The organism is Streptomyces brasiliensis (genome assembly GCF_014647875.1).
In the GTDB taxonomy this organism is placed as follows: Bacteria; Actinomycetota; Actinomycetes; order Streptomycetales; family Streptomycetaceae; genus Streptomyces; species Streptomyces brasiliensis.
Map to the genome: position 1 here is coordinate 57,672 of NZ_BMQA01000015.1, position 55,693 is coordinate 113,364.

Here is a 55,693-nt window from a genome sequence, read left to right on the forward strand (position 1 = left end):
TGATCGTGCGGGCGGACGCGCCGCCGGCCTGCTTGCGAGGCGCCGCCTTGCGGCGCGGGGTGGCCGAGGCGGGGGTGGTGGGTGACGGTGGGGGTTCCGGTGAGCCGAGGGCGCTGCCGGCCGGTTCCTGGACCGAGGCCGCCTGGCTGGCCGCCCGGTCGGCGAAGTCGTTCAGCCGGTCGCCGTCGACCTGGTGGGCGGCGACGTACCGGAACTCCACAGTGCGGCCGTCGAGCAGCTCGTCGATGCGCACGACCAGGTCCTGGTTGGCGACGGGCTTGCCGGCGGAGGTCTTCCAGCCGTTGCGCTTCCAGCCGGGCAGCCAGGTGGTGACGGCCTTCATCGCGTACTGCGAGTCCATCCGGATCTCGAGCGGCACGCCGGGGTCGGTCGCCGTCAACAGCCGCTCCAGCGCGGTCAGTTCGGCGACGTTGTTGGTGGCCCTGCCTAGCGGCCCCGCCTCCCAGTGAGCCGGGCTCTCCGTGTCGTCGGACACCACCCAGGCCCAGCCCGCCGGTCCGGGGTTTCCCTTCGAAGCCCCGTCGCACGCGGCCACAACTCGTTCACGCATGGGCTCGATCATGCCACGGCCGCGAGGGCCGCCCGGCCGGGGCCGGTCAGACGTCGACGGTCTCGGGCATCTGGCCCTCGGTGGTCGTGAGGTCGATCACCGAGAAGTTGGCGCCCTGCGGGTCGGTGAGCGCCGCGAACCGGCCGAAGGGGCTGGTCATCGGCCCGAACCGCAGGATCGCGCCGAGCTTGGTGGCCCGCGCGACCGCGCCGTCGCAGTCGTCGACGCCGAAGTACACGTTGATGTACGACGGGACCTCGGGCGGGAAGTCGTCCGTCATCCTCATCCGGCCGAGGACGGGCTGTCCTCCGAGGCTGAAGATCCGGAAGTCGACCGCGTCGTCCTGGGTCTGCTGGGCCGTGTACGGGAAGACGGCGGGCAGGAACGTGTCCGTCCGGCCGGGCTCACGGGTGAAGACCTCCGCCCAGCAGTAGGCGCCGGGCGCCCCGGTCGCCTCGAAGCCCTCGTGGACGCCGGCCTGCCAGACGCCGAACACGGCGCCGCCGGGCTCACGGGCCAGGCACATGGTGCCGAAGTCGCCGACCTGCATCGGCTCCATCAGCACCTCGCCGCCGTTGTCACGGATCGTCGCGGCGGTCGCGGCGGCGTCCGGGGACGCGAAATACAGACACCACTGCGACTGGCCCTCCTGGCCGGGCATCGGAGGTACGACGGCCGCGACCGCCTTGCCGTTCGCATAGGCCTGGGTGTAGTTGCCGTACTCCGACGACGACTCGCCGAAGGTCCAGCCGAGGACGTCGCCGTAGAAGCCCTTGGCTCCCTCGACGTCACTGAACATCGCATCGGCCCAACAGGGGGTTCCTTCTGTTCCTACGGCCATGGCGTGGCCCTCTTCCGTGCGACGGACTGTCCGGATTCTCACGCTAGCCATCGGCCGGGTTGCCCGCGCGCCGAACCGGCGGTTCCGGCGGACACTGGGGAGGGAGTGGGCGGATCCGGTGGGACGGGGCACGGCATGGCGGACTCGATGACGGCAGGGACGATGCGCGCGTGGTCGGTGAGCGCGCCCGCGCCGGTCGAGGACGATCCCCTCCGGTTCGTCGAGCGGCCGGTGCCCGTGCCGGCGGACGACGAGCTGCTGGTACATGTGCGGGCGTGCGGGGTGTGCCGCACCGACCTGCACGTCGCCGAGGGAGACCTGCCGGTGCGCCGGCCCGGGGTGACCCCGGGACACGAGGTGGTCGGCGTGGTCGCCGGCACCGGGGCGGCGGTCACGGACTTCGCGGTGGGCGACCGGGTCGGCGTGGCCTGGCTGCGGCGCACGGACGGCACCTGCGCCTACTGTCTGCGGGGCGCGGAGAACCTGTGCCCGCGCTCCGAGTACACCGGCTGGAACGCCGACGGCGGTTACGCGGAGTACACGACCGTCCCGGCGGGCTTCGCGTACCGGCTGCCGGAGGGCGTCGAGGACGTGGCCCTGGCCCCGCTGCTGTGCGCCGGGATCATCGGCTATCGCGCGCTGCGGCGGACCTCGCTGCCGACGGGCGGCCGGCTCGGGCTGTACGGGTTCGGGGGCAGCGCCCATCTGTGCGCGCAGGTGGCGCTCGCCGAGGGTGCGACCGTGCACGTCCTGACGCGGGACGCGGCGGCCCGGCGGCTGGCGCTCGATCTGGGCGCCGCCTCGGTGCGCGACGCCTACGACGTGCCGCCGGAACCCCTGGACGGCGCGATCATGTTCGCGCCGGTCGGCGACCTGGTGCCGGTCGCGCTGCGGGCGCTCGACCGCGGCGGGATCCTCGCTGTCGCCGGCATCCATCTGAGCGACGTCCCCGCGCTGCACTACGAGACCGACCTCTTCTACGAGAAGGAGCTGCGCAGCGTCACCTCCAACACCCGGGCGGACGGCCGCGAGTTCCTCGGACTGGCGGCACGGCACGGGGTGCGCGCGACGACGCACACCTATCCGCTGTCGGATGCGGCGCAGGCGCTGAAGGACCTCAAGGCGGGCCGTTTCGACGGGGCCGCGGTGCTGGTGAACGATCTTTCCTGAGTCCGAAACCCCTGGTGTCACCCGGTGCGGGAGCGTTCGACCGGCGCGCGATCACGCGGTACGGCGTTCCGCGCCCCGTATCACGGGTTTGCTCATGTCTCGCCGGAAGACGCCCTCTTCGCGCCGTACCGGATCTTCGTCCCGGCTGTTTGGCTTGTTCCCGGTCAGCCCCGTTCACCTCCCTGGAGGGAATGTGTCCACACCGGACAGCCCCAGCGTGTCCGCAGCAGACGAACCCGCCCCCGGCCCGCCGGCCGACGCGCAGCTCACCAGTCTCAGCACCCGGGCGGCCCGTCAGCTCACCACGACCACCAAGTCCGAACCGCAGATGCAGGCCATCACCTCGCGTTGGCTGCTGAAGACGCTGCCGTGGGTCGACGTCAAGGGCGGCGCCTACCGGGTGAACCGGCGCCTGCAGGTGAGCACCGGCCGCGGCCGGGTGCACTTCGGGCAGAACGGCGCGGACGGCATCCGGGTCGTCGCCGAGACGCTGACCGAACTGCCGGTACTGCGCGGCTATCCCGACACGGACGTGCTGCGCGAGCTGGCCGGCCGGTTCCAGGCCCGTGACGTGCGCGCCGGGCAGGTCCTGTTCGAGGCCGGGCAGCCCGTGACGGAGGCGTATCTCGTCGCGCACGGCCGGTTCACCCGGTTCACCGCCGGAAAGTACGGCGAGGAGGAGGTCATCGGGGTCGTCACCGACGGCGACCAGATGGGCGACGAGGCGGTCGGCCAGTCCGACCCCCTGTGGCTCAGCTCGGTGCGGGCTGAGACCTCGGGCGTCGTGCTGGTGCTGCCCTGGTCCGTCGTCGAGGAGTTGACCGAGCGGGTGCCGTCCCTGGCGGCGCATCTGGCGGACTACGTCGAGCGGCAGCGCAGGCCGATGAACCGCAAGGGTGAGGCGGACGTCCCGGTCCAGGCCGGCCATGTGGGCGAGCCGACGCTGCCCGGCGGTTTCGTCGACTACGAACTCGCCCCGCGGGAATACGAGTTGTCCCTCACGCAGACCGTGCTGCGGGTGCACTCAAGGGTCGCCGACCTCTACAACGACCCGATGAACCAGACGCAGCAGCAACTCCGGCTGACCATCGAGGAGATCCGCGAGCGCCAGGAGTGGGAGCTGGTCAACAACCGGGAGTTCGGGCTGCTGCACAACGTCGACCACGGCCAGCGCATCAGCACCTACACCGGTCCGCCGACCCCGGACGACATGGACGAACTGCTCTCCATGCGCCGCAGCACCAAGGTGTTCCTGGCCCATCCGAAGGCGATCGCGGCCTTCTTCCGGCAGTGCAACAAGCGCGGTCTGGTGCCCGGCACCACGAACGTGGACGGCCACGAGGTGCCGGCCTGGCGCGGTGTCCCGATCTTCCCGTGCGGCAAGATCCCGGTCGGCCGGGACCACACGAGCAGCATCATCGCACTGCGCACCGGCGAGGCCGACCAGGGCGTCGTCGGGCTCTACCAGACCGGTATCCCGGAGGAGCACCAGCCCGGTCTGAACGTCCGGTTCATGGGCATCGACACCGCCGCGATCATCAGCTATCTCGTCACCGCCTACTACTCCCTGGCAATCCTGGTCCCGGACGCGGCCGGGATCCTCGAGAACGTCCAGATCGGCCGGAGCGCCGAATGACGGTGTGGAGCACTCCGATGAGCACGTCCACCGATTCGCCGGGGCCTGTCCGGCAGTTCCCGACCGGCCCGCCACGCTTCCCCGGCCACCGCCGGGAGGTGCCGCCGGGCACCGCACCTCGCCGCGTTGTCGGGCACGCCCGGGCACGTCCGGGACGAGGGCGACTCGCCGTCCTGCCAGGCACGGCTCCCCCACACCCGGCCGGGCTCGCGCGGGAGGTGTCCCCGTGACGCCACGGTCCGATCCGACCGGAACGGCCGGCCAGGCCCTCGCCCTGCCCGGACCGCCGAACCTCGCCGCGAGCCTGAAGTCGAGGCGCCGTACCGGGGCGATTCCCGGACTCCTGTACCGGCCCGCCGTCCCCGCCGACCCGGAGAAGGCCGCGGAGGTCGACCGGAGACTGGAGACCTGGGCCGCCGGCCTCGACCTCTTCCCGGCCGCCTGGAAGGGGGACTTCACGGGATTCCAGTTCGGCCGGGCGGTGGTGCTCCAGCACCCGGGTGCGGTCGGCCTGGAACGACTGACCGCCGCCGGAAAACTGCTGCTGGCCGAGAACGTCGTCGACTCCTGCTACTGCGAGGAGGACGAGGGCCGCGGCGGCGCGCGGCGCGGGCTGGGCGGGCGACTGATCATGGCCCAGTCCGCGGTCGACCCGTACCACGGCGTCCCCGAGCTTGAGGAGGAGTGGGGCCGGGGCATGCGTGCGGACGGTCCCTTGCGTTCGTACCACTGCGCGCTGGAGGACTTCTCCCTGTTCGCCACACCCAGCCAGACCGACCGGTTCGTGCACGACATCGCCCGGCTGCACCTGGGTTATCTGGCCGAGGCCGCCTGGGCGGAGACCCGGTACGTGCCGCGGGTCTGGGAGTACCTGGTGATGCGGCAGTTCAACAACTTCCGGCCCTGTCTGTCGATCGTCGACGCCGTGGACGGCTATGAACTGCCCGAACAGGTCTACGCCCGGCCCGAGATCCAGCGGATCACGGCGCTGGCCTGCAACGCCACCACGATCGTCAACGACCTGTACTCGTTCACGAAGGAGCTGGCGAGCGATCCGACGCACCTCAACCTGCCGCAGGTCGTGGCGGCCAACGAGCGGTGCGGGCTGAAGACCGCCTATCTGGAGTCCGTCGAGATCCACAACCGGATCATGACGGCGTTCGAGGAGGAGTCCGCCCTCCTGTCCGCCGGCTCACCGCTCGTCGAACGCTATGCCCGGTCACTCGCCGCCTGGGTGTCCGGCAACCACGAGTGGCACGCCACCAACACCCACCGCTACCACCTGCCCGACTACTGGTAGCCCGGCCGGACCGGCAGATCGACCGCACCACCGAAACACCGTCAGTCGCGCCACGAGGAGTCACTGTTGACCACCGCCCCCGTCGCCCGGACCACCACGGCACCGGTGCCGGCCCAGTCCACGTACCAGACCCGCGTCGCGGACTACTGGAACGCCGAGGAGAACCCGGTCAACCTCGAACTCGGAAAGATCGACGACCTCTACCACCACCACTACGGCGTCGGTGACGCCGACTGGACGGTGCTCGACGAACCCGACCCGGGGCTGCGCCGGGAGCGGATCACCGCCGAACTGCACCGCCTGGAACACACCCAGGCCGAGCTGCTCGCCTCCCACCTCGGCCCGCTCACCCCGGACGACCGGGTCTTCGACGCCGGCTGCGGGCGCGGCGGGGGCAGTGTCACAGCGAACCTGCGCTACGGCTGCCACGCGGACGGCGTCACGATCTCCGCCAAGCAGGCCGCGTTCGCGGGCGAGCAGGCCCGCAAGCGGGGCATCGACGACAAGGTCCGCTACCACCACCGCAACATGCTGGACACCGGCTTCGAGTCCGGCGCGTACGCGGCGTCGTGGAACAACGAGTCCACGATGTACGTCGAGCTGGAGCTGCTGTTCGCCGAGCACGCCCGGCTGCTGCGCCGCGGCGGGCGCTACGTGGTGATCACCGGCTGCTACAACGACACGTACGGACGGGCCTCGCGCGAGGTGTCGCTGATCAACGCGCACTACATCTGCGACATCCATCCGCGGTCGGCGTACTTCCGGGCGCTGGCCGCCAACCGGCTGGTGCCGGTCCATGTCGAGGACCTCACCGAGGCCGCCGTCCCCTACTGGGAGCTGCGCAAGCGGGCCGACCATCTGGTCACGGGCATCGAGGACACGTTCCTGTCCGCCTACTGCAACGGCAGCTTCCAGTATCTGCTGATCGCGGCCGACCGGGTCTGACGGGTCGAGGGGCGAGGGGCGGTGTCACGCGGCACCGCCCCTCGCGCCGCGCGGTTCATTCACCCGCGTACGCCCGGTCCAGCGCGGCGATGTCGAGCTTGCCCATCGCGTACATGGCCTGGGTCGTGCGCACGGCCTTCTCCGGGTCGGGGTCGCCGATCATGTCGATCAGCCGGTCGGGGACGACCTGCCAGGACACGCCGTACCGGTCCTTGAGCCAGCCGCAGGGCCCGCCCTCGCCGCCGTTGTCGGTGAGCTTGGTCCAGTAGTAGTCGATCTCCTCCTGGTCCGCGCAGAAGATCTGGAAGGAGATCGCCTCGCTGAACTTGAACTGCGGGCCGCCGTTGAGCGCGACGAACTTCTGGCCGTTGGCGGTGAACTCGACGGCCAGCACGGAGCCGGCGGGGCCGGGCCCGGCCTCGCTGTACCGGCCCACCCGGCCGATGCTGGAGTTCTTGAAGATCGAGACGTAGTAGTGCGCGGCCTCCTCTGCCTGGCCGTCGAACCAGAGACACGTGGTGAATCCGTCGGTGGTCATGGACACCTCCTGGAGCGTGGAACGCGGTCATCTGTGTCGACCGATCCTCCCCGGGAAACTCATCGGCCGGACGGCCCAATATTCCGGACGGGTGGCCGGGACCCGCGGGCTAGCATCCGGGCCATGACCTCTTCGCCCGCGGAGTCGCCCGCCGAGAGCATCCGTCCCTTCCGTATCGCGATCCCCCGGTCCGACCTCGACGATCTGCACGACCGCATCGACCGCGCCCGCCGGCCGGCCGAGATGCCCGGCGCGGGCTGGGCGTACGGCGTCCCGGCGGACTATCTGTGGGAGCTGGTGCGCTACTGGCGGCACGAGTACGACTGGCGTGCCGCCGAAGCGAGGCTGAACGAGTGGCCGCAGTTCACCACCACCATCGACGGGACGAACGTCCACTTCGCGCACATCCGCTCCCCGGAACCGGACGCCACACCGCTGATCATCACGCACGGCTGGCCCGGCTCGATCGTGGAGTTCCTCGACGTCGTCGGTCCGCTCACGGACCCGGCGGCGCACGGGGGCGAGCCGGCCGACGCCTTCCATGTCGTCGTACCGAGCATCCCGGGGTTCGGACTGTCCGGGCCCACCACGGAACCGGGCTGGGAGGCGGGCCGGATCGCGGACGCCTGGGTCGAGCTGATGCGGCGGCTGGGCTACGACCGGTTCGGCGCACAGGGTGGCGACTGGGGGGCCGGGATCTCGCGGGAGCTGGGCCGCGCGCATCCCGACCGGGTGATCGGCGTGCATCTCAACCTGCTGCCAGGCGCGCAGGCGGCGACGGAGCCGACGGCCGAGGAGCTGGCGGAGCTGGCTCCCGAGGAGCGGGAACGCACACTCGCCTCGTGGCGGCGGTGGGCCGAGTGGTCGCGGGAGGGTACGGGGTACGCCGCCCTGCAGTCCACCCGGCCGCACACCCTGGCGTACGCCCTGACGGACTCACCCGTGGGCCAGCTGGCCTGGATCGTCGAGAAGTTCCGGGAGTGGACCGACTCCGAGGAGGTACCGGAGGAGGCGGTCGACCGCGACCTGCTGCTGACGAACGTGATGCTGTACTGGCTGACCGGGACGGCGGGTTCGTCCGCCCGGATCTACTACGAGCGCGCCCACGCCACGGGCCGCACCGCCGAGCCCGCCGAACCGTCGACCGCACCGACCGCGGTCGCCGTCTTCCCGGCCGAGATCCAGGTCCCGCTGCGGCACAGGGCCGAACGCACCGAGAACCTCGTGCGCTGGACGGAGTTCGACCGCGGCGGCCACTTCGCGGCGATGGAGGAGCCGGACCTGCTGGTCGGTGATGTCCGGGCCTTCTTCCGGCAGCTGCGCGAGAAGGACGGGATCGGCTGACGGGGCGTCGCGCGACCGGGCGGAGAGCGACTCCCCTGCGGGCAGCGGGCCGAGGCGCGACGGCTCGTCAGGCGGCCAGGCACAGCCCGTTGTACGGCGGCCTGGACATGCCGCGGTCCCCGCTGAGCCGGCGGGACAGCTCGCCCTGCGCCCGGGACAGCAGGTCGCCGAGGCCCAGGCCGAGGGCGTGGGCGGCGGCCGCGAGGACCTCCGAGGAGGCCTCCTTGCGGCCTCGCTCGATCTCCGAGAGGTACGGCATCGAGATCCTGGCGGCGTCGGCGACGTCCTGGAGCGTACGCTCCTGCACATGGCGTTCACGGCGCAGGACGTCACCGACCAGGTCGCGCCAGAGGGGCTCCCTGGGTTCGGCGACCGGGGCTTCGGGGCGGTCGGCCCCGGGACGCAGTGGAATCACACGGGCTCGGTGGGGCGCACGGTTGCTCACCGCTTCAGCCTAGGAGTCCTGGACGCCCTGGGAAGGGGCAGGCATTCCGCTCTGGGTGAATCGGGCGGTCGGAGGGAGTGGCAGTGGTGCTGCGGGACACGTTCGACGAGGCCGCGGAGCTGTACGAGCGGGCGCGGCCCCGCTATCCGCGGTCCCTGGTGGAGGAGTTGGCTGGCGTGACCGGGATCGGGCCGGACAGCCGCATGCTGGAGATCGGTCCCGGGACCGGCCAACTCACCGTCCCCCTCGCCGGATTCGGCTGCCGGGTCACCGCGGTGGAACTCGGGCCCGCGCTGGCGGCCGTGGCCCGGCGACGGCTGCGGAACTTTCCGGCGGCGGACGTGGTGGTCGCCGACTTCGAGCGCTGGGAGCTACCGCCCGAGCCGTTCGACGTGGTGGTGAGCGCGACCGCCTTCCACTGGCTCGATCCGGCGCTGCGCCTGGTCAGGACCGCACGGGCGCTGCGCCCCGGCGGGACGCTGGCGCTCGTCACCACGCTGCATGTGGCGGGCGGCACCCAGGAGTTCTTCGACCGCGTCCAGGCGTGCTACGAGCGCTGGGACCCGGCCACGCCGCCCGGACTGCGCCTCCCTCCCGAGACCGACATGGCCACCCACACCGGCGAGTTGGACCACTCGCCGTACTTCGGGGACGTCACCGTGAGCCGCCACGTACAGGAGATCACGTACACCGCCGACGCGTACGTCGACGTGCTGCTCACCTACTCCAACCACCGCGCTCTGGACCCGGCCGCCCGCCGGGGGCTGCTGACCTGCGTACGGGAGCTGGTGGAGACGAGTTTCGGCAGCAGAGTCACCAAGCGGTATCTGCACGAGCTGATCACGGCGCGGCGCGGCGCGAGCTGAGACCGGGCTACGCACGAGGGCCAATTTCCGCCAGGACCCGTCATGAGGCGCATGCGCCGGGGCACTTCGGGTACGCGCCTTGCTGAAGCATGCCGAGAACACCGTGACTGCGTAAGGAGAGGCAATGAGCGCCGCCGGGATCCGGTCGGGAGCAGTGGACGTCGAGAGGACCGCCATGGGCGGGACGGGGGCGGGCTCGCTGCCGGGCATCGAAGACCCGACGGCCGTCGCGCCGCTCGACGCACGGGAGCTGTCCCGGGACTTCTTCCGGCGCCTGGCCGAACTGACCGAGGGCACGCCGGAGTACCAGTACGCGCGCAACACCCTCATCGAGATGAACATGTCGCTGGTGCGCTTCGCGGCCGGACGGTTCCGCAGCCGCGGCGACGAGATGGAGGACATCGTCCAGACCGGGATGATCGGCCTGATCAAGGCGATCGACCGGTTCGAGTTGTCGCGGGAGGTGGAGTTCACCTCGTTCGCGGTGCCCTACATCGTCGGGGAGATGAAGCGCTTCTTCCGGGACACCACCTGGGCCGTCCATGTGCCGCGACGCCTGCAGGAGCTGCGCGTCGAGCTGGCCAAGGCCCGCGAGGAGCTGGCCGGACGGCTGGACCGCGAGCCGACGGTCGCGGAGCTGGCCACGCTGATGAACATCCCCGAGGACGAGGTGGTCGAGGCGCAGCTGGCCGCCAACGGGTACACGTCGGCGTCGCTGGACGCCGCGCTCGGCGGTGACGGGCCCGAGGACGGCGAGGCGATCCTCGCGGACTTCCTGGGCGTGGAGGAGGAGGGACTGCGGCTCGTCGAGGACTTCCACGCCCTCGCTCCGCTGATGGCCGAACTCAGCGACCGGGACCGGGAGATCATCCGGCTGCGGTTCGTGGAGGAGGCCACCCAGGCCGAGATCGGTGAACGGCTCGGCTGCTCGCAGATGCATGTCTCACGCCTGATAAAGCGCATCATCACGCGCCTGCGCCAGGGCATGCTGGGCGAGCTGGGCTGCGCCTGACGACACGGTTCACGGGCGGCGGGTGGTGTCATCGGGCTTCGATGGCGTCGGCCCGGGCCGGTGGGCGCGAGGGCATCGGCCGCCCGGGCTCAGTGCGCGAGGGTCAGCAGCGCGCGGACCCGCTTGCCGACCGGTACGCGCTCGGCCGTCACCTCGGAGGCCAGCGCACAGACGATCTCCAGGCCGTGCCGGCCGACGCGCTCGGGGTCGCGCGGAAAGGGACGGGGCAGCGAGACGCTGCTGTCGTAGACGGACACGGTGACCTCGCTGTCCGTGCCCTCCAGTTCCAGGATGTACGGGCCGTTGCTGTGCCGGTCCGCGTTGGTGACCAATTCGCTCACCACGAGGAGCAGTTCGCCGTCGGCCCTGGGGTCGATGGCGGCGCACCACTCGGTCCTGAGCTGCTCGAGGAAGAGCGCGGCGAAGGAACGTGCCTCGGCGATGCACCCCTGCTCGCCCGTGTAGTGCGCCGCCCTTCTGAGCGGTTCCACGGGCACGTCGAAACCAGTCGGTATCACTGCCCCGTCCAGGTGCTCGAACATGCTTGTCTCTCTCGAATGCCGGACTCATCGGTCCCCTGCTGCACCAGTGCTCGTACCCCGAGCGGGGCGACGCAGTCCCGGTGAGGCGTTCGCTGACGGCGCACATCGGTCGTCGTCGTGCCGCTCCGGGCCATCCGGAGGATATCCGGTCAGGACACCCGCCCCGGACGCTCACACCGCCGGGGAACCTGTGACGGACGGCACGCCGGCGCCGGACGTGACCACCAATTCCGTGACGCCGGGGCCCGACGGCCTGGTCTCGGGCGTGGCCGGTGCCTAGGTGGCCCGCTCGGACGCGGGTGGCGGCTCCGACGCCGGTTTCTCGCTGGACGGCTTCTCCGTGGAGGGCTTCCCGGACGACGGCTTCTCCGACGACGGCGGCTTCGAGGCCGGGGATTCGGAGGACGGCTTCTCCGTGGACGGCTTCCCGGACGACGGTTTCTCCGACGGCGGCGACGAGGTCGACGAACCGGGCGAAGAGGAGGACGGGGCCGACGGACTGGACGGCGAGCGGCTCGGTGGCTCCACCGGGTCGACCCAGTGCGCCGGCGGCTTCATGCGCTGGTCCCGGCTGCCCTTGTCATCACCGCGCTCCCGGTGGAACCAGTCGTCGTGCCGGGCGTCGTAGAGAACGAAGGCCTCGACGTCACGCGCCGCGGGAGCGACCACGACGACGTTCGAGGGCCGGTACGCCGGCCAGGACTTCCCCACCGGCTTGGGCGTGCTGCGCTGTGCGACCGGCGGCGTCATCGGGTTCGTACAGGCGCAGCGCACCCGGGGCACACCGTGGCTGTCGACCAGGACGGCGGTGCCCGTCTGCAGGACGGCCTGGTAGCTGGTGGCGGCGCCGTCGCGGTAGCCGTGGCCGGTGACACGGGTGTCCGCGCGCAGCTGCACGGGTGTGAGCGAGCGCAGATAGGCGGGGACGCCCGAGGGCTGGACCCCGACGACCGAGGCGAACGCCTTGTTCTTGGCCTGATCCGCCCGCAGGAAGCGGATCTGCTTCTCGACGTCGCAGGCGGGGGTGTTGCGGGTGCCCGCGTAGAGGCCGGGCGCCGCCCCGTCCACGCCGCGCACCGCGTTGGCCCGGCCCGTGGCCTCGGCCGGGGGCGTGGTCGACGGCGGCACGGAGCTCTCGTTGGCCGTCGACTCGGTGAAGGGATCCTGGCCGGTCTCGTTCGCCGCCTGGAGGAAGACCTCGCCGGCCTGCCCCGAGCCGCCTCCGCCCGAGTTGGTCAGGACGACGGCCACGACCACGGCGGCCACGACCAGGGCGCTGAGCACCCCGATGCGCGGAGCGGACCGCCACCACGGCCGGTGCGGTTCCGGCTTCGGCTCCGCGGGGCCACCGCCCCCGGTGCCACCAGGACCACCGCCTCCGGCACTCCCGCGGCCACCCTCTCCAGCGCCACCGGGGCCACGGCCTCCGGCGCTCCCGGGACCGCCTCCGGGGGGCTCCGGTGGCGGGCCGTGGGATGGCCGGGAGGGGCCCGACAAGGGACCGGACGGCGGTCCCGTCGGATGGCCGGAGGACGGCTGTTCAGCGCTCACGGGCTCTTCCTCCCGACACGGTCGGCAACCCTTCGGGGATATGGCTGCTTTGCCGCAATGATCCATTGTGTGCTCGGTGCGGGCGCACCGTGCAAGCCGACGCGGACGGCCCTCCCGGCGGGCGGCCCACCGGGAGGCTGCTTAGCGTGACAGGGTGAGCCCTCGAACCGCCCCGGCCCCGGTCCCTGCCCGTCATGGCTGGGTGCAGGCCGTGACGGCCGTACTGCGCACGCTGGCCGCCATGGCCGCGGTGGCCGCGCTGGGCTTGTGGGCGGCCGGAGCGGCGGAACTACCGGACGACGCCTTCGGCCGGGTCGTCGCGGCGACCGTGGCGTCGGCCGTCGGCGGCACGATCCGGCTCACCGGTGACGCCGGTCCGCTCGCCGAGACCCGGGCCGGGCTGACGGTGATGCCGCTGTCGGTCACGCTGACGGGGGCGCTCGTGCTGGCCGCGGGCTTCCTGCGTCCGCTGCGGCACCGGGCGGTCACCGGAGCCGGGGAGCTGGCCGGCTGGGCGGGCCGCATCGCGGTGTTGTGGCTCCTCGCGCTGATCGGTCTGGCCCTGCTGGCCCGTCAGACGTTCACCGTCGACATCGGCAACGGCACGCTCGGCGACCTCACCCACCTGATCGACGCCACACCGACGCTCGGTTTCACCACGGACGTCGCGCAGACCGTGCTGTACGGACTGCTCTGGCTGGCCGGTGTGCTGGTGCTGGCGCTGCTGGTGTCGCGCGGGGCGCCGCTGCCCGCGCGGCTCGTCGGGTTCCAGGAGTCGGTGCGTCCGGCGGCGTACGCCATGGTCGTGCTGCTGCTCGCCTGTGTCGCCCTCGGTGTCGTCGTCGCCCTGGTCACGGCGGCCACGCGCGGGCACCCGGCGGACACCTTCGCCGTCGTCCTGCTCGGCCTGCCCAACCTGGCGTGGCTCGCGCTGACCCTCGGCCTGGGCGCCACCTGGCACGGCCGGGTCGACGGCCCCTTCGGACTGCCCATGCCGCACGTCCTGGACCAGGTGCTGCGCACGCCCGACGTAGCCACGCTGAACCTGCGGACCCTCGCCGAGCACGACGGCAGGGTGTGGTGGCTCGTCGTGGTGGACGCGGTGCTGCTCCTGGCCACCGCGTTCCTGATGGCGGCGCGGACACCGGTACGGGTCCCGGCGTGGCGGCACGCCCTGCGCTTCGCCGTCGCTCTCGCGCTCGCCGTGCTCATGATCTGCCTGGTCGGCCGGATCTCGGCGCACTACGGCCTGTCCCTGCTCGGCATCGGCAACCTGGGCGGCGGTCTGTCGGGCGAGCTGTTCCTGCGTCCCGAGACGTGGTCGGCGATCGGCCTCGGTGTGCTGTGGGGCCTCGTCGCCGGTTTCCTGGGCGCGCTGCTGGCACGGCCGGTGCACCGGCGTGGCGCGGTCCCGAGTCAGGTCTGACGAAGGACCGGAGCGGCCCAACGGGGCAGGGCGCGGGCCGTGCCCCGCACGCTCAGGTCCACCTCGGTCGCCGGGTGGCCTGTGTCCGGGGCCGACGCGGCGGCGGCTCGGAGTGCGGCCACGAAGTCCAGGCAGGAGTCGTAGCGGGCATCGGGCCTCTTGGCCAGTGCCCTGGCGAACACGGCGTCGACGGCCGGCGGCAGGTCGGGGCGTGCCTCGGTCGGCGGGGGCGGGTCGTCGTACTGGTGCGCCCACAGCAGGGCCATGTCGTCGTCGCGCCGGAAGGGCGGGCGGCCGGTGAGGGTCTCGTGGACGACACAGGCGAGGCCGTACACGTCGCAGCGTCCGTCGACCGGGCGGCCGGAGATCTGCTCCGGTGCGACGTAGTCGAGGGTGCCGACGAACTGTCCGACCGTGGTGAAACCGGTCAGGGACAGCGACTTCTTCGTCAGGCCGAAGTCGGTGAGGTAGACGTGCTCGGGGTGGTCACTGTCGGTGCCCCGGGCCAGCAGGATGTTGCCGGGCTTGACGTCCCGGTGCACCAGGCCGTGCGCATGGGCGGCGTCGAGGGCCGACGCCACCTGGGCGCCGATCCGCACGGCGGTGGCGAGCGGCATCGGGCCCTGTCCGTCCAGGAGATGGCGCAGATCGCTGCCGGAGACGAAGCGCATCGCGATGTACAGGACGCCGTCCGTCTCGCCGGCCTCGTAGATCGGCACGATGTGCGGGTGGTCGATCGCCGCGGCCACCAGGGACTCGTGGGTGAAGCGCTGCCGGAAGATGTCGTTGCGGGCGAGCTCCGGCGCGAGCAGCTTGAGCGCGACCGTGCGGTCCAGGCGCAGGTCGTGGGCGCGGTAGACGACGGCCATACCGCCGCGGCCGACCTCGCTCTCGAGGCGGTAGCCCGCGATCCGCTTGCCGATCAGCTCGGAGGGCCGGCCGGAGAACAGGCTCGTCTCGCGTGCCATCACGGTTCACTGTCGGGTGTGACGACCCGGGTCGGCGCATGGTCGCCGACCGCGGCCTCGGGCTCCTCGCGGTCGGTGGCATAGGTGCTCAGCCGCCGCCCGTCACCGTAGAGCCACCGCCCCTCGTCGGCGTCGTACAGCCACACGGACTCCCCGTCGACGACCACCCCGATCCGCAGTCCGTGCGTACGGCCGCGGAAGGACTCCCCGTCGAGGCCGCCGCGTGCCAGGTCCTCGACGGCGCTCCGGTAGTCGGCCAGGGCCTGCTCGGCGCGGGCGAGCAGCGGGCGCGGGTCGGGGACCTCACCGGGTGCGCCGCCGCCCCCGGGCGGGTCCTGGGGTACGGCGACGAGGTAGCGGCCGTCGACCCAGGCGGACCAGCCGTTGGCGCACCGGATCTGCCCCCAGTCGCCGCGCCGCTGGACGAGCTGCACCGGCAGGAGCGGATCGAGGGGCACGGTGGGCCGCTCCGGGTCCGGGGCCTCCCAGGCGGGCAGCCCCGATCCGGGGACGACGTGGGTGGGCCGGAAGCCGTAGGTCGTCATCCGTACCGCCTACTTCCGCATCACGGCGGGCTCTTGCAGGCGCAGCAGCCGGGAGACCAGGAAGCAGTAGAGGGCCGACAGCACGACGAGCATGCCCATGTTGCGCAGCCACACACCGACCGCGTGCCGGAACAGCGGGTCGGCGGTGAGGTCGCCGGGCATGATCCGGGACAGTCCTACGGTGCCGGCCATCGCGCCCAGCCCCCACCGCGTGGGCACCAGCCAGGCCAGCTGTTCGAGGCCGGGCACACCGTGCAGCCGCAGCAGGGCCCCGCCGAAGACGACCTGGACGATGGCCAGCAGCACCAGCAGCGGCATCGTCACCTCCTCCTTGCGCACCACCGCCGAGACCACCAGGCCGAGCAGCATCGAGGTGAAGGCGAGCAGGGCCACGGCGACGGTGAGTTCGAGCAGCGGCGGCATCAACACGCCCTTGCCGCCCGGTGCGTTGAGTTTCACGCCGAACAGGCCCACCTGGGTGAGGACGATCGCCTGGAGGACGGTGATCGTGCCGAGGACGAAGACCTTCGACATCAGGTACGCCGATCTGGACAGGCCCACGGCCCGCTCGCGCCGGTAGATCACGCGCTCCTTCACGAGTTCCCGCACGGCGTTGGCCGCCCCGGTCAGCACGCCACCCACACACAGGATGAGCAGCGCGTTCATCGCGCTGTCCAGGGTCAGGCCGCTGCCGACGACCGCGCGGGCCATCGCGCCCATGACGAACGGCAGCCCGATCATGGTCGCGAGGAAGACGCGGTCGGCGCAGAGGGCGGCGGTGTAGCGGCGCACCAGAGTGCCGAACTGGGCGGCCCAGCTGCGCGGTTCGGGCGGCGGGCCCACGGCGACGGGGCCGGCGCGCGCCGTGTGCGGCTGGGAGCTGGAGTTCACGACGTACTGCGGGTGGAACCGCGAGGCCCGGTACTCGCCCGCCCAGTCGCGGTCGCGGAGGCCTTCGAACGCATCGAAGGCCTCCGGCCAGTGTTCGAAGCCGAAGAAGGCGAGGGCGTCGCCGGGCCGCCCGTAGTAGGCGACCCGGCCGCCGGGGGCGAGCACGAGCAGGCGGTCGCAGACGTCGAGGCTGAGCACGCTGTGGGTCACGACGACGACGGTGCGGCCGTCGTCGGCGAGGCCGCGCAGCATGCGCATCACCGAGTGCTCCATGCCGGGGTCGAGGCCGGAGGTCGGTTCGTCGAGGAAGAGCAGGGACGGCTTGGTGAGCAGTTCCAGGGCCACGCTGACCCGCTTGCGCTGGCCGCCCGACAGGCTGTGCACGGGCTGGCCGGTCCGCTCCGCCAGCCCGAGTTCGCGCACCACCTCGTCGATCCGGCCGAGGCGCTCGGCCTTCGCGGTGTCCTGCGGGAAGCGCAGTTCGGCGGCGTAGGTGAGGGCGCTGCGCACGGTGAGCTGGACGTGCAGGATGTCGTCCTGCGGGACCAGGCCGATGCGCTGGCGCAGCTCGGCGTAGTCGCGGTAGAGGTCGCGGCCGTCGTAGAGGACGGTGCCCTGTTCGGCGGGCCGCTGTCCGGTCAGGGCGCCCAGCAGGGTGGACTTGCCGGCGCCGCTGGGGCCGACCACCGCGAGCAGGCACTTCTCCCCCACCGGGAAGGAGACGTGGTCGAGGAGGACCTTGCGGCCGCCGTCGACGGCGACCGTGAGGTCCTGGACGTCGAGGGAGACCTCGCCGGTGTCGACGTACTCCTGCAGTTCGTCGCCGACGAGACAGAAGGCGGAGTGGCCGATGCCGACGATGTCGCCGGGGCCGACCGGGGCCCGGCGGACGGGCCGGCCGTTGAGGAACGTGCCGTTGTGGCTGCCGAGGTCGACGATCTCGTACGTGCCGTCCGGCCGCGCGCGCAGCTCGGCATGGCGGCGCGAGACGACCAGGTCGTCGACGACCAGGTCATTGCCCGCGGCGCGGCCGATGCGGATGGCCCGCTCGGGCAGCGGCCGTACGCTGGTCGGCTGCCGGTAGGTGCCGGTCAGGGCCGGCATCGAGACGGCGGACGGGCGGTCCGTGGCGGGCAGGGGGCGGCCCGTCAGGACCGCGCGGGGGCCGTCGGCGGGGTTGCCGAACCGCAGCACGCTGCCCGGCCCGACGTCCGACTCCTCGATACGGCGACCGTCGGCGTAGGTGCCGTTGGTGCTGTGCTCGTCCGCCAGCGTCCAGTGGCCGTCCTCGGGCCGCAGCACCGCGTGGTGCCACGAGACCCGGGCATCGTCGAGGACGATGTCGCTCAACGGGTCGCGCCCGACGTGGTAGTCGCGACACGGGCTCATCACCGTGGAGCCCGTGTCGGTCTCCACGACGAGTTCGGGCGCCGCCGGGGCGACCGACCGCTCCGCCATGCCCAGAATTCTACCGATTCACCCGTATGCGCGCCGGGTGAGGAGTGGCGTCGGACGTGGGCCGCGCGCCGCCGGGAGGCGGCTCTCACGTCGGCGGACCGTGCACGGCACCGGACGTCGATCGGTTGTCACGTGTCAGGCCACCGGCAGCACCAGGGCCGGGAGGGTGCGCTGCATGCGCAGGGCGTCGACGGACTCGGCGAGCAGTTCGTACTCCGTGGTGTCGTCGCTCGCGGCGATCCGCACCAGCCGTCCGCCCGCCAGTTCCTCGCCCACGAGCTCCTGCTGCCCCACGTCCGCGCACCAGGCACGCAGCAGGCCGGGCACGTCGGCCACCGTATCGGCCACGGGGACGAGCGAGCCGGACGGGAAGCGCGGATTGTCGGGGAGCGGATCGAGCCGCTCGGCGATCCAGCTCGCCCGGTCGCGCAGCCACCACAGGGCCAGTGCCAGGGTCGGTGCCCGGTAGGTGCCGAGCGGTACGCCGATGCGCTGCCCGTCGCAGGTGCCGTAGGCGGTGACATGGCACAGGAATTCGTCGTGCACGTTCACTCCCCCGTCGCGTCCCTCTTGTGTGCCGGTCCGGCCTCGCTTTCCCCGCGGCTCGTGTACGCGGAACGGTTCTGGTCCTCCCCAGAACAGTCCCTGACGTTCGAGTATCTTCACTTCCGAAACACTGTCACCACGCCATTCCGGCCAGTCTCCTGGCATATGCGCCAAGGTCTTTGTTGGCCGGAATGCGACGACCGGTCCACCGCCGTCATTACCCGCGGGGTAATCGACCCTCCCGGCGCACCCGGGCATGGTGGTCGCACCGGATCGACGAATCCCGAGATTCGGTTCCCGACCAGAGACGACCACCTCGATGGAGGCTGATTCGCCATGTCCGTGAACACCGACCGTTACCAGAGCGCCGCCACCCGCTACTTCGAGGCCTGGAACGCCACCGACCGCGAGGCCCTGACCAAGGCGGTCGCTGCGGCCTGGACGGCGGACGGCGCCTACACCGACCCGCTCGCCGACGTCGCCGGCCACGAGCAGCTCGCGGCCCTGATCACGGGCGTGCACGAGCAGTTCCCGGGCTTCGTCTTCCGTCCGCTGGGCGCCGTGGACGGGCACCACGACACGGCCCGCTTCGCCTGGGAGCTGGTGAACGAGGCTGGGGGTACCCCCTCTGGGGGAGGATCGGCTCCGGTGGCCGGTTTTGATGTGGTCACGCTGGCCGAAGACGGCCGTATCCAGAAGGTTTTGGGCTTCCTCGACCGAGTTCCACCCACGGCCTGACGCTCGGTACCGGCGAGAGGTTTTCCGGGGAACTCCGGGCCGGGAAAGGGGGCGTTCACGGAATTCACCGCGGCGCCCCCGAAGAGCACCGGAAAACAGGACCGCCGGTATGCGTCAACGGTGTACAGGGAAATGGATCACTTCCTGACGGCGTCACGGTAGCGGCGGGGTGCGACGCCGACCGTTCGCTTGAATGCGTTGCTGAAGGCGCTCTCGGAGGTATAGCCGACCGAGCGGGCGAGTGCCGCGACCGGAGTGGTGTCCAGCCGGAGGGCCCGGGCGGCCAGGCTCATGCGCCAGTTCAGCAGGTACGTCAGCGGCGGCACACCGGCCGCCTCCTTGAAGCGCACGGCGAAGGTGGTCCGGGACATCGCGGCCGCGCGGGCGAGTTCCTCCAGCTGCCAGGGGTGGCCCGGGTCGCCGTGCATCAGCCGCAGGGCCGGGGCCAGCCCTTCGTCACCGAGGGCGCGCAGCCAGCCGGGCGGCAGCCCGTCGGCCTGGGCGAGGCAGACCCGCAGCACCTGGACGAACATCAGCTGGGCGAGCTGGTCCGAGGCGAACTCGCCACCGGCCCGGCCCGCCCGCATCTCCCCCGCGAGCTGGTCGATGAGCCAGCGCAGCACCGGCGCCTCGGCCACGTCGGACCGGACGTGCACGAACTCCGGCAGCGCCTGGCGCAGCAGGTCGCCGCTGTCCCGGCTGAGGTCGATGTGCCCGGAGACGCACTCGATCTCGTCGTCCGGCCCGTCGCCCAGGCGGGCCATGCGGGTGCGGGGGTCGACGGCGACATCCGGCGACTCCAGCGGCTCGAGGCCGGGAGCGCTGCACAGCACGTACGGGCGACTGCCGTCGGAGACCACGAGGTCGCCCTGCACCAGCCGCACGGGCTCCCCGCCGTCCTCGCAGACCAGCAGGCAGCCGCCGCGCACGACGGCGTTCACCTTCAGCTTGTCGCGCCCGCGCAGCCGGACGGCCCAGTCGCCGCCGGCCGTGAAGCCGCCGGAGAACACACCGCGGGCGTCGGCGACGGTGAGGGCGTCGGACAGGGGATCCGCGGACATGTTCCGAACTATCGCGCAAGTAGTGCGCACTATCAAGCATTCATCGTACGGATCTGTGGATCTACGGTGGCCGGGACAGCTCAGCTCGATCACGTCGAGGAGACACGCACCATGACCACCGCACAACGGCCCCTCCCCTCCGGATTCGGCCCCGCGTCCACCGCCGAGGACGTGATCACGGGCATCGACCTGACCGGCAAGGTCGCGATCGTGACCGGGGGCTACTCGGGCATCGGCCTGGAGACGGCACGTGTCCTGCGGGCCGCGGGCGCCGAGGTCGTCGTACCGGCACGCGACCTGGAGCGGGCGAAGGCCGCGCTGAAGGACATGCCCGGGGTCGAGATCGAGCACCTGGACCTGATGGACCCGGCCTCGATCGACGACTTCGCGGCGACGTTCCTGGCCACCGGCCGCCCGCTGCACATCCTCGTCAACAGCGCCGGGATCATGGCCACCCCGCTCGCCCGGGACGCGCGCGGTGACGAGTCGCAGTTCGCGACGAACCACCTGGGGCACTTCCAGCTGGTCGCGCGGCTGTGGCCGGCGCTGGTCGCAGCCGGCGGGGCGCGGGTGGTCGCGGTGTCCTCGCGGGGCTTCCGCTTCTCACCCGTGGTCTTCGACGACCTGCACTTCGAGCACCGGCCGTACGAGCCGTTCGCCGCCTACGGCCAGTCGAAGACGGCCAACGCACTGTTCGCCGTGGAGCTGGACCGGCGCGGGCGGGTCGACGGCGTGCGGGCCTTCGCCGTGCACCCGGGCACGATCATCGATACGGGCCTTGCCAAGCACGTCTCGGCAGACGTGGTCCGTGCCGCCGGTGCCGTCGACGACGAGGGCCGCCCGGTCCGCGACCCCGCACGCCAGTTCAAGACGATCCCGCAGGGCGCGGCCACCGGCGTCTGGTGCGCGGCGAGCCCCCAACTGGCCGGACTGGGCGGCGTGTACTGCGAGAACAGCGACATCAGCCCACTGGTGCCCGCGTCCGGGGAGGCCGGCTGGCGCGCCGGCACGGAGACCGCCGGCGTGCTCGAGTATGCGGTGGACCCAGAGGCGGCGGCCCGCCTCTGGGAAGTCAGCGAACGTCTTACGGCATGACGATCACGTCGAGTGTTACGGCGCGACCATCACGTCGAGACTTACGGCTCGACCGTCGTGCCAAGTCCTACTGCTTGACGATCGCGTCGATCCGCGCCAGTTCCTCGGCGTCGAAGTCCAGGTTGCGGACGGTCGCGACGCTGTCCTCGATCTGCTGCGGGCTGCTCGCGCCGACCAGGGCGGACGTCACCCGGCCGTCGCGCAGCACCCAGGCGAGGGCGAGCTGGGCCAGGGTCTGGCCGCGGCCCTTGGCGACCTCGTCGAGCGCCCGCAGCCGGCCGACCAGCTCCTCGGTAACGGCGTCCGAGTTCAGGAAGGGGCTGTCGCTCGCGGCGCGGGAGCCCTCGGGGATGCCGTCGAGGTAGCGGGTGGTGAGCAGGCCCTGCTCCAGCGGGGAGTAGGCGATGGAGCCGACCTGGAGCTCGTCGAGGGCGTCAAGGAGGCCCTCGTCCTCGGGACGGCGGTCCAGCATCGAGTAGCGGGGCTGGTGGATGAGCAGCGGGGTGCCCAGCTCGCCGAGGATGCGGGCGGCCTCGCGGGTCTGCTCCGCCGAGTAGTTGGAGACGCCGACGTAGAGCGCCTTGCCCTGCTGGACCGCCGAGTGCAGCGCGCCCATCGTCTCCTCGAGCGGAGTCTCCGGGTCGAAGCGGTGCGAGTAGAAGACGTCGACGTAGTCCAGGCCCATCCGGGTCAGGCTCTGGTCGAGCGAGGAGAGCAGGTACTTGCGCGAGCCCCATTCGCCGTACGGGCCGGGCCACATCAGGTAGCCGGCCTTGGTGGAGATGATCAGCTCGTCCCGGTACGGCGCGAAGTCGGCCGCGATCGCCTCACCGAGGGCCAGCTCGGCGGCGCCCGGCGGCGGGCCGTAGTTGTTGGCCAGGTCGAAGTGGGTGACGCCGAGGTCGAAGGCGCGGCGCAGGATGGCCCGCTGGGTCTCCGCGGGCCGGTCGGGGCCGAAGTTGTGCCACAGGCCGAGCGACAGCGCGGGAAGCTTGAGGCCGCTGCGGCCGGTGCGCCGGTAGGGCATGTCGGCGTAGCGGTCGGGGTGTGCGGTGTACAACGCGACTCCAGAGGGGTTGGCACACGAACTACCGGTGCCACTCTTTCGCGAGGCGGGTGCAGAGGTCCAACAGGAGAATCCGATGGAATTCAGCGGATAGGCTTCTCAATCATGGAACTGCGCCACCTCCAGCACTTCGTCGCGGTCGCCGAGGACCAGCATTTCACCCGGGCCGCGGAGCGGCTGATGGTCTCCCAGTCGGGGCTGTCGGCCTCGATCCGGGCGCTCGAGCGGGAGCTGCGGGCCCCGCTGTTCGTGCGCACCACCCGTCGGGTGACGCTCACCGAGGCCGGGCGGGCGCTGCTGGCCGAGGCGGAGCGGATCCTGGCCCAGGTGCGGACGGCCCACGAGGCGGTGGCGGCGGTGCAGGGCGTGCTGCGGGGCACGCTGGCGCTGGGCACGGAACAGTGCATCGCCGGGGTGCATGTGGCGGGGTTGCTGGCCGCGTTCCGGCGGCGGCATCCGGACGTGGAGATCCGGCTGCGGCAGGAAGGCTCGGGCGCGCTGGCCGAGGAGGTCGCGGCCGGACGGCTCGACCTGGCCTTCGCCTACCGCACCCAGGACGACACGGACCAGCTGCGGTCGGTGGCGCTGACGAGCGAGCCGGCGACCGTGCTGTGCCACCCGGACCACCCGCTCGCCGCCGCGGGGGCGGCGCTCACGCCGCAGGACGTGGCCGGCGAGGTGTTCGTCGACTTCCATCCGGACTGGGGCCCGCGCCGCACCACGGACGCCGCGTTCGCCGCGGCGGGAGTGCGCCGTACGGTCGCGCTGGAGGTGAACGACGTGCACAGCCTCCTGGACCTGATCGACGAGAACCTCGGCATCGCCGCCGTACCCCGGCATTTCCGGCACAAGCGGCCCTCGCTCACGGCGCTCCCGCTGAAGGGCATGGGCGAGGCGGAGTACGAGACGGTCGCCCTGCTGCCTCCGGAGCGGTCCACCAGCCCGGCGGCACGGGCGCTGATCATGCTGCTCGAAACAGGGGACCTGGCAACACCCCAGGGCGGGGCCCACCCCTCCTGACCTCGCCGTCCGGCCGCCGCAGACTCGTGACCGTCCCGATGACGACCACGGTCTGGAGTACGGAAGATGGCGGAACACACACGACGGAGCGTGCTGCGCGGCGCGGCGGGGATCGCGGCGGCGGGCGCTCTCGTCGGCACGACGAACCTTCCGGCGGCGGCCCGGACCCGGGAATCGACGGATCGTCACTGTCCCTTTCTGGAGGGCGCGTTCATGCCCGTCACCGAAGAACTGACGGCCTTCGACCTGCCGGTCACCGGCCGTATCCCGCGCGAGCTGAACGGCCGGCTCCTGCGCAACGGCCCCAACGTGCTGGGACTCGAGGATCCCCGCGCCCACCACTGGATGCTCGGTGACGGCATGGTGCACGGGGTGCGGCTGCGCGACGGGCGGGCCGAGTGGTACCGCAACCGCTGGGTGCGCTCCTCCCAGGTGGCGAAGAAGCTCGGCGAGTTCTACCCGGGCCCCGTCCCGCCGGACGACTTCGCCTGCAACACACATGTGATCCCCTACCGGGGGAGGATCCTCGCGCTCCAGGAGAGCGGACCGCTGCCGTACGAGCTCGACGGCGAGCTGAACACCGTGGGCACGTACGACTTCCGGGGCACCCTGGAGGGCGCGTTCACGGCGCACACGAAGTACGACGCCGAGGCCGGTGAGCTGCACGCCCTCGCCTACTACCCGACCTGGGACCACGTCCGGCACCTCGTCGTGGACCCCTCGGGCCGGGTGGCGCGCACGACCCGGATCCCGGTGCCGGACGCGCCGATGATGCACGACTTCGCGCTCACCGCGAAGCACGTCGTCGTCTTCGACATCCCGATCACCTTCGATCCGGCGGCGGCCGAGCGCGGCGACCCGGTGCCGTACGTCTGGAACCGCCAACACCCCTCGCGGGTGGGCGTGATGCCCCGGACCGGGGGTGCGGTGCGCTGGTTCGAGGTGGATCCGGTCTTCTACTCGCACACCCTCAACGCGTACGACGAGGGGTCGTCCGTGGTCGTGGACGTCACGACGTACCCGGCGCCCTTCTACGCGGCCGGCCGTGGCACGGACGGACCGTCCGCGAACGGCACCGGCAGGCTCGAACGCTGGACGGTGGACCTGCGTCACGGACGTGTACGGCAACGGACACTGGACGACCGGCCGCAGGAATTCCCGCGCGTGAACGAGGCGTTGGTCTCCCGGCGCCACCGGTACGGCTACTCGGCCGCAGCCGCCGACATGTCGGTCGCGTATCTGACGACGGCGGACGGCAACCCGCCCGACCGCGCCTTCTCCAACGCGCTCATCAAGCACGACCTGCTGCGCGACAGCACCCAGGTGCACCGGCTGCCGAAGGGCGCGGCGGCGGGCGAGGCGGTGTTCGTGCCACGCGACCCGGCGGACCGGCGTGCGGCCGAGGACGACGGATACGCCGTCGCGTACGTCCACAACCCGGACCGCGGAGCCGCCGACCTGGTGATCCTCTCCGCGCTGGACTTCACCGGCGAACCGGTGGCCCGGGTGCATCTGCCGGGGAGGGTGCCGCTCGGCTTCCACGGGAGCTGGATTCCGGACGCGTGAGCGGCGTCGATGCGCGATGGTGGACGTCATGCATGCAAAGGACATCCTCATCGACGGCTACGGCCGTATCCAGGAAGAAGTCCACGCGGTCGTCGACGGCCTGGGCCCCGACGACCTCAACACCCGGCCCGCCCCCGACGCCAACTCCATCGCCTGGCTCGTCTGGCATCTCGCGCGGGTCCAGGACGACCACGTAGCCGACGCCTTCGGACTCGACCAGGTGTGGCTGGCGCAGGACTGGGAGAAGCGGTTCGGGCTCGGCCTGCCGCGGCACGACATCGGGTACGGGCACAGCGCGGCGAAGGTCGCCAAGGTACGGGTCGACTCCGCCGAGCTGCTGACCGGGTACTACGACGCCGTGCACGAGCAGACGCTCGGGGTACTGCGCGAGTTGGCCGCCAAGGATCTCGAACGCATCGTGGACGAGCGCTGGGATCCGCCGGTCAGCCTGGGCGTGCGGCTGGTCAGCGTCCTGTCCGACGACCTTCAGCACGTCGGACAGGCCGCCTACCTGCGGGGGCTGCTGCAGAGCGCGGCGGCGTAACCCGGCAGGATCACGTCCTCGATGAGGGCCCTGCGCTCGTCGAACGGGATGAACGCGCTCTTGACGGCGTTCACCGTGACCGTGCGCAGGTCCTCGAGACTCCAGCCGGCCTCCTCGACCAGCAGGGACATCTCCCGGGTCATCGTCGTGCCGGACACCAGCCGGTTGTCGGTGTTGAGGGTGACCCGGAAGCCGAGGTCCTTCAGGGCCGTGATCGGGTGCTCGGCGACGGAGGTCGCGCACCCGGTCTGCAGGTTGGACGTCGGACACATCTCCAGCGCGATACGGCGGTCGCGGACCCAGCCCGCGAGACGGCCGAGCTTGCCGTCGACGATGTCCTCGGTGAGACGCACACCGTGGCCGATGCGCTGGGCGCCGCACAGCCGGACGGCCTGGTGGATGCTGGGCAGGCCGTGCGCCTCGCCGGCGTGGATGGTGAAGGGCACGCTCTCGCGACGCAGATGTTCAAAGGCGTCCAGGTGGTCGGCGGCCGGGAAGCCGTCCTCGGCACCGGCGATGTCGAAGCCGACCACGCCGGCGTCACGGTAGGCGACGGCCAGGTCGGCGGCCTCGCGGACGCGGTCGAACATACGCATGCCGCACAGCAGGGTGCCGACGCGGACCGGCGTGCCCGCGGCGGCCGCCTTGGCCACGCCGGCGGCGAGGCCCTCCTGCACGGTCTCCACGACCTCGCTCAACGACAGCCCGCCCTTCGTGTTCAGCTCGGGGGCGTAGCGCACCTCGGCGTAGACGACGCCGTCGGCGGCGAGGTCGAGGACGTACTCCTCAGCCGTGCGCAGCAGGCCCTCGCGGGACTGCATCACGGCGAGGGTGTGCTCGAAGGTGGCTATGTAGCGGACCAGATCGCCGGAGTTGGCGGCGTCGAAGTACCAGGCGGCCAGCTCGTCGGGGTCGGTGGTGGGCAGGGTGTGGCCGACCGCGGCCGCAAGTTCGACGACGGTGGCGGGGCGCAGGCCGCCGTCGAGATGGTCGTGCAGGACGGCCTTGGGAAGCCGGCGGAGCGTGTCGGTGCCGATGCTGGGCGCGGTCATGGGCGTGGTTCCTCGGGCGATGGTGCGGTGGGTGTGGGTGGATCAGTGGGCTGCGGGCTGGAGGAGGTCCCAGCGGTTGCCGTAGAGGTCCTGGAAGACGGCGACAGTGCCGTACGGCTCGTGACGCGGCTCCTCCAGGAAGGCCACGCCGGCGGCGAGCATCCGGGCGTGCTCGCGGGCGAAGTCGTCGGTGTGCAGGAAGAAGCCGACCCGCCCGCCGGTCTGGTCACCGACCCGGGCGCGCTGGTCCACGTCCTTGGCCCGGGCGAGCAGCAGTCCGGTGCCGGTGCTCTCGGGACCGGGCTCGACGACGACCCAGCGCGAGCCGTCCGGCCGGGGCGTGTCCTCGGCGAGCCGGAATCCGAGGGCTTCGGTGTAGAAGCGGATCGCCTCGTCGTAGTCACCGACGACAAGGGTGACCAGGGCTACGCGTCGCATCGGGGCCTTTCGGTGAGAATCGACAGCGCGTGAGGTTATACGTAAAACGTAGCGGACGCCAGTTCCCTTCGGGCCGGCGCCGAGGGGGATTCCCGTCAGCCGCTTTCTTCGCCCTGTGCGACCTCCACCCGGTGGTGGAAGTCGAGCATCCCGGTCGTCGAGGCGAGGCAGGAGACGCCTGTGCAGGCGATCAGGAGCGCGGCGATCCAGGGGGCGGCACGGGGCGGGACGCGGGGGGTGGACAGGAGAGCCTGGACTCGGCGCGGGACAGGACCCGTCGCCGCGCCGGGGACGAAGTCGGGGCGCTCCATGCCGCCCGCCTGCCCGGCGAGGGCCGCGCGGGCGATGGCCCGTGCGGTCAGGCGCCGGTCGCCGACCGCGGTGGCGGCGGCCTCGTCGGCGGCCCGTTCGGCGGCGAGCCGGACGGTCGCGCGGACGCGGCGCAGCGCCGGGTGACAGTGGGCGGCCAGCTCCGCGGCGGCGAGGAAGTAGTGGTGGCCGCCGTCGTTGTGAGCGCGCTCGTGCGCGAACAGCGCCTCGCGTTCGGCCGCGTCCAGACTGCGCAGCATCGCGGTCGTGACGACGATGCGATGCGGCCGCCCGGGCAGCGCGTATGCGTCGGCCCGCGGTGAGTCGACCACGCACAGGTCGCCCGCGGCGGGCGCGCGCCCGGCCTCCGTACGCGCCGCGCGGAAGGCCCGGGTCTGGCGCAGCACCGAGCGCACCAGGGTCGCCGCGCACACGGCGAGCACACCGACGGAGGTCACGGCGGCCGGGACGACGAGGACGTCCGACGCGGTGTGGAGTGGGTGGACCAGCTCACCGAGGGCCGCGAAGACGGGCAGTTCGAGCAGCCCGGTGAGGACGAACGCGCCCAGCGCGGCCAGCGAGCAGACCGCGAGGACGACCGCGACGGCGATGATCGCCCACAGTGCCGTCATGGGCGCGAGCCGGTCCAGGGCGCGCCGAGCCAGCGCCGGCAGGGCGTACGGCAGCAGGAGGGGCAGGAGCAGCAGTGCCGTCATCGTTCACCGGGTTCGAGCAGGTCGCGCAGCACGCGCTCGTCGTCCGGGCTGAGCTGGGCGACGAAGCGGGCGAGCACCGTCTCCCGGTCGTTGTCGCGGTCGAGCTCGGTGTGCATCCGGCGGGCGGTGAGGCCCTGGGCGTCCTGGACCGGGAAGTAGGCGAAGCCGCGGCCCTGGCGGCACCGGCCCACCACGCCCTTGTCGTACAGCCGGGTCAGGATCGTGGTCACCGTGGTGCGCGCGAGGTCCGCGCCGAGGCTCTGCTGCACCTGGCCGGGCGTCTGCGGCACTCCGGCGGCCCAGAGGGCGGCCATGACGCTCGCCTCGAGCTCGCCGGCCGGCCGGCGTTCGTCCTTCGAGTCGGCCATGGGAACGTTCCTCACCCGTCTTCGTCCATCGTCCGGTGGACCGTCTACGCGATTGTAGTCAAACGGGTCGCCGCCGTACGGCGGTGCCCGCACGCCCATTATGGGAGAGGCCGTACGGGAGGGTTCCTGGCCCTGGCCGACGTCACCGCCGTACTGCCACCGAAGCCGGCCGGTCCGGCCGGTCAGCCGCTCTGCGTACGCAGCGTGTTCAGCCGGGCCAGCTCGCCCTCGGTGAGCCGCAGCGCGCCCGCGGCGACGTTCTCGACGAGGTGGTCGGGGTTCCCGGTGCCGGGGATGGCGAGCACATGGGCGCCCCGGTGCAGTGTCCAGGCGATCCTGACCTGGGCCGGGGTCGCCCCGTGTGCTTGGGCGACGGCCCGCACCTCGTCGTCGGCGTGGTCGGCGGCACCGTGGTCCCCGCCCTCACCGGCCACGGAGTAGAAGGGCACGAACGCGATGCCCCGTTCGCCGCAGATGCGCAGCATCTCGTCGTCGCCGGGCAGGGACAGGTCGAGCACGTACCGGTTCTGCACGCACACCACCGGGGCGATCTCCAGCGCCTCCTCGAGGTGGCGCGGCTGGACGGCGGAGATGCCGAGGTGCCGGACCAGGCCCGCCTCCCGCAGTTCGGCGAGGGCGCCGAAGTGCTCGGCGATGGAGTCCTGGCGCATCCTGCGCAGGTTGACGACGTCGAGGTGGTCGCGGCCGAGCTGGCGCAGGTTCTCCTCGACGTGGCCGCGCAGCTCGTCGGGCCGGGCCGAGGCGCCCCACTCGCCGCGGTAGTCGCGGTAGGGGCCGACCTTCGTGACGATGACCAGGTCGTCGGGGTACGGACCGAGCGCGCTGTTGATGATCTCGTTGGCCGAGCGCAGGGACGAGAAGTAGAAGGCGGCCGTGTCGATGTGGTTGACGCCGAGCTCGACCGCCCTGCGCAGCACGGCGATCGAACGTTCCCGGTCGCTCGGCGTCCCGTGGTGGAAGGCGGCACTGCCCGTCAGCCGCATCGCGCCGAAGCCGACGCGGTTGACGGTCAGGTCGCCGAGTTTCCAGCTGCCCGCGGCGTCCGCGGTGATCGCTCCGGAGGTCATCGGCGGAGTCTCGCACACGAGCGGCTCGACGTCAGCAGTAGAGGTTGCCGCCCGGTGAGACCCCGAGGATTCCCGAGAACCGCTGGTAGGCGTCGACGCGGCTCTGCACCTGGGCGGGGTTCTTGCCGTCGCACTCCAGGGAGCCGTTGATGGAGCGGACCGTCTGTCCGAAGCCCGCGCCGTCGACCATGGCGCCGTGACCGGTCATGGTGCCGGGGCCGGACTGGGTGTTCCAGTACCACAGGCCGGTCTTCCAGGCGACGGACGCGTCGTTCTGCACCTGGTTGGGGTTGTTGAGCAGATCGATGCCCAACGCATCGTCCGCCGCCTTGTAGTTGAAGTTCCAGCTGAGCTGGATCGGGCCGCGCCCGTAGTACGCCGCCTGTCCGGCCGGGCAGCCGTACGGCTGGCTCCAGTCGCAGTACGTCGGGTAGTTGGCCGTTTTCTGCTCGACCACGTACACCAACCCGCCCGTCTCATGGCTGACGTTGGCGAGGAAGGCCGCCGCCTCCTGCTTCTTCACCGTGTCGCTGCCGGTGTTCGCGAAGCCGGTAGGCGCTGAGCGCGGCGGTGAGGCCGCTGTAGGTGTAGAAGGAATTCCTGTTCGGGAACATCTGGTTGAACTGTGACTCGGTGACGACGAAGCCCGCGGCGGAGGCGGTGGGGGCTGCCTGGAACACCAGGGCGGTGCCTCCGAGGGCGAGCGAGGCCAGGAGCGCGGCTGTACGGCGCTTCACAGGGATCAACTCCTCTGCGGAGCACGGCCGCTCCCGACAAGGGCAGAGCGGAGCCGACCCTTGCGCGCACGCACCGGGAATCCCGGTCACGGCGGTGGGGGCGGCCGTGGTGGGGGGTGTGAAGCCACACTCAACTCCTTTGGTCTGTACCAGTCAAGAGTGTAGGCCAGTCCAATTGCGGGCGGAACCAAGACAGTTGGGCCGCGTGAGAGACCAGCACGTCGGCTTCGCCGTGCCGGCGGCGCAGCGGAGGCGGGGCGAGTCACGTCGGCCGAGGAGCGCGGGCGCGACGCCGAGCTCTCCGTGTGAGGGGCGCTCAGCGTATGAGGTCCCGTCGGCGGCGTGCGAGGTGGGCGCGTTCGGCGGGGCTCTCGGCGAGCACGATGGCCGCGTCGTACGCCCGTACGGCCTCGGTGTCCTGTCCGAGGCGCCGCAGCAGGTCGGCGCGTACGGCGTGGAAGACGTGGTAGCGGTCGAGGTCCAGCTCGTCCACGAGGGCGAGGGCTTCCTTCGGGCCGTCGGCCTCGGCGACCGCGACCGCCCGGTTGAGGGCGACGACCGGGCTCGGGGCGACGGCCATGAGCTGGTCGTACAGCCGCAGGATCTGTCCCCAGTCCGTGGCGTCCGCCGTCGGCGCGTCGCTGTGGACGGCGTTGATCGCGGCCTGGATCTGGTACGGGCCGGGCCGGCCGCGACGCAGGCAGCGCCGGACGAGCTGCTGTCCCTCGGTGATCAGGGCGCGGTCCCAGCGGGTGCGGTCCTGCTCGGGCAGGGGCACGAGGGTGCCGTCCTCGTCGGTGCGCGCGGGACGGCGTGCCTCCACGAGGAGCATGAGCGCGAGCAGGCCGGTGACCTCGGGTTCGTCCGGCATCAGGTCGGCGAGCAGACAGCCGAGCCGGACGGCTTCGGTGCACAGGCCGGGGTCGCCGGTGTAGCCCTCGTTGAAGATCAGGTAGACGACCGCGAGGACGCCGTTGAGCCGGTCGGGCAGGTCGGCGTCGCGCGGCACCCGGTACGGGATGCCCGCGTCGCGGATCTTGGCCTTCGCGCGGACGATCCGCTGGGCCAGGGTGGGCTCGGGCACCAGGAAGGCGCGGGCGATCTGTGCCGTGCCGAGCCCGCCGAGCAGGCGCAGGGTCAGGGCCACGCGGGCCTGGAGGGCGAGTGCGGGGTGGCAGCAGGTGAAGATCAGACGGAGCCGGTCGTCGCGCACGGGGCCCTCCTCGGCCGAGGCGTCGGGCGCGTACAGCCGGGCGGCCTCGGCGTGCCGCGCGTCCCGGGTGGACTCGCGGCGCAGCCGGTCGATCGCGCTGTTGCGGGCGGTGGTGATGATCCAGCCGGCCTGGCTGGGCGGCACACCGGTCTCCGGCCAGGTCCGGACGGCCGTGGTGAAGGCGTCCTGCACCGCTTCCTCGGCGAGGTCGATGTCGCTGAGGAAGCGGACCAGGACGGAGACCGCGCGCCCGTACTCGGCGCGGAAGGCGGCCTCGACGTCGGTGACGTCGGGCATCAGTGCTGGTCCACGAACGGCCGCACCTCGACGGGCAGGGTGGTGGCCAGCGCGGCCTTCCGCCCCCACTCCAGGGCGGCGTCCAGGTCGGGCGCCTGGATGAGGCACAGGCCGCCGAGGTACTCCTTGCCCTCGGCGAACGGCCCGTCGGTGATCAGCACGTCGCCGCCCTTCGGACGCAGCACGCTCGCGGTCTCCGGGTCGTGCAGCCCGCCCGCGAAGACCCACGCCCCCGCGTCGCGCAACTCCTGGCCGAAGGCCTCGACGTCGCGCATGATCGCCGCGAGCTCGTCGGGCGCGGGCGGGCGGCCGCCCGCCGGATGGACCACGCTGAGCAGGTAGTGCTTCATGACGTCCTCCCTGGCGTCGCTGCGTTCTCTCACCTCCTACACGAAGGACACACCCCCGGATCGACATCCCGCCCCGGCGGATCGGAAGAATCTTCCGCGTGACCCTCTCCGCACACCCCCTCGTCATCCGTGCCCGGCAGCTCGCCGACGACCTCCTCGCCCCCGATGCCGAACGCGTCGACCAGGAGGGCGTCCCCGCAAGCCACCTCGAGGCGATCGGACGTGGGGCGTGCTGCTCGACCTGGTTCGTGCAGACGCAGCACCACACACCGGTGCAGACCCTGGCGGCCGGCGAACTTCCCGTGCGGGAGCGCCTGTTGGGCCCGCTGGCGCGGGGCGAGCTGCTGTCCGGGGTGGCCTACGCGCATCTGCGTTCCCATCCGCGCACCCCGGTACGGGTCCGCCGGGAGCGGGGCGGATGGCGGTTCGACGGGACCGTGCCCTGGTACACCGGGTGGGGCCTGAACGACGTCATGCTGCTGGCCGGGGTGACCGAGGCCGACGAGGCCCTGTTCGCCTTCACGGAGGCACGGGAACAGCCCGGCCTGCGGGCGTCGGAGCCGATGCGGCTGGCGGCGCTCACCGCGTCCCGCACGGTGTCGCTGGAGCTGGACGGGCTGTGGCTGCCTCAGGAGGCGGTGGCGCTGCGCATGCCCATCGAGCGGTGGGCCGCCTCCGACCGTCCCAAGACCCGCAACGCCAATCCGGCGGTCTTCGGCGTCGCCCGAGCAGCACTCGCCCTGCTGGACGATGCCACGGCCGAACCGCTGCGCACCCGTCTGTCAGAGGTTCGCAAGGCGGCCTACACCCTGGCCGACCATCCGGTCCCGCACGAACACGCCGAGGAGCGACTGGCGCTCAGGGCACAGGCGTACGACGTCATGCGGACCGCCACCACCGCGGCGGTGGTGGCCGGGGGCGGGCGCTCGATGGCCCTGACGAGCCGGGCCCAGCGGCTGGCGCGCGAGGGCCTGTTCCTGCTGGTGCAGGGCCAGACCGCGGAGTCGCGCGAGGCGCATATGAACTCCCTTGTCGGCCGGACCGGTTGAGCCTGCTCGGCGATCAGCGCCTGCCCAGGATCCGGCGTGCGACCAGGTGCGAGCCGACCGTGGCCGCCGCAGCGAGGCCCAGTCCCCGCGCGGCGTCGAACGGCCGGGCGGGGTGCAGCCCGCAGGAGCGCGTCCGACGCCCTTGCCCGGAGGGCGAGTTCACCGAAGCGCCGGATCGGCAGGGGGTCCTCGGCAGCGGCCTCGCAGCCGCTCTCGAACCAGGGGCGGCTCTTGGTCCGCACGAACTCGGCGGTTGCCGCGAGCGCTCCCCGGGCGATTCCGGCGTCGTTGGCCGCCTGCAGCAACTGGGCGACGGTGCAATGGAGTTGGGGGCCATCGAAGGTGAGGTGATGCGGCAGGACCCGGTCGGCCGGCACCGGGGCCGCGTCGAGGCGGACGGTGCCGCTGGCGGTCGTGCGCCGGCCCATGCCGTCCCAGTCGTCGATCACGGTGACGCCGGGGGCGTCGCGGGGCACGTATGCGACGTGCAGCCTGTCGTCCACGGCGCGGGCCAGGACCGGGATCCAGTCCGCGAAGAGGGCGCCCGTGCTGCAGCGCCGCCGGACCGATTCGGTGCCGCGGGCGGCGCGTGACCTGCACGAGGCGTTCGTGCGCCGGGCGCGCCACTTCGGCGGCACGCTGCCCGCGTGACGTTACGCGGCCTCCTCCTGAGCGGTGTCCACCACGACGAGGAACGCGTCGGACCTCAGGTCCATCACGACCGTCGCCGGTTCGCCCTCGGCCCGGCAGCGCGCCGCGTACTCCTCCGCCGGCCAGGACCCGCGCGGCGCCCCCGCCGGAAACCGCTCCAACACCTTCGTACGCATCGACGTGGACTCCTTCCGAGTCACGCACGGTCGGCCTCGACTCACCGTCCGCCTGCCCGGATTCGGCCGGTCCATGTCGGGCCGTACAGCACGGGCCACTACACATAAAGATGAAATAAGCGCAGAATGGGCCTACGCGGCTCTTACCGCATACCGCACCAGACGCGGTCAGGCCTGCAAGTCGAAGGAGACGAGATATGGCCAACGTCTCACACACCAGAGGTGACATATCGAGCCACCCTGATGTCTCCGAAATGCGGGAACGCTACGCCCGCATGCTCGGCGGTCGTGATGTGTCGCTGTTGGACGGACCGGTGTTCCTGCTCGGTCTCTACTGCGCGGCATCCCCGTGGATCGTGCACTACACGACGAGCCAGCCCGCGCTCGTGACCCACAACCTGATCGTGGGCATAGCGATAGGGCTGCTGGCCCTGGGATTCACGAGGGCCCCCGAGAGGATGTACGGCCTCAGCTGGGCCATGTGCGCGATGGGTGTCTGGATGATCATCGCGCCGTGGATCGTGGGCAGCAGCCCCGACGCCGGGGTCGTGATCAACAACGTCGTCATCGGCGCGCTGGCCGTGATCCTCGGTCTGATCTGCGCCGGTACGGCGGCCAAGAGCGCACCCACGGCCTGAGGACCCCGCTCCTGGAAGGGAGGACGCGGGGCCGGCCGCAGGATGCGGGCCGGCCCCGCCGTGCGCCGGGGCGACCCGGCAGAGGGGGTTGCGCAGGCGCTTGCGTGCATGCGACCGGAGGCCGGGGCAACCCGGGCGGCCTGTCCCGCTGGACAAGAGCCGTGTCGCCGGGTGCCCGCTCAGGACGGCCACGAGGCGCTCGGCAGAGACGTCCGTGGGCCAAGGGCGGAGCGCCACCGTGCGGTACGGCTGTCCGGCTGCACTTCACGGGTAGCGCCGCCCGGACCGTCGGCGACGCTCAGGCCCCCGCCGGCTCCGCGTCCGGCGTCGGCACGGTGACGTACTCCTCGCTGATCTCCCGCTCCCCGAACGGCCACACCTTCTCCAGCCGGGCCCAGATCACGAACGCCACGCAGCCCAGGGCCAGCCATGCCAGGGACCACTCGATGGGGTGGCGGCCCGGGGAGTTCTTGTCGGCGTACCCGTAGATCACGCACCAGCCGACGAAGGCGACGATGCTGGGCAGCGGGTAGAGCCACATCCGGTACGGTCGCCGTAGCGTCGGCTGCCGCCGGCGCAGGACCGACAGGGCCACGATCTGGGCCAGCGCCTGGACGATCACCATCACCGTGGTGAGCAGCTGGATCAGGGTCGCGAGGTCCGTGTGACGGCCGATGAGGAAGCCGATCGCGGTGATCACGCCCATCGTGGCGAGGCCCAGCATCGGGAAGCGGTGCTTCGGGTGCAGCTTCTCGTACGGCCGGAAGAAGACATGGTCGCGGGGCCGCGTCGTACGGTACCCGCGAGCCGCCGAGCAGCCCCGCGAACACCGAGGCGAACGCCGTGATCAGGATCAGCACGGTGACCGTGTCGGCGGCGCCCTTCCCCCAGGTCTCCTCGAGGACCGCCGAAGCGACGGAGGTCGAGGCGATGTCGCCCGGGTCCGTCATGCGGTGCCAGTCGACGACGCCGAGCGTGCCGATCTGCAGCAGCAGACAGATCGCCATGATGCCGAGGATCGAGAAGAGGATGGAGCGCGGCAGCGTACGGCCGGGTTCCTTGATCCCGGCACCCATGTAGGCCGTCGTGTTGTAGCCGAGGTAGTCGTAGATGCCGATCGTCAGGCCCGCGGCGAAGCCGAGCCAGAAGTGGTCGCTCGTCAGGTCGAAGGCGTGCGCCGGGTAGGTGAAGGCCAGGTGTGGGCTGAAATCGGTGGCCGCGGCGACGATCACGAGGAGCACCGACGCGATCATCACCGTCCACATCACACACGGTGCCGGCGCGATGACCGGCGAGGGGGTGGGCCGCGCATCGGCTCACCCCCGTACGGTCAGCTCACGTTGAGCGCCGTGTCGTCGATGACGAACGACGTCTGGATCTGGGAGCCCTCGGTGCCGGTGAACTTGATGGTCACGGTCTGCCCGGCGTAGCTCGCGAGGTTGAAGCTGCGCTGGGTGTAACCACTGGCGGCGTCGAGGTTGGAGTAGGTCGCCAGGGTGCTCAGGACGGAGCCGGAGCCGTTGAGAACCTGCACCGTCAGCTTGTCGTACGCGGTGCTGGTGGTGGTCTCGTCCGTGTCGATGTGCAGATAGAAGCTCAGGTTGGCGGACGTGCACCCGGACGGGATGGTCACCGACTGGGAGAGCGTGTCGGTGTGTGCGCTGGCGTAGCCGTCCAGCCAGGCGTAGTAGGAACCGCTGCGGGGCGACTCACCACTGGTGTTGGTGATCACGCCGCTGCTGGCGCTCCATGTGCTGTTGCCCGACTCGAATCCGCTGTTGCCGAGGAGCTGGGCCGCGGTGCAGGTGCCGCCACCTCCACCGCCTCCGTCACCGGTGCCCGAACCGGCCAGCCAGGCAGTGGCGTTGAGGGCCAGGGCCGCGTTGGTGGCGCCGGTGTCGTTCCAGCCGTCGTACAGGGTGTTGCCGGACTGGCCGGTGCCGTCGTCGATCGGCGAGCTGTCGCCCCAGAAGGCGACACGGCCGCTGCCGAAGGTGCTGGTGGCGAAGAACGCGCCGGTGTTGCCGGAGTAACCGGAGCGGTAGACCAGGCCCTTGACGCCGGCGTTGTCGGCCGGCTTGAGGGTGGCCGTGGTGCCGTTGGCGATGAGGCTCTTGGTGACGTTGCCGAAGGAGCCGTGCAGCACCGGGTTGGTGCTGTCGCTGATGGCGGCCGGGTAGCCGGACGTGATGTTCAGCGCGTCGATCGAGAAGCCGAACGGGTCGGTGGAGTCGACGCTGTTGTTCGACATCAGGTCGTTCAGGATCGCGACCGCGTCCTTGCCGTCGTTGTTGCGGTCGGCACCGGTGTGGTCGGAGATCATGAAGAGGCCGCCGCCGTTCTTCACGAAGTTCATGATGGCCGTCTTCTCGGCCGACGTGAACAGCGTGTTCGGCTCGGGCAGCACCAGCGTGTCGAAGTTCGACAGGTCGGTCGATGCCGAGCCGCCGTAGCTCAGGCTCGAGCCCGAGGGCAGTGTCTTCAGGCTGTAACCGCCGGCCTTCTGCAGGGCGACGCCCCAGGACGAGAGGGCGCCGGTCCAGTCCGTCTCGGCGTTCGGCGTGGAGTCCTGACCGAGCGGGTCGGGCTGGCTGGTGGAGATGATCCAGTCGGCGTTGCCGGCCGTCTCGGCGTGGGCGTTGTCGAACAGGATGCGGTGGGTGGTGGCGGCGTGGGCTGGGGTGGCACTCGTGCCGACCTGGAGGGCAGCTCCCGTGGCGAGCAGTCCGAAACCGGCGAGGGCAGTGGTGAGTCTGCGACGGAACCTTCTGGATCCGAGCATCCGGCGAACCTCCGTGAGTGGGGTCGAGGCGGTGCGGGCGCCAAGTCTGCGCGCGTAGAACCGGGTTGAGGGTTCTACACGCGTCGATAGATTGAAAGGTACATGGCATGACTGGCCGGTGAACAGAAAGACCGGGCAATACCCGGAACGGAGTGCATCCGGTTACAGCGGGCAGAAGGGACGACAGCGGGGAACTCGTCCTGGAGGGGGCGCAGATGGAGATCTCAGGCATCGTCAGTGCCGTCGTCATCGGCATCGTCATCGGTGTGCTCGGACGCCTGGTCGTACCCGGGCGGCAGCGCATCGGCTTCCTGCTGACGATCGTCGTGGGCATCGTCGCAGCGCTGCTCGGCTCGGCGATCGCCGCCGGGTTCGGGGTCGCCGAAACCAAGGGGCCGGACTGGATCGAGTGGTTCATCCAGATCGGGCTGGCGGCGGTGGGAGTCAGCGTGCTGGATCGGGCGCGGTCGCGGCGCTGAGGAGCGGGCGGCGGGCTCGGCGCCCACCTGCTCCGGAGCGGCGCCGACGTGCCCTGGACGGCGGCTGCCGGCCGTGGAGCGGCGTCCGCCTCCCTCACAGGGCCTCCGCCCACGATCCACTCGGCGCCTGTCTCCCCTGGTTGCTCGCCCGACTTCCCTGAGGTGGAGCCCACTCGCCGTCGCGGGCCCGCCGCACGCGGCTCCCCGCTGCGTGCGGCGGGCCCGGTGCCTCGACCGGGTGTCCTGGTGCCGGAGAGTATGGACACCGCGGGAGGCGGCTCCCCCCGAGGGCGCGCTGCGCGGTGCGCCCCACGCCACCAGCATCGCAGCGAACTCCCGGCGCGCGCCCGGGGCCAACCGGCCCTCGGCGCCGGTCCGATCGGCCCACACCGGCGCAGGGTGTGCGGTACGGCGTCCCGAACCGATCGTCAGACCGTGTGGACGTACGGCGTCGTGGTGCTCAGCGGCTGGAAACCCAGGCGTTCCAGAATGGGGCGGCTCTGGGGCATGGCGTCGACCTGGAGGTAGCGGTAGCCGCGGGCCGCGGCGGCGCGTGCGCGATGGGCGACCAGGGCACGGTAGAGGCCCCGGCCCCGCCAGCCCTCGACGGTGCCGCCGCCCCACAGCCCGGCGAACCGCGTGCCGGGCACCAGCTCCATGCGGGCGGCGCTGACCGGCTCGTCGCCGGCAAGCGCCACCACCGCGACGACGGTGACCGGGTCGGCGGTGAGCCCGGCGAGCAGTTGATGGCGCAGCCGCGTCCCGTCCGTGCTGAAGGCCTTCTCGTGCACATCCACCACGAGGTCGACACCCGCCGCATCGGTGGCGGTCACGATGCGGACGCCGGCGGGTGGTTCGGCGTCGAGGGTCAGCGCGGCGACCTCACCGACGAGCAGCGTCTCCTCGGGCTCGGCCGTGAAGCCGGCGGCGGTGAGCCGCTTGCCGAGGTCGACCGGGCGGTCGTGGCCGTAGAGCTTCCACTCGAAGTCCAGGCCGAGGCCGGTGAAGTGGGCCATCTGGTCGGCGATCGCCGCGTCCGCGGTCGACTCGTCCAGTGCGGACCAGACGACGCCGTTCCAGCCGTGGGCGCCGGCGACCTGGCGCACCACGTCCCCAGTGCGTTCGACCCGGGCCCGGGGGCCGTCGGGCCGGGCGCCCTCGCGTATGTCACGGTCGTAGAGGGCGAGCACAGTGGCATGTTCCATGCGCCCACTCCAGCATCACGGACCGTACCGGGCAACGGGTTTACCGTTCGATCCGGTCGTCGGACCCCTGTCGGCCGGCCCCTCCTCCACGGCCGCCAGATAGGCGCTGAGCCGGTCGCGGTTGCGGGCCAGGCAGTCGATGCGGGCCTGAATGCGCTCGAGGTGGGCGTGCAGCAGCGCGGCCGTCTCCGGGGTCACGCACGCGGCGGGCGGATGGATCTCGTCGGGGCCCGAGAGGTACGGCAGAACGGCGCGGATCATCTCGGTGGTGAGGCCGGCGTCGAGAAGGCCGCGGATCTGCTGGACGTCCCGGACGGCCGTCTCCGCGTAGGAGCGGTAGCCGTTGTCGGCGCGTCCGGGGTGCAGCAGGTCCTGTTCCTCGTAGTAGCGCAGCAGGCGGGTGGGGACGCCGGTACGGCGCGAGAGTTCGCCGATCCTCATGAGTACCTCCCTGCCGCCTTGACCTTCACACTGATGTGAGGGTCCGAGCATGGTCGCATGTCCACCGTTTCCCTGGTCAAGGGCGCACCCGCGTCCGCGCGGCTGCCGTGGCCGGGGCTCCTCGCCCTGTCCGCTTCCGCCTTCACCGCCGTCATGACCGAACTGCTCCCGGCCGGCCTGCTGCCCTCGATGGCGCCGGCGCTGGGCGTCCCCGAGTCCCGGGTCGGCTTTCTGGTGACCGGCTACGCGGCCGCCTCTTTCCTGGCCGCCGTCCCGGTCACCGCGGCCCTGCGCGGCCTGCCCCGGCGGCCGGTGCTCGTCGGCGCGCTGTTGGGGTTCGCGTGCGCCGACGCGCTGGTCGCGCTGTCGTCGTCGTACGTGCTCACCTTCGGGGCTCGGCTCGTCGCCGGGGCGACGGGCGGCACATTGTGGGCGATGCTCGTCGGGTACGCGGCCCGGATGGTGCCGGCCGAGCGACGCGGCCGGGCGATCGCGATCGTGCTGGCCGGGATCACCCTCGCACTCGCGGCGGGTGTGCCCGCCGGGACGGTGCTGGCCGGTGCGCTCGGCTGGCGAGCGGCCTTCGCGTCCCTGGCCGCTCTCGCCCTGCTGCTGGCGGGCTGGGTGCGGTGGCGGGTGCCGGCATTCCCGGGTGAACCGCCGCACGGGCGCGTGCCGTTCGTCCGGGTCGCCCTGCGGCCGGGGATCCGTCCGGTGCTGTCCGTGACGCTGTTCCTGCTGCTGGGGCACCAGGTGATGTACACGTACGCCGTCCCGTTCGCGGCGCACGCCGGCTTCGGCCGTACGGGACCGCTGCTCGCGGTGTTCGGTACCGCCACGGTCGCCGGGATCTGGCTGACCGGGGAGCTGGTCGACCGGTGGCTGCGCGGCACGCTGCTCGCCGCACTGACGCTCTTCGCGGCCGTGCTGGTGGCGCTCGGCCTCGCGGCCGGCACGCCCGCCGTGCTGCTCGGCGCGGTCGCCCTGTGGGGCGTGGCATTCGGCTGGGCGCCGACGCTGATCCAGACCGCGCTGGTCGACGTCTCGGGACCGGCCGACGCGGATGTGGCGACATCGCTGCAGACGACGGTGTACAACGCGGGCATCGCCGGCGGATCGCTGGTGGGCGGTCTGGCGCTGGGCGGTCCGGGACCGGCCGCCCTGCCCTGGACCGCGCTGCCGTTGGTCACCGTCGGGCTCGTCACGGTGGCGGTGGGGCGCCGGTACGCCTTTCCGGCCGTACGCCGTTCGGGGCGGACGCGGCGTGCCCTGGCCGCGGCGGCTCCGCGGCCCGTAGCGTGCGCCCGGAACCGTGCCGGAAGTGAGGGGCGTACGCCATGGTGAAGGAGACCGAACTGCGGTATCTGCGCCGCTGCGTGGAGCTGGCGGCCGAGGCGCTCGAGGCGGGTGACGAGCCGTTCGGGTCGGTGCTGGTCGCCGGGGACGGCACCGTGCTCGCCGAGGACCACAACCGGGTGGCTTCGGGGGACGGCACACGCCACCCGGAGTTCGAGCTGGCCAGGTGGGCCGCCGCCCGTCTGACCGCGGACGAGCGGGCGGCGGCGACCGTCTACACCTCCGGAGAGCACTGCCCGATGTGCGCGGCCGCGCACGCCTGGGTGGGGCTGGGCCGCATCGTGTTCGTCGCCTCGTCCGAGCAACTCACCGGGTGGATCGCCGAGTTGGGGGTGCCCGCGCCGCCGGTGCGGGCGCTGCCGGTGAACGAGGTCGCGCCCGGGGTGCTTGTCGAGGGCCCGGTGCCGGAGCTGATCGAGGACGTGCACGCGCTGGTCCGGCGCTGGCACGGGGCGACGGACTGAACGTCAGCCGAGTTCGAGGGTGGTGACGCCGTACACGCGCTGCGTAGGCACGCACCGGGCCCGTGTACAGGCGGGCCGTCTCGAACAAGGCGGTGAATCCCGCGTCTTCGGCGAGGGCACGCCCGCCCGGTTCGTCTCGGGCACGTCGATGGCGACGTCGCTCCCGGCGAACTCGCGCTTGAGGGCGGCGAAGAGGGCGTGCGCGTCGTCGGCGGTTTCCGCAGCATCCTTGCCGATCACCGGGGACCCGGCACGCCTGGATCGAGCCGTCGGAGAACGCGGACAAGCCTTCTTCACGAGCCAGTTGTGGCTCCGCACGGCCGGCCGCTCCCGGGCAGACGGAGACCCCACCGGTCGGGCAGCCCGGTGGGGCCGTACGGGGTGCCGGGGCCGGCTCAGTGCTCCGGGCGGGGGCGGAAACGCCGGTAGAGGGCCGTCCCGGTGAGCAGGAACGCGGCACCCGCGGCCACGGCGGGGACGGTCGCGTCCGTTCCCGTGTGGGCGAGCACGGACGTGGCCTGCGGCGGGACCGTGCGGGTCACCGGCGAGGCCGGTGCCCTCGGCGGGGCGGTCGGCGTCGGGGTGGGAGTCGCCGGGTGGCCGCCGGAGTGGTCGACCGAGGTGTTGCCGTGCGCCGGGTTGCCGATGCCCGCCACGTTCAGGCCGTTGCCGCTCACGTTCACCGGGACATCCACCGGCAGCTGGATACCGTTGCCGGAGAGCACACCGGGAGAATCCTTTCCGGCGCTGTGCGCCGTCGCTCCGCCCGACCAGGAGGATCCCCCGCCGCCGGACCGGCCACCCTCGTTGGCGCAGCTGTTGCCCGCGGCCGGATTGAGGAGCCCCACCACGTTCACGGTGTTCCCGCACACGTTCACCGGAACGTGCACCGGGAGCTGGATGGAGTTGCCGGAGATCAGCCCGGGCGAGTCGGCCGCGGAGCCGTCCGCGGCCGAATCGGCGAACGCCGTCCCGGCAACGGCCATCGCCCCCGAAGCGGCGGCGACGGCGATCACACCGTTACGGGTAACCCGTTTCATAGGTTCCCTGCCTTCCAGACATGGTCACGGGCACTCGCCCGCACCGGATAAAACGCCTCTGAGCCATCCGGGTTATGGCCGATCGGCATTTCACCCCATCGGGCGACAGTGTTATCGAACCAGTCGTAAAACCATCGGATACGCACCGATCGCACGGGGACGGCCTCTGGCACTGCCCGCCTCTGGAGGCGGGCCCCGCAGGGCCCGCATATGGTGAGCGAGGGCACTGCCCCGGTCCGCAGCAGGGCGTCCCTGGAGGCATCGATGCTGGCCAAGCTGTCCACACGGCCCGCCGTCCGGCGCTGCGCGGGCTCCGGAGTCCTCGCCCTGGCGCTGCTCGGGGCCGGGTTGCCCGCGGCCGGCGCGGCCGAGCCGCCCGAGCCCGATCTGACCCGCTTCTACCGCCAGAAGGTCACCTGGTCGGCGTGCACCGGCAGGGCCGCGCCCAAGGACATGCAGTGCGGCAAGGTGACTGTCCCGCTCGACTACGCACGGCCCGGCGCCGGCACCATCGACATCGCCCTGGCCCGCTACCGGGCCACGGGGAAGTCGCAGGGTTCCGTACTGCTGAACTTCGGCGGCCCGGGCGGCCCCGGCATCAGCACGCTGGCCGCCGCCGGCAAGGACTACATGGGGCTGACCAACGGCTACGACGTGGTCACCTTCGATCCGCGCGGCGTCGGCCGCTCCTCCCCCGTCAGCTGCGGCGAGGGCGGCGACGAGGATTCCTCGCAGACTGCCGAGGTGACGCCGGACGCGAGCGATCCGCAGGCGATCCTCGAACTGCTGCAGAAGGCGGCCGCCCTGTGCGCCGCCCACTCCGGGCCGGTCCTGCCCCACATAGGCACCGTGAACGCTTCCCGCGACCTGGACGTCATACGCCAGGCCCTCGGCGACAAGAAGCTCAACTACCTGGGCTTCTCCTACGGCACCCGGCTGGGCGCGGTGTACGCGGCCCAGTTCCCCGGCAAGGTGGGGCGGATGGTCCTGGACGGGGTGGACACCTTGACCGAACCGCTGTCCGAGCAGGGGCTGGCGAGCGCCGCGGGGCAGCAGACGGCGCTGGACGGCTTCCTGGACTGGTGTGTGCAGGACGTCGGCTGCCCGTTCGGTCAGGACCGGCGCAAGGCCGGTGAACAGGTGGTCCAGCTGGTGCACTCGCTCGACGCGAACCCGGTGCCGAAGAACGTCGGCGGCGAGTTCTCGGACCAGGACCTGGTGGGCGCCATCGGGCAGGGCCTCTACAGCCAGGAGATGTGGCCCTCTCTGGAACGTGCCCTGGCCATGCTGATGGAGGACGGCGACACGAGCAAGGTGGCGGCCTTCGCGTCCGGCGGCATGGCACCGTGGCGTGCCGGCGGCGGGCTGGTGAACGAGGAGGACGTCCCCGTCGACAATCTGACGGCTGCGCTGATGGCGATCAACTGCGCGGACGACCCCGACCGGCTCGACGCCGGTCAGATCAAGAAGGAGATCGGCCGGCTGCGTGCCGACTACGAGCGGGCCTCACCGGTCTTCGGCCGGCACCGCCTCAGCGAGGTCCTGATGTGCTACGGCCGCCCGAAGGGCACCGACTTCATCCGCGACAGGGTCAAGGACCTCCACTCGGCGAAGATCCTCCTCGTGGGCACGCGCGGGGATCCGGCCACGCCGTACCGCTGGGCCGAGGAGACGGCGAAGCGGCTCGGCCCGTCGGCCGTGGTGCTCGACAACAAGGGCGAGGGCCACACCGGCTACATGTCCTCGAAGTGCGTGCACCGCAAGGTCGACGACTTCCTGCTGTACGGCTCCCTGCCGGCGAACGGCAGCTCCTGCGGGCCGGACGGGAGCCACTGGGACTCCGTCGCGAAATCGACCAGGGGCTGACAGAAGGCGCAAGCAGGCGACCGGCGTGAAAGCGGCACAACCTCTCGCCGGCCGTGGTGGTCACAGTGGGCAGGTGCGGCTCGACCCGCCGTACCGCACACGACCGGAACAGGGGGAACTCCTCATGCGCATCCGTCCCGCCGTCGCCGTACCGGCCCTCTCGGCCGCCGCCGGCCTGCTGCTCGCCGCCGCTCCGAGCGAGGCCGCCGCCCCGGTCACGCCCTGCGCGGAGCAGGCGCTGACCGTCCGGGCGAGGGCGGCGTCCGCCGACCCGTCCGTGGTGCGGATCAGCGCGACCAACCGCGGCGCCCGCGCCTGCACCGTCGACCGCATCCGACGGTCACGTTCGGGGACCTGGACGGCGCTGCCCTGCCGGTGCCGGAGGGGAACAGCGGCCCGTACCGGATCGGAGCCGGCCGGACCGCCTACGCGGCGGTGCGGACGATCGACGACCCGGCGGACCCCGAGGCCCGCACGGTGGACACGATCACCGTGGCCGCCGACCCGTCCCACCTGGGCCGCACCTTCTCGGCGGCCGAGCTGGGCGCCGGGGACGCCGTACGGGTGTGGGAGCCGGTGACGACGTGGTGGCAGCCGTCGCGGGCGGCCGCGGACCGGGCCCTGGGGCTCAGCTGAGGGTCAGCTCGGGCTCGTAGAGGTCGAGCCAGAGGGCCAGGTCGAGGGTGCGTTCCAGGCCGTACCGGGCCCCCTGCGTGCTCGCCGGGGTGTCGCGGTGGGCGGCCTGGTGGATCTTCTCCCGGTCGACGACGTCGAACACCGGGTGGTCGGGCCGGGCGAGGAGTTCCTTGACCTGGTCCTGGAGGGCGCGGCCGTAGCGCGGATCCTGGGTGGACGGGTAGGGGCTCTTGACCCGGTCGTAGACGGACTTCGGGAGGACGTCCGCGGTGGCCTCCCTGAGCAGGGTCTTCTCCCGGCCGTCGAAGGACTTCAGCGACCAGGGCGTGTTGTAGACGTACTCGACGAGCCGGTGGTCGCAGTACGGCACGCGGACCTCCAGGCCGACGGCCATGCTCATACGGTCCTTGCGGTCGAGCAGGGCCCGGACGAAACGGGTCAGGTGCAGGTGGGACATCCGCCGCATCCGGTACTCGAAGTCGCTCTCGCCGTCGAGGCGGTGGATGCCCGCGACGGCGCTGCGGTAGGCGTCGGCGATGTACGCGTCCAGGTCGAGGCTCTTGGCCACGTCGGCGCGCAGGACGTCGGCGCGGTCCCCGAAGTACCGGCCGGCCATCGGCAGCCATGGGAAGGTCTCGGCGCTGCGTGCCTCCTCGTCGAAGAACTGCAGGTAGCCGCCGAAAACCTCGTCGGCGGACTCGCCGGACAGGGCGACCGTGGAGTGCTCACGCACGGCACGGAACAGCAGAAAGAGCGAGGAGTCGAGGTCCCCGAGGCCGACCGGCAGGTCGCGGGCGCGCAGCACCCGCTCGCGTACGGCCGGGTCGGCGAGGGTCTGCGCGTCGAGGACGATGTCCTGGTGGTCGGTGCGGGCGAGGCGGGCCACGTCGTGCACGAAGGGCGTGTCCGGGGTGCCCCGCAGCTCGTCGGCGACGAAGTGGTCGGTCTGGCCGACGAAGTCGACGGCGAAGCTGCGCACCTTCTCACCCTGTTCGGCGAGCTGCCTGGCGGCCAGCGCGGTCATGGCGGAGGAGTCGAGGCCGCCGGAGAGCAGCGTGCAGCGGGGCACGTCGGCCACGAGCTGGCGGCACACGATGTCGTCGAGGAGGGTGCGGACGCGGGCGACGGTGGTGTCGCGGTCGTCGGTGTGCGGGCGGGTCTCGAGGCGCCAGTAGGCACGCGTGCGCAGCCCCGAACGGTCGACGGTGACGACCGTGCCGGGCTCGACCTCGCGCATGCCGTCCCACACGGCGTGTCCGGGCGTCATCACCATGGTGAACAACTCGCGCAGTCCGTCCAGGGCGACGCGGGGCCGGACGAGCGGGTTGGCGATGATCGCCTTGGGCTCGGAGCCGAACAGGACGCCGTCGGCGGTCGGGTGGAAGTAGAAGGGCTTGATGCCCATGCGGTCGCGGATCATGACGAGCTGGTCGCGGCGACCGTCCCAGACGGCGAAGGCGTACATGCCGTTGAGCCGCTCGGCGATCCGGTCGCCCCATTCGAGGTATCCGCGCAGGACGACCTCGGTGTCGGAGTCGGTGGTGAACCGGTGGCCGCGGCCGATGAGTTCGCGGCGGAGTCCGGTGAAGTTGTAGGCCTCGCCCGAGTACACCAGCGCGACGGTGCCCTCCGGTGTGCCGGCGGTCATCGGCTGGCGGCCGCCGGGCAGGTCGATGATCGCGAGCCTGCGGTGGCCCAGTGCGGCGGGACCCTCGGCCCAGGTACCGCGGTCGTCCGGGCCGCGGCAGGCCATCGTCTCGGTCATCGCATCCAGTACGACGGCCTCGGTACTCAGGTCGCGGTCGAAGGAAACCCAGCCGGTGATGCCGCACATGCCTTGCCTCCTGCCTCCGGCCGTGTGGCGGCACCACGCTCACCTGCGCCCTCCGGGGCGGGTTCCGACGACGGCCGAATCAGATGTATTGAGCACCTATATAACGAGCGTGCGTCCGACCCACCGGCCCGGTCAACGCCGCCATGACACGATCGGCCCGCATCACGTCACCCTTTCGGCCGCGCTTTACCCGCGCGGGAACCGCGCCCCAGCACTGCCGGGCCCCGCCCTCCCCGATCCGGCCACCGGCAAAGGCTTCTCAAAAATAAGACAAAACGGTCAAGCAGCCCGATAGTGCACCTCTGTCACACGGCCGCGGAGCCGACGAACCGCTCGACCGCCGTGGTCAGCTCCTCGGGCTTCTCCACCGGCAGCTCGTGGCCCGCGTCGATGACGCGGACCACCGCGTCCGGGTACGCCTTCGCCATCCGCAACATCTGGCGCAGCGGCAGCTGGATGTCGTGGTAGCCATGCACGATCAGGGTGGGCGTACGGATCTCGCCGACCCGGTCGAGGACGTCGAAGGCGCGCATCGCGCCGTACAGCGTCATCACCACCTCGCGGGGCGTCTCGGCGGAGGCGCGGATGTACTCGCGGATCTCCTCGCGCGGGTGGCCGGGGGCGAAGGCGCGCTGGATGTTGGCGGCGACGAACAGCTTGAAGGGCACGAGCGTGGACGCCGCCATCAGCAGGCCCCGGCCCCGGCTGTACGTCATCTTCGCGATCGAGTCGACGAGGACCATGCGCTCGACACGGTCGGGGTGGGCCAGGGCGATGGTCTGGGAGATCATCCCGCCCATCGAGTGCCCGATCAGGACGAAGCGGTCGACCTTCAGATGGCCGAGCAGCGCGAGGACGTCCTCGGCCAGCTCCGCGATGGTACGGACGCCCGCCCCGCCGCTCTCGCCGTGCCCGCGCAGGTCGAGGCGGATCACCCGGCGCGTGGCGGAGAAGTGCGCCATCTGGTGGTCCCAGCGGTGCCGGTTCGCCGTCCAGCCGTGGACGAAGACGAGGGGCACGCCGTCGCCGTCACGGGGGCCCTCGTCGTCGTACGCCAGTACCGCGCCGTCGAGTTCGAGCTGGGGCATGGGGCCTCCTGGGGTGCGGTCCGGTTACTGACCGGTACGGTAACCGGCCGCACCACTCGCCGTCACCGTCGTTCGCCGAGGAAATCGAGGATGTGCCCGTACACGTCGAGGGCGGCGCCCCGGCCCAGGAAGGTGTCGAGGTGGCCGTACCCCGGGATCTCGGTGTACCGCACGTCGAGCTGTGGCTGCCGGTGCGCGAGCACCTCGTGGCAGAGCTTCTGCGAGTCCTGCCAGAGCCCGTTCTCGCTGCCCGCGAGGAGCAGGACCGGGGTGTCGATGCGGCCGGCCGCGTCCAGTGCGTTGGGCGGCAGGGCGCGGTAGCGGTGGTCGGTGTCGTGCCAGCGGACGACGCTGCGGGCCAGTTCGATGCGGCGCAGATGCGGCAGGATCCACAACGGCGCGGGCCCGAGGAGTTCGGCGAGCCGTTCGTGAGTGGCCTCGGACAGGTTCTCGTGCACGAAGAGCGAAGCGCCCGAGCCCCAGGCCGAGTTGTGCAGGATCTGACAGGTCGGGTCCGGGCAGCTCGCCCCGCGGGAGGCCAGGGCGAACAGCGGCGTGTACTTCGACCACAGGCCCACCTTGCGGAAGTCGACGGGTATGTAGTCGATCCGCGACTTGAGCAACTCCCCCATCACGGAGATCCGCAGCGAGGTGCGGCCCGCCAACTTCGGTGTCAGGAACACCCCTTGGGAGACGACTCCGGCGAGGCCCGGCACCAGTCCCGCCGTCAGGCTCAGCGACAGGCTCAGGGAGCCGATGCAGTGCGCGATCACGAACAGCGGCCGGTCGCCGATGCGTTGACGTATCCGGCAGACGGCCTCGGGGATGTCGTAGAGCGCCACGTCGTCGTACGTGTACCGGCGGCCGGTCTCGTTGTACGGCAGCCGGCAACTGCCGCGCCAGTCGAGCAGCCAGGGTTCGTAGCCCTCGTCGAGGAGGACGTCGACGAGGTTGCGGGTCTCGGGCAGCAGGAACATGTCGGCGGAGGCGGTGTGCCCGTGCAGGACCAGGACGGCGGGCCGGTCGCTGTGGCCGGTGCCGACGCGGGTGAGGCCGAGGAGGACGCCGTCGCTGGTGCGCAGCGGGATCTCCTCGACGGCCGCCGGGTCGAGGCGGTGACGCAGGGGGCGCAGGGCGGCGGTGCTGCGGACCTTGCGGAGCGCCGGCCGGGTCGTCCTGGCCGGGGTGGTCCTGAAGGAAGTGGTCCTGAAGATCATCGGTGGTGCTCCGAGAGGGTGGGGGTGCGGCGCAGGTCGAGCAGGTCCGCGGCGGCCCGGGCGAACGGGGCGACGAGGCCGCGGCCCATCTCCAGGCCGAACCAGGCGAGCCAGGTCAGCTTGGCGGCACGCTTCTCCTGGCCGGTCAGTCTGGGGTCGACCTTGATGCCGTCGATCTGGTCACGGACGTAGGAGTCGGCGGGTACGACCACCTCGCCGAGCAGGCTCGCCGCTTCGCCCTCGCGGCCGATCTCGACGGTCAGGGCGCGTGTCTGACGCCACAGGTCCCGGCGGGCGCGGGCGTACTTACGCCCCTCCAGCCACCACCGGCCGCCGTCGGCATCGGCCAACCGCAGCCGGTAGCGGAGGAGTTGGTGTCTGAGACCGTGCTGCTGCGGGATGCCCTCCTCGGGGCGGATCCAGATGTCGCCGCGTTCGACGGTCAGCGGCTCGGGGTGGATCGCGGTGCAGCTGACCTCGCCGGTGACGTCCACACGACGCTCCTTGACCAGCTGGTACATGCCCGCGATGGAGAGGGTGAGCGCCATCGAGCAGGGGGTTTCCGCAGCGGCGCCGACCGGGCCGACGGTGCCCTCGGTCGTCTCGCTGAACCACAGATAGGGCTGGTCGTCCTTCTGCGGGAGACGGGCCAGACCGTCGTCCGCGAGCTTCTCGAAGGTCTTCAGCTGGGCGCGGGCGTCGTAGCGGGCCGCGGACGGCAGGCCGAGGGCCGCGACGAGGGCGTCGGTGCGCTCGCCGCCGGCCGCGGGACCCTTGAGGGTGGCCTCGACCAGCTTGAGCGCGGTGGGGTTGCGCAACACCCTTCCGAGGAAGGCAAGTTCGGGGACCGGATCGGCGTCCAGACGGGCCAGGGTGTCGGTGCGCCACTCGTCCCAGTCCCGGACCCGGACGTGCATACCGCCCAACGCCATGTCCCGGACGACGTCGTCGAGGGTGTTGGGCACGCCGGTCAGGTTGTAGTCGAAGCCCCAGGCGTCGGGCTCGCAGATCGCGGCCACGGCGACCCTGCTCACCCAGTCGACGGGGGCGGCGTTGAGGCAGTGGAACGCCGGTACGGTGCGGAAGCGGCCGAAGGCCGAGATCAGGCCGCTGCTGAGGTCGAGCGGGTTGTGGGCGCCGGTCCTGGTGTGGCCGCCGATACCGCCGGGGCGCAGGGCGGTGACGACGAGGCCGTGGTCGCGGGCGCGGCGCAGGGCGACCTCCGCGGCCCATTTGGACTGGTCGTAACCGGAGATGAGCCGGTCCACGTGCGCGAGGGGGTCGTCCTCCCCCATCGAGGTGATGCCGACCTCGTTGAACACGGCGATCGAGGAGATGTGGTGCAGTGGCTTGGGGCGGCCGGCGGCGGCGAGTTCGGCGAGCGTGAGGGCGCCGAGCACGTTGCTGCTCCGCAGCGACTGGTAGCCGCGCAGGAAGTCGACGGCCGCCGCGACACCCACGACGCTGTCGAGTTCGTGGGCGAGCCGGTGCCACAGCTCGTCGGAGAGGCCGAGGTGGGGCCGGCGGATGTCGCCGGGCAGCACGGTCACGCGACGGCGGACCTCCGACGACCAGGGCAGCCGGTAGCCGCGCAGCTGCTCTCCGAGCCGTGCGGTGGCCGCCTCCTCGTCATCCGCGCGGACCAGGCAGTAGACGTGGGCGTCGCTGTGGCGCAGGAGGTCGAGCAGCATGTGACTGCCGAGGAACCCGGTCGCGCCGGTGAGCAGGAGCCGGCGGGGCGGCAGAGGTTCGGGTGCGTCGGCGAACGGCAGGCGGTCGGCGAGGGCCAGGTCGGCGAGGATCCGGTCGAGGTCTTCCTGGCGGGCTCGGGTGTGGGGGCCTTCGTGGCCGGTCGGTGCGGCGGGTGGGGTGCGGGGAGCGGGGATGGGGAGGGCACTGCCCTTGGCGGAGGCAAGGGCAGTGATCGGGGCGGAGGCGGGAGCGGTGTTCTCGGCGGAGGCGGGAAGCGGGGTCGGGGGCAGGGGGACCGTGGTCACGGAGGCCGATGCCGGATCCGGAAGCGTCCCGTCCCGGGTCGGCACGGACCCGGCGATGTCCGGGCGGTGGTGTGTGGGGTCGAGTCGTGGCAACCAGCGCCGGGCCAAGGTCATGGGCCTCGCGTCGGCGAAGACCTCGTCCAGATCGACCTCGATGCCGAACTCGCCCTCCAACTCGGCGACGAGTTCCACCGCGTGGACGGACGTACCTCCCGCGTCGAAGAAGTCGGCGTCGACGGCGAGGTGTCCGGCGGGAAGGTGACGGCCCGCCGCAGCGGCGATGACTACGGCCAGACCGGCCACGTCGAGGGCGGGAGCGTGCCGGAAGGGCGCGTTCGGGACCGGCGCATCCGGGCCGAGCGGGCCCTGATCAGGCACGTCCACAGCAGGCGCGTCGGGGCCAGGGTCCTGATCAGGCACGTCCGCAGCAGGCGCCTCCACGCCAGACGCCTCTGCGGCAGGCGCGTCCGGGCCCGGTACCTCCGAGGCAAGCCCACCCGAGCCAAGCCCGCCCCCGCCACCCGCGCCCGGACCAGTCCCTGTGACCGCCCCCGCGCCCCGCGCCGCCCGCACCTTCGCCAGCAGCTCACTCACTCCGAGCCCCCCGCCACCCCGTTCGATGGACTCGGCGACGGCGCGTCGCCCGGGGTCGTCGTTCAGATCACGCATGCCAGTCCTTCGCGTTGTGCACGGTCTTGTCGCTCACGCCGTTCCTCACTGCTCCCACGACCGGAACGCCCGCAGGTGTTCCGGCGTGACCACGACGTCCAGCCGTTCGTCGTCGGGGTCGCCGCCGCCGAGCGCGGCCAGGAGCCGTCGCGCGGGTGCGTTGCGCGGGGTGCGCTCCGCCGTCAGCCGGACCTTGGCGCAGCCCAGTTCCCCGGCGCGCTCGGCGAGCCACGCCAGCAGCCGTTCCTCGACGCCTCTGCCCAGTGCACGGCAGCTCATCAGCCAGGCCAGGACGTCGAGTCGACCTCCGTCGGCACGGACGGCGAGCAGGGCGATCTGGCCGTAGTCCCCGAAGCGGTCGCGGGCGGCCGCCGTCCACACCTCACCGCGCTCCCGCCACCGGCCGAGGTCGCCGCCGTCGGCGGAGCGGGCGCGCAGGGTGAACTGATTGGTTCGGCGGACGAGTTGCTCGGCCCGGGGTACATCGTCCTCGGCCAGGGCGCGGATGTCGACCTCCAGCTCCAGCCGGGCCAGGAACTCCTCGAACCCGCCCTGCTCACGGACCGCGTCCCGCTCCCGTTCCTGTTCGTAGAAGCGTGCACGCAGGGTGTCCTCGGCCGTCGCCGCGACCGGTACCAACGGCCACAAGCGATCGAGGAACGCGCCGAGTCCAGCCATGGGCGGGCAGGTCACCGAGAGCACCTGCGGCAGGGCCGCACGCATCCTGGCGATCTCGGCCGGGTTGTCGTCGAGGAAGAGGAAGCTGTCCGGCCCGAGGCCGAGCGTCCGGGCGGCGCTCGCCAGGCGGTCCGGTTTCGGACCCCACCCGGCGGAGAGCACGCTGAAGTGCTCGGTCCTGAGGAGGCTGTCGGGGCGGTCGAGCACGGCCCGGACCGTGGCCTCGTCGTTGTTGCTGACCAGCACCAGCAGGGCGCCGGCAGCCCGCCACCGCAGCAGCCTGCGTGCGAGCAGGGCACGCGGTCCGGTGAGGTCCACCGCCTCCGGCCCCGCCTCGCCGGCCACCCCGCCCCACAGGGTCTCGTCCCCGTCGACGGCGATCACCTTGGGCGCGGGGCGCCGTACGGCCCGTACGACATCGGCGAGGGTCAGGGCCACGGCCGCCTGGAAGTGCGGGGTGAAGGGCAGATGGGCGAGCCGCTCGGTCCGCGCGTCGAAGCGCTCGTCCACCGGGTGGTGCCGGGTCCAGTCGTCGGGTCCGAGGACCGCGATGCCGGGCTGTTCGGCGAGTTCGGCGGCGATTCGGCGCTCCCACCGGGCCAACCGGTCCTCCGCGTGGGCGGTCGGCGGGAAGCCGACGAGCAGGGGCTTGCGGGTGCGCTCGACGAGCGCCTTGAGCGCGGCCGGATAGGCGGTGCGCAGCTCGTCGAGCAGGGCGTCGTCCATGGGACCGAACCGTTCCAGGTCGGCCGCGCGCAGCAGCACCACGCCGACCGCCGTGGCCGGGTCGGCGAGCACCCCGGCCGGGTCCTGGAGGCTTGCGAGCACCTGATGGTACGGCGCTTCCGCGACCGTCACCCCGTCCTCCTCCAGCGCCGCCTCGCACAGGAGCGGGAGGTCACCGAGGGCGAAGGTGGCGGCAAGGGCGAGCCGCGCGGCCACCGGCTTCGCCGGGGTGCGCACCGGCGCGGCCGCGTCCTCGGTCGTCTCCGCGAGCAGCCGCAGGAACTCCTCGCCCAGTCCGGTGGCGGTCGCGGCGTCCAGGATGTCCAGGTTGTGGTCGAGCCGGACCGTGCCCGCGTCCGGGGTCATGGTGATCATCAGGTCCAGGTCGGTGTGTCCGGTCCCGGCCGGCAGCACCTCCAGTCCGGTCAACTCGCCGGAGAAACGGACGTAGTTGAAGTACACCTCGACGAGCGGCGCGTTCGGCCGGTACAGGCCCTGCCGGGCGAGCGTGGCAAGGGCGTCCGAGAACATCGCGCCCTTCGCCAGGACCTTCTCCAGTCGGCCGTCGGTGCGGCGCAGCACCTCCGCGACCGGTTCGCCCGCCCTGGCCTCGGCCGGGAACGGCACCGGTACGCCGAAGAAGCCGACCGCACCGAACGCGTCGGCGTGTATGCGGGTGTCCACCGGCACGGCGAGGACGAACCGTTCGCGCTCCCGTTTCCTCGCCAGCAGCACCGTCAGGGTGCCCAGGCAGAAGGCGGCGGGTGTGACCCCGAGGCCGCTCGCGGCCGTCGCGATCCGCTCCATGAGCCCGTCGGGGACGGTGACGGTCACGGTGCCCGCCCGGTACGAGCGGGTCTCGGGGCGCGGCCGGGCGAGCGTCAGGTCGAGCCGCTCACTGCCGTGGAAGGAGTCGTGCCATTCGGTGCCGGCGCCCTCGCCGCCCTGCTGGGCCTCGATGAGCAGGTCGATGTCGCGATTGGTGGTGGTGTCGTCGAGCGGGGTGCCGGACAGCTCGGCGTCGATCTCGGCGGCCACGAGGAGCAGCGACTGCAGGTCGCTCACCGCGTGGTGCGCGCCGTACACCAGGATCTGTCCGGCCCGGCCGCCGTCGATGAGTTCGAACCGCCAGAGCGGCGCACTCGCCAGGTCGAACGGCGGCTCCAGCAGCTGCCGCAGCCGTCCGGCGGGGTCGATCTCGTCGCCGACGGTCGTCCTCCGCAGCAGCGGTCGCGTCACGTCCCGTTCCACACGCAGTTGTCGGGCGCCGTCGGGCCCGGTGACGATCGCGGTGCGCAGGGCGGCGTGGCGTCGGGCGAGCCGGTCGAGGATGCCGGCGAGGGTCTCGTGGGTGACCGGTTCGGTGAGGCGTACGGCGAGGCCGACGCCGTGGGCCGCGGCGGGCATGCCTGGCTGGGCGCTGCGCAGGAGTCGTACGACATCCCGGGTGGCGGGGCGCAGTTCGGTCTCCGGCACCTCCTGCACGGCGGCCACCTGCTCCTGCGCTGCCACGGCCGCTCTTTCGGGCAGGGCAGCTGCGAGCGCGCCGGCGAGGCCGCGGATGTCAGAGGCGGAGAAGACGTCGGCGGCCGGGAGCTCCACACCCAGTTCGCGGGCGAAGGAGTTGCGCAGCCGGACCAACATCAGGGAATCCAGGCCGAGTTCCTTCAGCGCGGTGGTGGCGAACACGTCCACCGCGCCGCCGGACACCTCACCGACCCGGGCCCGTACATATGCCTCCAGCCACTGGGCGCGGTCCTGGTCCGTGGCCGCCGCGAACACCTTTCTGACGAGGTCGTCCGTGTCCGCGCCACCCGTCGAGACCGTGACGAGGTCGCCGAGGAGGGGACGGTTGCGTACCGCCTCGGGGTCCAGGGCCAGCAGGTCCCGGTCGAGGGCGAGGGGTGCGAGCTGGCGTCTGGTGGTGGGCAGTACGCGTTCGAAGAGCTCGCCGCCGTCCTGGGGGGAGAAGGCGACCAGGCCGGAGCGGCCCGTCTCGGCGACCCGGGTGCCGGACGCGGCGACCATGCCGACGCCGGACCAGGTGCCCCAGTCCAGGCTGAGCGCCCGGCGTCCGGTGCGGGAGAGGTGGTGGGCCCAGGCGTCGAGGAAGGCGTTGGCCGCGCAGTACGCGCTCTGTCCGGCGGAGCCGAACAGGCCGGCGGCGGAGGCGAAGAGGATCAAGCTCTGGGCCTCCGGGACGAGTTCGGTGAGGAGGGCGGTGCCGAGGACCTTGGGGGCGAGGACGCGCAGGACGCGGTCGTCGGTCAGGTTCGCCACGGTGGCGTCGTCGAGGACACCGGCCGCGTGCACGACGGTGCCGATGGGGCCGGCCGCGTGGCGTACGGCGTCCAGGGCGGCCGTGAGCGCGGTGCGGTCGGCGACGTCGGCGCGGGCCAGGTGCACGGTGACACCGCGGTGTTCCAGGCCCGTGATCCAGGCAGCGGT

At 72.0% G+C, this 55,693-nt stretch carries 48 protein-coding genes and 5 pseudogenes (2 of these 53 only partly in view); 20 read left to right on the forward strand and 33 right to left on the reverse strand.

Annotated features, from left to right (window positions below; translation table 11 throughout):
* Positions 1-583: the 5' portion of a ribonuclease H family protein gene (locus IEZ19_RS23035; protein WP_189313171.1), read on the reverse strand. It extends 113 nt beyond the left edge of the window; only the first 583 of its 696 coding nucleotides appear in the window; the start codon lies at positions 581-583; its stop codon lies off the left edge, out of view.
* Positions 584-617: 34 nt separating this feature from the next.
* A complete protein-coding gene (locus IEZ19_RS23040; RefSeq protein WP_189313172.1) occupies positions 618-1,412 on the reverse strand; it encodes a VOC family protein in 795 nt (264 codons plus the stop codon).
* Between the two features lie 162 nt (positions 1,413-1,574).
* Here IEZ19_RS23040 and IEZ19_RS23045 point away from each other — a divergent pair, with 162 nt between their 5' ends.
* The 4 genes from IEZ19_RS23045 (at position 1,575) to IEZ19_RS23060 (ending at position 6,463) form a co-directional block, all read left to right on the forward strand.
* Positions 1,575-2,582: a zinc-binding alcohol dehydrogenase family protein gene (locus IEZ19_RS23045; RefSeq protein ID WP_189313261.1), complete on the forward strand. Its 1,008-nt coding sequence runs from the start codon at positions 1,575-1,577 to the stop codon at positions 2,580-2,582.
* Between the two features lie 193 nt (positions 2,583-2,775).
* Positions 2,776-4,218, forward strand: coding sequence for a family 2B encapsulin nanocompartment shell protein (locus tag IEZ19_RS23050; RefSeq protein WP_189313173.1), 1,443 nt, complete (start codon positions 2,776-2,778; stop codon positions 4,216-4,218).
* A 4-nt stretch (positions 4,219-4,222) separates the two neighbouring features.
* Complete coding sequence (locus tag IEZ19_RS23055; protein ID WP_373297038.1) at positions 4,223-5,518, forward strand: family 2 encapsulin nanocompartment cargo protein terpene cyclase; 1,296 nt, start codon at positions 4,223-4,225, stop codon at positions 5,516-5,518.
* A gap of 66 nt (positions 5,519-5,584) precedes the next feature.
* Positions 5,585-6,463 carry a geranyl diphosphate 2-C-methyltransferase gene (locus IEZ19_RS23060; RefSeq protein ID WP_189313175.1) on the forward strand — a complete coding sequence of 293 codons (879 nt, stop codon included), beginning with the start codon at positions 5,585-5,587 and terminating at the stop codon, positions 6,461-6,463.
* 55 nt (positions 6,464-6,518) lie between these two features.
* On the opposite strand, the gene IEZ19_RS23065 is transcribed toward IEZ19_RS23060, so the two are convergent.
* Positions 6,519-7,001, reverse strand: a complete 483-nt coding sequence (locus tag IEZ19_RS23065; RefSeq protein ID WP_189313176.1) for a VOC family protein — start codon at positions 6,999-7,001, stop codon at positions 6,519-6,521.
* A 123-nt stretch (positions 7,002-7,124) separates the two neighbouring features.
* On the opposite strand from IEZ19_RS23065, the gene IEZ19_RS23070 reads away from it, so the two are divergent.
* The gene (locus IEZ19_RS23070; RefSeq protein WP_189313177.1) at positions 7,125-8,345 is read left to right on the forward strand and encodes an epoxide hydrolase family protein; all 1,221 of its coding nucleotides are present in this window, start codon (positions 7,125-7,127) and stop codon (positions 8,343-8,345) included.
* Positions 8,346-8,412: 67 nt separating this feature from the next.
* Here IEZ19_RS23070 and IEZ19_RS23075 read toward each other — a convergent pair whose 3' ends face one another.
* A complete protein-coding gene (locus IEZ19_RS23075) occupies positions 8,413-8,790 on the reverse strand; it encodes a helix-turn-helix domain-containing protein (RefSeq protein ID WP_189313178.1) in 378 nt (125 codons plus the stop codon).
* Positions 8,791-8,876: 86 nt separating this feature from the next.
* Here IEZ19_RS23075 and IEZ19_RS23080 point away from each other — a divergent pair, with 86 nt between their 5' ends.
* Both IEZ19_RS23080 and IEZ19_RS23085 read left to right on the forward strand, forming a co-directional pair.
* Positions 8,877-9,656 (forward strand): class I SAM-dependent methyltransferase, encoded by a 780-nt coding sequence (locus tag IEZ19_RS23080; RefSeq protein WP_189313179.1) that lies wholly within the window; start codon positions 8,877-8,879, stop codon positions 9,654-9,656.
* Between the two features lie 124 nt (positions 9,657-9,780).
* Positions 9,781-10,668, forward strand: coding sequence for an RNA polymerase sigma factor SigF (locus IEZ19_RS23085; protein ID WP_189313180.1), 888 nt, complete (start codon positions 9,781-9,783; stop codon positions 10,666-10,668).
* Between the two features lie 89 nt (positions 10,669-10,757).
* Here the strand turns inward: IEZ19_RS23085 and IEZ19_RS23090 are convergent, their stop codons facing one another.
* Both IEZ19_RS23090 and IEZ19_RS23095 read right to left on the reverse strand, forming a co-directional pair.
* Positions 10,758-11,210, reverse strand: a complete 453-nt coding sequence (locus IEZ19_RS23090) for an ATP-binding protein (RefSeq protein WP_189313181.1) — start codon at positions 11,208-11,210, stop codon at positions 10,758-10,760.
* A 276-nt stretch (positions 11,211-11,486) separates the two neighbouring features.
* Positions 11,487-12,761, reverse strand: coding sequence for a DUF6777 domain-containing protein (locus IEZ19_RS23095; protein ID WP_189313182.1), 1,275 nt, complete (start codon positions 12,759-12,761; stop codon positions 11,487-11,489).
* Positions 12,762-12,915: 154 nt separating this feature from the next.
* On the opposite strand from IEZ19_RS23095, the gene IEZ19_RS23100 reads away from it, so the two are divergent.
* The gene (locus IEZ19_RS23100) at positions 12,916-14,187 is read left to right on the forward strand and encodes a streptophobe family protein (RefSeq protein WP_189313183.1); all 1,272 of its coding nucleotides are present in this window, start codon (positions 12,916-12,918) and stop codon (positions 14,185-14,187) included.
* Here IEZ19_RS23100 and IEZ19_RS23105 read toward each other — a convergent pair.
* The 4 genes from IEZ19_RS23105 to IEZ19_RS23120 form a co-directional block, all read right to left on the reverse strand.
* The gene (locus tag IEZ19_RS23105) at positions 14,178-15,155 is read right to left on the reverse strand and encodes a serine/threonine-protein kinase (RefSeq protein ID WP_189313184.1); all 978 of its coding nucleotides are present in this window, start codon (positions 15,153-15,155) and stop codon (positions 14,178-14,180) included. The two genes, IEZ19_RS23100 and IEZ19_RS23105, sit on opposite strands and share 10 nt — an antisense overlap.
* On the reverse strand, positions 15,155-15,700 hold the full coding sequence (locus tag IEZ19_RS23110; protein ID WP_189313185.1) for an SH3 domain-containing protein: 546 nt from the start codon (positions 15,698-15,700) through the stop codon (positions 15,155-15,157). The genes IEZ19_RS23105 and IEZ19_RS23110 overlap by 1 nt, the downstream gene beginning before the upstream one ends.
* 9 nt (positions 15,701-15,709) lie before the next feature.
* Entirely contained in the window at positions 15,710-18,049 is a 2,340-nt protein-coding gene (locus IEZ19_RS23115; protein ID WP_189313186.1) for an ABC transporter ATP-binding protein/permease, read from the reverse strand.
* A gap of 135 nt (positions 18,050-18,184) precedes the next feature.
* Positions 18,185-18,595 carry a hypothetical protein gene (locus IEZ19_RS23120; protein WP_189313187.1) on the reverse strand — a complete coding sequence of 137 codons (411 nt, stop codon included), beginning with the start codon at positions 18,593-18,595 and terminating at the stop codon, positions 18,185-18,187.
* A 336-nt stretch (positions 18,596-18,931) separates the two neighbouring features.
* Here IEZ19_RS23120 and IEZ19_RS23125 point away from each other — a divergent pair, with 336 nt between their 5' ends.
* Entirely contained in the window at positions 18,932-19,333 is a 402-nt protein-coding gene (locus tag IEZ19_RS23125; protein WP_189313188.1) for a nuclear transport factor 2 family protein, read from the forward strand.
* A gap of 137 nt (positions 19,334-19,470) precedes the next feature.
* On the opposite strand, the gene IEZ19_RS23130 is transcribed toward IEZ19_RS23125, so the two are convergent.
* Positions 19,471-20,394, reverse strand: a complete 924-nt coding sequence (locus tag IEZ19_RS23130) for an AraC family transcriptional regulator (RefSeq protein WP_189313189.1) — start codon at positions 20,392-20,394, stop codon at positions 19,471-19,473.
* A gap of 111 nt (positions 20,395-20,505) precedes the next feature.
* On the opposite strand from IEZ19_RS23130, the gene IEZ19_RS23135 reads away from it, so the two are divergent.
* On the forward strand, positions 20,506-21,489 hold the full coding sequence (locus IEZ19_RS23135; protein WP_189313190.1) for an oxidoreductase: 984 nt from the start codon (positions 20,506-20,508) through the stop codon (positions 21,487-21,489).
* Positions 21,490-21,556: 67 nt separating this feature from the next.
* On the opposite strand, the gene mgrA is transcribed toward IEZ19_RS23135, so the two are convergent.
* A complete protein-coding gene (mgrA, locus tag IEZ19_RS23140; protein WP_189313191.1) occupies positions 21,557-22,549 on the reverse strand; it encodes an L-glyceraldehyde 3-phosphate reductase in 993 nt (330 codons plus the stop codon).
* 111 nt (positions 22,550-22,660) lie between these two features.
* On the opposite strand from mgrA, the gene IEZ19_RS23145 reads away from it, so the two are divergent.
* The 3 genes from IEZ19_RS23145 (at position 22,661) to IEZ19_RS23155 (ending at position 25,685) form a co-directional block, all read left to right on the forward strand.
* A complete protein-coding gene (locus IEZ19_RS23145; protein WP_189313192.1) occupies positions 22,661-23,575 on the forward strand; it encodes a LysR family transcriptional regulator in 915 nt (304 codons plus the stop codon).
* Positions 23,576-23,641: 66 nt separating this feature from the next.
* A complete protein-coding gene (locus IEZ19_RS23150; protein WP_189313193.1) occupies positions 23,642-25,141 on the forward strand; it encodes a carotenoid oxygenase family protein in 1,500 nt (499 codons plus the stop codon).
* Positions 25,142-25,169: 28 nt separating this feature from the next.
* The gene (locus IEZ19_RS23155) at positions 25,170-25,685 is read left to right on the forward strand and encodes a mycothiol transferase (RefSeq protein ID WP_189313194.1); all 516 of its coding nucleotides are present in this window, start codon (positions 25,170-25,172) and stop codon (positions 25,683-25,685) included.
* Here the strand turns inward: IEZ19_RS23155 and IEZ19_RS23160 are convergent.
* The 8 genes and pseudogenes from IEZ19_RS23160 to IEZ19_RS23195 form a co-directional block, all read right to left on the reverse strand.
* On the reverse strand, positions 25,649-26,737 hold the full coding sequence (locus IEZ19_RS23160) for an adenosine deaminase (RefSeq protein ID WP_189313195.1): 1,089 nt from the start codon (positions 26,735-26,737) through the stop codon (positions 25,649-25,651). The genes IEZ19_RS23155 and IEZ19_RS23160 overlap by 37 nt on opposite strands.
* A gap of 42 nt (positions 26,738-26,779) precedes the next feature.
* Entirely contained in the window at positions 26,780-27,175 is a 396-nt protein-coding gene (locus IEZ19_RS23165; protein WP_189313196.1) for a VOC family protein, read from the reverse strand.
* Between the two features lie 95 nt (positions 27,176-27,270).
* Positions 27,271-28,200, reverse strand: coding sequence for a M48 family metalloprotease (locus IEZ19_RS23170; RefSeq protein WP_189313197.1), 930 nt, complete (start codon positions 28,198-28,200; stop codon positions 27,271-27,273).
* On the reverse strand, positions 28,197-28,568 hold the full coding sequence (locus tag IEZ19_RS23175) for a BlaI/MecI/CopY family transcriptional regulator (RefSeq protein ID WP_189313198.1): 372 nt from the start codon (positions 28,566-28,568) through the stop codon (positions 28,197-28,199). Before IEZ19_RS23175 ends, IEZ19_RS23170 begins: the two co-directional genes overlap by 4 nt.
* Before the next feature lie 182 nt (positions 28,569-28,750).
* A complete protein-coding gene (locus tag IEZ19_RS23180) occupies positions 28,751-29,656 on the reverse strand; it encodes an aldo/keto reductase (RefSeq protein WP_189313199.1) in 906 nt (301 codons plus the stop codon).
* 31 nt (positions 29,657-29,687) lie between these two features.
* Positions 29,688-30,339: pseudogene (locus IEZ19_RS23185) on the reverse strand (chitinase).
* A gap of 370 nt (positions 30,340-30,709) precedes the next feature.
* Complete coding sequence (locus IEZ19_RS23190) at positions 30,710-31,903, reverse strand: RNA polymerase sigma factor (protein ID WP_189313200.1); 1,194 nt, start codon at positions 31,901-31,903, stop codon at positions 30,710-30,712.
* Positions 31,903-32,253, reverse strand: a complete 351-nt coding sequence (locus tag IEZ19_RS23195; protein WP_189313201.1) for a YciI family protein — start codon at positions 32,251-32,253, stop codon at positions 31,903-31,905. Before IEZ19_RS23195 ends, IEZ19_RS23190 begins: the two co-directional genes overlap by 1 nt.
* Before the next feature lie 98 nt (positions 32,254-32,351).
* Between IEZ19_RS23195 and IEZ19_RS23200 the strand changes: the two genes are divergently transcribed.
* Entirely contained in the window at positions 32,352-33,302 is a 951-nt protein-coding gene (locus IEZ19_RS23200) for an acyl-CoA dehydrogenase family protein (protein ID WP_189313202.1), read from the forward strand.
* Positions 33,303-33,388: 86 nt separating this feature from the next.
* Here the strand turns inward: IEZ19_RS23200 and IEZ19_RS23205 are convergent.
* Positions 33,389-33,853, reverse strand: a pseudogene (locus IEZ19_RS23205) (acyl-CoA dehydrogenase); the annotation flags it as partial.
* A 102-nt stretch (positions 33,854-33,955) separates the two neighbouring features.
* Positions 33,956-34,129, reverse strand: coding sequence for a DUF8839 family protein (locus IEZ19_RS23215; protein ID WP_189313203.1), 174 nt, complete (start codon positions 34,127-34,129; stop codon positions 33,956-33,958).
* Positions 34,130-34,326: 197 nt separating this feature from the next.
* On the opposite strand from IEZ19_RS23215, the gene IEZ19_RS23220 reads away from it, so the two are divergent.
* Complete coding sequence (locus tag IEZ19_RS23220; protein ID WP_189313204.1) at positions 34,327-34,767, forward strand: SPW repeat protein; 441 nt, start codon at positions 34,327-34,329, stop codon at positions 34,765-34,767.
* A 298-nt stretch (positions 34,768-35,065) separates the two neighbouring features.
* Here the strand turns inward: IEZ19_RS23220 and IEZ19_RS23225 are convergent.
* Positions 35,066-36,053: pseudogene (locus IEZ19_RS23225) on the reverse strand (APC family permease); the annotation flags it as partial.
* A gap of 44 nt (positions 36,054-36,097) precedes the next feature.
* The gene (locus IEZ19_RS23230; RefSeq protein ID WP_189313205.1) at positions 36,098-37,549 is read right to left on the reverse strand and encodes a hydrolase; all 1,452 of its coding nucleotides are present in this window, start codon (positions 37,547-37,549) and stop codon (positions 36,098-36,100) included.
* Between the two features lie 215 nt (positions 37,550-37,764).
* On the opposite strand from IEZ19_RS23230, the gene IEZ19_RS23235 reads away from it, so the two are divergent.
* Complete coding sequence (locus tag IEZ19_RS23235; RefSeq protein ID WP_189313206.1) at positions 37,765-38,028, forward strand: GlsB/YeaQ/YmgE family stress response membrane protein; 264 nt, start codon at positions 37,765-37,767, stop codon at positions 38,026-38,028.
* A 428-nt stretch (positions 38,029-38,456) separates the two neighbouring features.
* Here the strand turns inward: IEZ19_RS23235 and IEZ19_RS23240 are convergent, their stop codons facing one another.
* Both IEZ19_RS23240 and IEZ19_RS23245 read right to left on the reverse strand, forming a co-directional pair.
* On the reverse strand, positions 38,457-39,233 hold the full coding sequence (locus tag IEZ19_RS23240) for a GNAT family N-acetyltransferase (protein WP_189313207.1): 777 nt from the start codon (positions 39,231-39,233) through the stop codon (positions 38,457-38,459).
* Between the two features lie 15 nt (positions 39,234-39,248).
* A complete protein-coding gene (locus IEZ19_RS23245) occupies positions 39,249-39,674 on the reverse strand; it encodes a MerR family transcriptional regulator (protein WP_189313208.1) in 426 nt (141 codons plus the stop codon).
* A gap of 57 nt (positions 39,675-39,731) precedes the next feature.
* On the opposite strand from IEZ19_RS23245, the gene IEZ19_RS23250 reads away from it, so the two are divergent.
* The gene (locus IEZ19_RS23250) at positions 39,732-41,018 is read left to right on the forward strand and encodes an MFS transporter (protein WP_189313209.1); all 1,287 of its coding nucleotides are present in this window, start codon (positions 39,732-39,734) and stop codon (positions 41,016-41,018) included.
* Positions 41,012-41,494: a nucleoside deaminase gene (locus tag IEZ19_RS23255; protein WP_189313210.1), complete on the forward strand. Its 483-nt coding sequence runs from the start codon at positions 41,012-41,014 to the stop codon at positions 41,492-41,494. Before IEZ19_RS23250 ends, IEZ19_RS23255 begins: the two co-directional genes overlap by 7 nt.
* A gap of 3 nt (positions 41,495-41,497) precedes the next feature.
* Here the strand turns inward: IEZ19_RS23255 and IEZ19_RS23260 are convergent, their stop codons facing one another.
* Positions 41,498-41,734 (reverse strand): GNAT family N-acetyltransferase, encoded by a 237-nt coding sequence (locus IEZ19_RS23260; RefSeq protein WP_373297040.1) that lies wholly within the window; start codon positions 41,732-41,734, stop codon positions 41,498-41,500.
* Between the two features lie 155 nt (positions 41,735-41,889).
* Positions 41,890-42,534 carry a chaplin gene (locus IEZ19_RS23265; RefSeq protein ID WP_189313211.1) on the reverse strand — a complete coding sequence of 215 codons (645 nt, stop codon included), beginning with the start codon at positions 42,532-42,534 and terminating at the stop codon, positions 41,890-41,892.
* A 264-nt stretch (positions 42,535-42,798) separates the two neighbouring features.
* Here IEZ19_RS23265 and IEZ19_RS23270 point away from each other — a divergent pair, with 264 nt between their 5' ends.
* Both IEZ19_RS23270 and IEZ19_RS23275 read left to right on the forward strand, forming a co-directional pair.
* On the forward strand, positions 42,799-44,400 hold the full coding sequence (locus IEZ19_RS23270) for an alpha/beta hydrolase (protein WP_189313212.1): 1,602 nt from the start codon (positions 42,799-42,801) through the stop codon (positions 44,398-44,400).
* Between the two features lie 124 nt (positions 44,401-44,524).
* A pseudogene (locus tag IEZ19_RS23275) lies at positions 44,525-45,036 on the forward strand (DUF4232 domain-containing protein).
* Here IEZ19_RS23275 and asnB read toward each other — a convergent pair.
* From asnB to IEZ19_RS54195, 5 genes and pseudogenes are all read right to left on the reverse strand, one after another.
* Positions 45,029-46,870 (reverse strand): asparagine synthase (glutamine-hydrolyzing), encoded by a 1,842-nt coding sequence (gene asnB / locus IEZ19_RS23280; RefSeq protein WP_189313213.1) that lies wholly within the window; start codon positions 46,868-46,870, stop codon positions 45,029-45,031. The pseudogene IEZ19_RS23275 and the gene asnB overlap by 8 nt on opposite strands.
* Positions 46,871-47,175: 305 nt before the next feature.
* On the reverse strand, positions 47,176-47,958 hold the full coding sequence (locus IEZ19_RS23285; protein WP_189313214.1) for an alpha/beta fold hydrolase: 783 nt from the start codon (positions 47,956-47,958) through the stop codon (positions 47,176-47,178).
* A gap of 62 nt (positions 47,959-48,020) precedes the next feature.
* The gene (locus IEZ19_RS23290) at positions 48,021-49,175 is read right to left on the reverse strand and encodes an alpha/beta hydrolase (RefSeq protein ID WP_189313215.1); all 1,155 of its coding nucleotides are present in this window, start codon (positions 49,173-49,175) and stop codon (positions 48,021-48,023) included.
* Positions 49,172-51,550, reverse strand: a complete 2,379-nt coding sequence (locus IEZ19_RS23295) for a thioester reductase domain-containing protein (protein ID WP_229840646.1) — start codon at positions 51,548-51,550, stop codon at positions 49,172-49,174. The genes IEZ19_RS23290 and IEZ19_RS23295 overlap by 4 nt, the downstream gene beginning before the upstream one ends.
* A 336-nt stretch (positions 51,551-51,886) precedes the next feature.
* A pseudogene (locus IEZ19_RS54195) lies at positions 51,887-55,693 on the reverse strand (SDR family NAD(P)-dependent oxidoreductase) (it continues 10,198 nt past the right edge of the window).

What these genes read in the sequence shown, in the direction of transcription:
- IEZ19_RS23160 (WP_189313195.1), bottom strand. Translation starts at nt 26,737, where the DNA reads ATGACCGCGCCCAGCATCGGCACCGACACGCTCCGCCGGCTTCCCAAG.
- IEZ19_RS23230 (WP_189313205.1), bottom strand. Translation starts at nt 37,549, where the DNA reads ATGCTCGGATCCAGAAGGTTCCGTCGCAGACTCACCACTGCCCTCGCC.
- IEZ19_RS23170 (WP_189313197.1), bottom strand. Translation starts at nt 28,200, where the DNA reads ATGACGGCACTGCTGCTCCTGCCCCTCCTGCTGCCGTACGCCCTGCCG.
- IEZ19_RS23165 (WP_189313196.1), bottom strand. Translation starts at nt 27,175, where the DNA reads ATGCGACGCGTAGCCCTGGTCACCCTTGTCGTCGGTGACTACGACGAG.
- IEZ19_RS23070 (WP_189313177.1), top strand. Translation starts at nt 7,125, where the DNA reads ATGACCTCTTCGCCCGCGGAGTCGCCCGCCGAGAGCATCCGTCCCTTC.
- IEZ19_RS23250 (WP_189313209.1), top strand. Translation starts at nt 39,732, where the DNA reads ATGTCCACCGTTTCCCTGGTCAAGGGCGCACCCGCGTCCGCGCGGCTG.
- IEZ19_RS23090 (WP_189313181.1), bottom strand. Translation starts at nt 11,210, where the DNA reads ATGTTCGAGCACCTGGACGGGGCAGTGATACCGACTGGTTTCGACGTG.
- IEZ19_RS23155 (WP_189313194.1), top strand. Translation starts at nt 25,170, where the DNA reads ATGCATGCAAAGGACATCCTCATCGACGGCTACGGCCGTATCCAGGAA.
- IEZ19_RS23180 (WP_189313199.1), bottom strand. Translation starts at nt 29,656, where the DNA reads ATGACCTCCGGAGCGATCACCGCGGACGCCGCGGGCAGCTGGAAACTC.
- IEZ19_RS23145 (WP_189313192.1), top strand. Translation starts at nt 22,661, where the DNA reads ATGGAACTGCGCCACCTCCAGCACTTCGTCGCGGTCGCCGAGGACCAG.
- IEZ19_RS23175 (WP_189313198.1), bottom strand. Translation starts at nt 28,568, where the DNA reads ATGGCCGACTCGAAGGACGAACGCCGGCCGGCCGGCGAGCTCGAGGCG.
- IEZ19_RS23065 (WP_189313176.1), bottom strand. Translation starts at nt 7,001, where the DNA reads ATGACCACCGACGGATTCACCACGTGTCTCTGGTTCGACGGCCAGGCA.
- IEZ19_RS23110 (WP_189313185.1), bottom strand. Translation starts at nt 15,700, where the DNA reads ATGACGACCTACGGCTTCCGGCCCACCCACGTCGTCCCCGGATCGGGG.
- IEZ19_RS23115 (WP_189313186.1), bottom strand. Translation starts at nt 18,049, where the DNA reads ATGGCGGAGCGGTCGGTCGCCCCGGCGGCGCCCGAACTCGTCGTGGAG.
- IEZ19_RS23220 (WP_189313204.1), top strand. Translation starts at nt 34,327, where the DNA reads ATGGCCAACGTCTCACACACCAGAGGTGACATATCGAGCCACCCTGAT.
- IEZ19_RS23130 (WP_189313189.1), bottom strand. Translation starts at nt 20,394, where the DNA reads ATGTCCGCGGATCCCCTGTCCGACGCCCTCACCGTCGCCGACGCCCGC.
- IEZ19_RS23235 (WP_189313206.1), top strand. Translation starts at nt 37,765, where the DNA reads ATGGAGATCTCAGGCATCGTCAGTGCCGTCGTCATCGGCATCGTCATC.
- IEZ19_RS23150 (WP_189313193.1), top strand. Translation starts at nt 23,642, where the DNA reads ATGGCGGAACACACACGACGGAGCGTGCTGCGCGGCGCGGCGGGGATC.
- IEZ19_RS23290 (WP_189313215.1), bottom strand. Translation starts at nt 49,175, where the DNA reads ATGATCTTCAGGACCACTTCCTTCAGGACCACCCCGGCCAGGACGACC.
- asnB (WP_189313213.1), bottom strand. Translation starts at nt 46,870, where the DNA reads ATGTGCGGCATCACCGGCTGGGTTTCCTTCGACCGCGACCTGAGTACC.
- IEZ19_RS23270 (WP_189313212.1), top strand. Translation starts at nt 42,799, where the DNA reads ATGCTGGCCAAGCTGTCCACACGGCCCGCCGTCCGGCGCTGCGCGGGC.
- IEZ19_RS23255 (WP_189313210.1), top strand. Translation starts at nt 41,012, where the DNA reads ATGGTGAAGGAGACCGAACTGCGGTATCTGCGCCGCTGCGTGGAGCTG.
- IEZ19_RS23135 (WP_189313190.1), top strand. Translation starts at nt 20,506, where the DNA reads ATGACCACCGCACAACGGCCCCTCCCCTCCGGATTCGGCCCCGCGTCC.
- IEZ19_RS23285 (WP_189313214.1), bottom strand. Translation starts at nt 47,958, where the DNA reads ATGCCCCAGCTCGAACTCGACGGCGCGGTACTGGCGTACGACGACGAG.
- IEZ19_RS23040 (WP_189313172.1), bottom strand. Translation starts at nt 1,412, where the DNA reads ATGGCCGTAGGAACAGAAGGAACCCCCTGTTGGGCCGATGCGATGTTC.
- IEZ19_RS23195 (WP_189313201.1), bottom strand. Translation starts at nt 32,253, where the DNA reads ATGAAGCACTACCTGCTCAGCGTGGTCCATCCGGCGGGCGGCCGCCCG.
- IEZ19_RS23215 (WP_189313203.1), bottom strand. Translation starts at nt 34,129, where the DNA reads ATGCGTACGAAGGTGTTGGAGCGGTTTCCGGCGGGGGCGCCGCGCGGG.
- IEZ19_RS23245 (WP_189313208.1), bottom strand. Translation starts at nt 39,674, where the DNA reads ATGAGGATCGGCGAACTCTCGCGCCGTACCGGCGTCCCCACCCGCCTG.
- IEZ19_RS23105 (WP_189313184.1), bottom strand. Translation starts at nt 15,155, where the DNA reads ATGGCACGCGAGACGAGCCTGTTCTCCGGCCGGCCCTCCGAGCTGATC.
- IEZ19_RS23125 (WP_189313188.1), top strand. Translation starts at nt 18,932, where the DNA reads ATGTCCGTGAACACCGACCGTTACCAGAGCGCCGCCACCCGCTACTTC.
- IEZ19_RS23085 (WP_189313180.1), top strand. Translation starts at nt 9,781, where the DNA reads ATGAGCGCCGCCGGGATCCGGTCGGGAGCAGTGGACGTCGAGAGGACC.
- IEZ19_RS23265 (WP_189313211.1), bottom strand. Translation starts at nt 42,534, where the DNA reads ATGAAACGGGTTACCCGTAACGGTGTGATCGCCGTCGCCGCCGCTTCG.
- IEZ19_RS23240 (WP_189313207.1), bottom strand. Translation starts at nt 39,233, where the DNA reads ATGGAACATGCCACTGTGCTCGCCCTCTACGACCGTGACATACGCGAG.
- IEZ19_RS23190 (WP_189313200.1), bottom strand. Translation starts at nt 31,903, where the DNA reads ATGCCCGACGTCACCGACGTCGAGGCCGCCTTCCGCGCCGAGTACGGG.
- IEZ19_RS23045 (WP_189313261.1), top strand. Translation starts at nt 1,575, where the DNA reads ATGCGCGCGTGGTCGGTGAGCGCGCCCGCGCCGGTCGAGGACGATCCC.